We start from the raw sequence: 56,209 nt of genomic DNA on the forward strand, positions 1-56,209 counted from the left end.
ACATCTGGCGAAGTCTGATGTTGCGATTTGCTCCAAATACAATAGCTGGCTGCGCTGATCGTTCTTGGTTCAGAGCCTGATTTCATTCAATAAGACTGTCTTTGAAAAACCCCGTCCCAATGCGTTCCTGGTTGTTGCATCCCTTGGCCAAGCCGCTGGTGTTTGTGCTGTGCCTGCTGCCGCTGGCGTGGCTGGTCTACGGCGCGGTGGCGGACCAGTTGGGCGCCAACCCGGCGGAGGCGCTGATCCGTGGCTTGGGCGACTGGAGCTTGCGCTTTCTGTGTCTGGCGCTGGCGGTGACGCCGGTGCGCATCCACACGCGCACGCCGCAGTTGGCGCGCTTTCGGCGCATGCTGGGGTTGTTCTGCTTTTTCTACGTCTGCCTGCACCTGCTGGCGTACGGTTGGTTGGACATGGGGCTGGACGTGGCTGACATCGGCAGCGACATCCTGAAGCGCCCGTTCATCCTGGTCGGTTTCACGGCTTGGTTGCTGCTGTTGCCGCTGGCGCTGACGTCTACCAACGGCGCGGTGCGGCGCCTGGGCGGCAAGGCCTGGCGCAACCTGCACCGGCTGGTGTACGTGGTCGCGCCGCTGGCGCTGCTGCACTTTTTCTGGATGCGCGCGGGCAAACAGGACTTTGCCGAAGTGGCGGTGTACGCGGTGATCCTGGGCGTGCTGCTGTTCGATCGGCTCAGTCGCCATTTCAAGCCAAAAGCGCCGCCAGCCCGCGCCAGATAAGCGCGGGCAGCTATGCTTTGGGTAACAATTTAGCCGTTCGGACGAACGACTTCAGACCGATTCCAGCCGCCACAGGTCGGCCACGGCTTCGCGCTGACGCACCACACGCGCGGTGTCGCCGCTGACCAGCACCTCGGCGGCGCGCGGGCGGGTGTTGTAGTTGCTCGCCATGCTCATGCTGTACGCGCCGGCCGACAACACGGCCAGCAGCTCGCCCGGCTGCGCGGCCAAGGCGCGGTCGTGGCCCAGCCAGTCACCGCTTTCGCACACCGGGCCGACCACGTCCCAGGTCGGCGCATCGGCGCCAGCGGCCGGCAACTGCAGCGGCACGATGCGGTGGAAAGCCTGGTAGAGCGCGGGGCGCGGCAGGTCGTTCATGGCCGCGTCAACGATCAGGAAGTTCTTCTGCTCACCCGGCTTGAGGTACAGCACCTCGGTCAGGCACACACCAGCGTTGCCGACGATGGAGCGACCGGGCTCGATCATCAGTTGGCGGTCACCGAAGCCGCGCGCATCGACCTTGGCCAGCAGCTGCGCCCACAGCGCATCGGCCGCAGGGGGCGTGTCGCCGTTGTAATCGATGCCCAGGCCGCCACCGAAGTCGATGTGGTGGACGGAGATGCCCGCCGCTTCGATTTGCGTGACCAGGTCGAGGATGCGGTCCATCGCCTCCAGGTAAGGCGCCGGCTCAGTAATCTGCGAGCCGATGTGGCAGTCGATGCCGACCACCTGCAGCCCCGGCAGCGCCGCGGCGTGCCGGTACGCGGCCAGCGCCTGTTCGTGCGCGATGCCGAACTTGTTGCCCTTCAGGCCGGTAGAAATGTACGGGTGCGTCTTGGGGTCGACGTTCGGGTTGACGCGAATGCTGATCGGTGCCCTGCGGCCGAGGCCGGTGGCCACGTCGCTCAGCACGTCCAGCTCGGCCAGGCTTTCCACGTTGAAGCAGCCGATGCCCACTTGGAGCGCGCGGGCCATTTCGGCGCGCGCCTTGCCGATACCCGAAAAGATGATCTTGGCGGGGTCGGCCCCGACGGCCAGGGCGCGTTCCAGCTCGCCGCCCGACACGATGTCGAAGCCGCAGCCCTGGTCGGCCAGCAGTTTCAGGATGGCCAGCGTGGAATTGGCCTTCATCGCGTAACAGATCAGCGCGCGGCGCCCGGCCAGCCCGCGCTGGTAGGCGGCCAGGGCGTCCAGGATGGCGGCTCGCGAATAGACGAACAGGGGCGTGCCGTGGGCGCGCGCCAGGTCAGCCAGCGGCACGGATTCCATGCACAGCTGGCCGTCACGGTACGACAGGTGCGCGCCGCCGGGCAGGGCGGGCGCCGCAGAAGAAGAGGTGGTCATTCGATGTCTGGAAGGTCCGGCAACAGCGGGGGCGGCGGGCGCAGCACCGGCGCGGGTGCGGATGCCCCGCTGGCCGGCGCCGCGGGCGGCGTCGAGTGGCCGCCCCACACGGTTTGCGGCAGCGTAGCGCGCTGGGCGGCAGCCGGCGTCTGGGGAATGGTGAGCGGGCCGCGCTGCCCGCACGCCGCCAGCAGGGTTACCGCCGCGCCAGCGGTGGCCCAGGCACAGGCGCTGACTAGAATTGATCGGATAGGCGATGCTGACGACATGGCATGGAATTGTAATGACCGACCTTGAATACCTCGACCGGGCCGAGGCCCTGCTGGCCACCGTGGAAGCCGATTGCGACCGCATCAACGAGGCCGGTGACGCGGACATCGACAACCAGCGCGTGGGCGGCATGGTGACCCTGGTGTTCGCCGACAACAGCCAGATCGTCATCAACCTGCAGAAGCCGCTGCAGGAGGTGTGGCTGGCGGCGCGTTCGGGCGGCTACCACTACCGATGGCGCGACGGCCAGTGGCGCGACACCAAAAGCGACGAAGAGTTTTTTGCTCGCCTGTCGCAAAGCGCCAGCGAACACGCCCGCACGGCTTTGGTGTTCAGCGCCGACTGAGCGGGCGCCAAGCGAGCCGCGGCGCCGCGTGGGCGCCACACCCAGATCAGTTCTTGAACATGTCGAGGATGCGGTTGCGCTCCTCGGATGGCGCGGCGCCGCCACCGGCGTCTGTCGACGGTTCGGCCTCGGTCGGGGCCGGCGCTAGGCCAGCGCCGCCCAGGTTGCTGATGCCTCCGCCGCGGGCGTATTCCTCGTAGTACCAGTCGCCGCCAACGCGGGTCACGCCCTCGGGAGCGGACGGTTCGCTGACCGGGACGCCCTTGAGCGCGGTTTGCATGAAGTTGATCCAGATCGGCAGGCTCAGGCCGCCACCGGTTTCGCGGTTGCCCAGGTTGCGCGGTGTGTCGTAACCCATCCAGACGATGCCGACCATCGACGGTTGGTAGCCAGCGAACCAGGCATCCATCGAGTCGTTGGTGGTGCCTGTCTTGCCATAGATGTCCGGGCGCTTGAGTTGGGCTTGCGCCTTCGCCGCCGTACCGCTGCGCGCCACATCGTTGAGCATGGTGCCAGTGATGAAGGCGTTGCGCGCGTCGATGGCGCGGTTGGACTCGACTGGGCCGGCAGGCTGGCTTTCGACCAGCACACGGCCCGTATGGTCGGTGATGCGCGTCACCAGGAACGGGTTGACCCGGAAGCCGCCATTGGCAAACACCGAATAGGCTGCCGCCATCTGCATGGGCGTGACCGAGCCGGCGCCCAGCGCCATCGTCAGGTAGGCGGGGTGCTTGTCGGCGTCGAAACCGAAGCGCGTCACCCATTCCTGACCGAACTGCGGCGTGATGGACTGCAGGATGCGAATCGAGATCATGTTGCGCGAGCGGGCCAAACCGCGCTTCATGGTCATCGGACCTTCGAAGCCTCCTTCGTAGTTCTTGGGCTCCCAAGGCTGGCCGCCGGTCACGCTGCTGTCGAAGAACATGGGCGTGTCGTTGATCATCGTGGTCGGCGAAAAGCCTTTTTCCAGCGCCGCCGAATAGATGAAGGGCTTGAAGCTGGAGCCCGGCTGGCGCCACGCCTGCGTGACGTGGTTGAACTTGTTCTTGTCGAAGTCAAAGCCGCCGATCAAGGCCTTGACAGCGCCGTTGCGGGGATCGAGCGCGACCAGCGCGCCTTCGACCTCGGGTACTTGGCCGATGTCCCATTTGCCCTTGCTGTCCTGGCTGACGCGGATGATGGCGCCAGGACGGATCTTGATGGCGGGCCCTGCCTTGGCGGACAACCCAGTTTGCGCGGCGCGCAGGCTGTCGCCGGTCATCGTGATCTTGGCGCCGTTGCGGCGAATCGCGACGACGGTGCGCGGGCTGGCTTCCGTGACCAGCACGGCCTGCAGGTCACCCATGTCAGGGTGGCTTGCCAGCACGTCGTCGGCCATGTCTTCAATCTCATTCGCATTCTTGGGCAGGTCGACGAACTTCTCTGGCCCGCGATAGGCCTGCCGACGGTCATAGTCCAGGATGCCTTTGCGGAGGGCGTTGTAGGCAGCCGCCTGGTCGGCCGAATTGATCGAGGTGTAAACGTTGAGCCCGCGGCTGTAGGTTTCTTCGCCGTATTGGGCAAACATCATCTGCCGGACCATTTCGGCCACATATTCGGCATGGACGCGTGTGGTTTCGTTTGCGGGGCGGATGCGCAGGGGTTGCGCCTTGGCTTCGGTCGCCTGCGCCGCCGTGATGAAGCCGTTTTCCACCATGCGATCGAGGATGTACAGCTGGCGCTCACGGGCGCGATCGAAGTTGGCGATAGGGTTCGCCGTCGAAGGGAATTTCGGGATACCGGCCAGCATCGCCGCCTCGGCGATCGTGATGTCCTTGAGCGGCTTGCCGAAGTAGGTCTCGGCGGCGGCGGCAAACCCGTAGGCGCGGTTGCCCAGAAAGATCTGGTTCATGTAAATCTCAAGGATCTGGTCCTTGGACAGCATGTGCTCCAGCTTGAAGGTGAGCAGGACTTCGTAGATCTTGCGCGTGTAAGTCTTCTCAGAAGACAGGTAGACGTTGCGCGCGACCTGCATGGTGATCGTGGACGCGCCCTGGCTTTTTTCGCGACCAAGGTTGGCCAGCGCGGCACGTGCGACACCCATGTAGTCGACGCCACCATGTTCGTAAAAGCGTGCATCTTCCACGGCCAGCACGGCGTCTTTCATCGCCTTGGGGATCTTGGCGATCGGGGTCAGGTTGCGGCGTTCCTCCCCGAATTCGCTGATCAGGGTGCCTTCAGATGTATAGACGCGCAGCGGCAGCTTGGGCCGGTAATTTGAAAGCTCCGATACATCTGGCAGGTTGGGGTAGGCAATCGCCAGGGCCATCAGGCCTCCCATCACTCCGCACAGAACAAGCGCGACCACGGACCCCACGGTCCACATGAGGCCTTTGAGCAACCAGCTCCACCAAGTGGGTGCAGGTCGGGATGTGCGCTTGTTCACGCCGTTCGGCGAATTCTCTGACGACATGGGGAAAACAAGTAAGTTAGCAAGTACTTCCGTGAGACAGTACGCCCTGTTGGCAGGCACAGGAGGGAGCCTGCCAAGGCATGTCACGCGGTATTTTCAATTGTGATCGCTCTCTCGGACGTAACGCATCGCAACGTGTCGAGTCCACATCAAGTGCGTGCGCTCACGTAAGGAATTGTCCGGAGACGTTAGTTTTTGACAACGCGTTCAACCACTTGTAGTGGGCATTTGCTTTGCCCGACAAAGGGCTTGCTGCTAGCATTCAAGTGAAATCTTAAGTGTGTTCGACTTTTGAAACTGAAGGTAACAGGGTGTCGTCTTGAACACAGGATCGTTGTTCGGTCGCCAGTCGGCGTCCTTGTTGGGCCTTGATGTCAGTCCGTCCAGCGTCAAGCTGGTGGAGTTGGCACAGGACCGCGCCGGCAACCTCGTGCTGGAGCGCTGTGGGATTGAGCCGTTCGAAGCGGGCTGGATCAGCGACGGCAACATCGAGAAATTTGACGAGGTCGTCGAGGCGACGCGTCGGTTGGTGAATCGCAGTGGTGCCAGGACGAAGCAGGTTGCGATGGCGCTGCCTGCGTCGGTGGTGATCACCAAAAAAATCATTTTACCGGGCGGCTTGTCCGAGCGTGAGCTTGAGGTGCAAGTCGAATCCGAGGCCAACCAGTACATCCCCTTTTCCTTGGATGAGGTTGCCTTGGATTTCTGTGTGGTCGGACCGAGCCCCACCTCAGTGGGCGATGTGGAAGTCGTCATCGCGGCGTCGCGCAAGGAAAAGGTGGAGGATCGCCAGGGTTTGGCGGAAGCCTGCGGCTTGACGCCATTGATTATTGATGTAGAGAGCTACGCTGCTCGCTTGGCCGCCAATCGCGTGATAGGGCGATTGCCTGGCGGTGGCGCGGATGCCGTGATCGCGCTGTTCGAGATCGGGGCGATGTCATCGAACATGCAGGTCTTGCGCAATGATGAGTTGTTGTATGAGCGTGACCAGGTTTTTGGTGGCGCGCAATTGACGCAAGTGCTTGCCCGTCAGTACGGGTTCACTCAGGAAGAAGCCGAGGCCAAGAAGCGCTCAGGTGAGTTGCCGGACGACTATGGTCAGACGGTGCTTGAGCCATTTGTGGAGTCGCTGGCGCAAGAAATTGAGCGCGCCCTGAAGTTCTTCTTCACCAGTACGCCGCACAACAAGGTCGACTACATCCTGTTAGCGGGGGGCACGGCTGGGTTACCCGGCTTGACTGAGGTTGTGACGCAACACACCAATTTTCCGTGCCAGGTTGTCAATCCATTTGACGGCATGGAAATCGGCCGTGCTGTGCGTGAAAAGAAGATGCTGCGTGAGGCGCCTTCTTACCTGACCGCGTGCGGTCTGGCCATGCGGAGGTTTCTGCGGTGATATTGATTAACCTACTTCCGCATCGTGAGATGGCGCGCAAGAAGGCGCGCCAAGTCTTCAATACGTCCTTGGGACTCTCGGCCGTGGCGGGAGCATTGATCGCTGGCGGCATCTATCTGTGGTATCAGCATCAGATATCCGAGCAGCAGGAACGCAATACGTTCATTTCCGCAGAAAACGCCAAGTTGGATGCCGAGATCAAGGAGGTCGCGAATCTCCAAGAGGAAATCGCCGCGTTGAGAGCCCGCCAAGAGGCCGTAGAGAACCTGCAAGCGGACCGCAATTTGCCGGTTCATCTGCTGAATGAGGCGGTTCGGCAATTACCTGACGGGATCTACCTGAAGGGAATCAAGCAGGAAAACCAGAACGTCCTGTTTACCGGGGTGGCGCAATCCAATGAGCGTGTTTCAGAACTGCTGCGCAATCTGGAGCGCAACAGCGATTGGGTGACCAAGCCGGAACTTATCGAGATCGTAGCCGCGAACATGGCCCTGACGCCGCGTGAACAGCGGCGCGTCTATAACTTCACCGTCCGCGTGCAACTGCAGCGAGCAAGTGCGCCGGCATCAGGTGCATCCGCCGCGGCAGGGCGGACTTGAAAGGCGGGGCGTTCAATATGGCACGCAAGAAAAAGTCCAGCAATGTGGACGTGGCTGCGTCTTTCAGAGCATTTGGTGATCAGTTTCGAGGTCTGGATTCAAGGGATCCGTCATCTTGGCCGGCCATTCCGCGGTATGCGCTATTTGCGTTCGTAGCTGCGCTGGTTGTCGGCTTGCTTTGGTTTTTGATGCTGAAAGACTTCGACGAAGAGTTGGAGGTTGAGCGCCAAAAGGAAGCTACGCTCAAGACAGAGTATCAGACCAAGTTGCAGAAAGCTGTCAGTCTCGACGAGTTGAAGAAGCAGCGCGAACAGGTCATGCAATACGTCAATCTGCTGGAAAAGCAGTTGCCCAGCAAAGCCGAAATGGACGCCTTGCTGTCGGACATCAACCAGGCTGGCTTGGGCCGCAGCTTGCAATTTGAGTTGTTCCGACCAGGGCAGTTGTCCGTCAAGGACTATTACGCGGAGTTGCCCATTGCAGTCAAGGTCACAGGGCGCTATCACGATATCGGGGCGTTCACTGCTGATATCGCAAACCTGTCGCGCATCGTGACGCTCAACAATCTCTCTGTTGGGCCATCTGCGGACAAGGACAAACCAGGAACTCTTTTGCTCGAAGCTACAGCGAAGACGTTCAGATATCTCGATCCCGAAGAGATCGCCGCACAGCGTAAGGCTGCGAAACCAAAGGCGACGAAATGAAGCGCATCCTCTATTTAGTAGCGTGCACGGTTTCGCTAGCGAGCTTGGCTGGGTGCATGGCTGAGTCAGATGACTTGCACCAATGGATGGCGGAACTGCGGCGCACGACTAAGCCGAAGGTCACGCCTATCGCAGAGCCCAAGAAATACGTGCCACTGGCCTACTCGGAAGCGGCATCGTTTGACCCTTTCAGCAGCGACAAACTGACCCAGGCATTGCGACGAGAGTCAGGCCCTGCCAGCGCCGGAGCCCTTTTGGTGGCGCCCGAGCTCAACCGACGCAAAGAGCCCCTTGAAGCATTCCCGCTGGATGTGATGACCATGGTCGGTAGTTTGGATCGCTCGGGGCAGCGCGTGGCGTTGGTTCGCGTCGATAGCCTTCTGCATCAGGTCCGGGTGGGTAATTACCTGGGCCAGAACTACGGCCGGGTGCTCAAGATCAACGAAAACGAAGTCGTCCTCAGAGAGATCGTGCAGGACGCGGCTGGTGAATGGATAGAACGCAATACGGTGCTGCAGCTGCAGGAGAAAGCACAATGAAGAACAGGTTTCCCTCCGCGCAGCGGATGGCACGAGTGATAGCGGTCGGGACGGTGTGGCTAGCGCTTGCAGGCGCGGCATACGCCGAGGCCTCAATCCAATCCATCACCAGCACCGTTCAAGGTGGTGTTGAAATGGTCCGCATTGATCTGTCGGAGCCGCTCACCGCGGCGCCGGCAGGTTTTGTCGTGCAGTCTCCAGCGCGGATTGCGCTGGACTTTCCTGGCGTGTCGAGTGGCCTTGGCCGCAACACGGTGGAACTCAACCAGGGCAACCTGCGCGTCGCTAATATTGCGCAAACGGCGGATCGCACGCGCGTGGTTCTGAATTTGAACAGGGCGACCGCGTACCGTGCCGAGGTGCAAGGACGCAGTGTCCTGGTGTCTCTCGATCCCGTACCCGCTGTCGCGCTTCCAACTCCGACCAACCCTGTCACGCAGGTCTTCTCCGAGAGTCGAAACGATGCGGCATTGCCTCTGCGGGACATCGACTTCCGTCGCGGAGTGGATAACGCCGGTCGCGTGGTAGTGGACCTTGCCAACAATCAGGTTGGTGTGGACATCAAGCAACAGGGCTCGTCGTTGGTCGTCGAGTTCCTCAGAACCAGTTTGCCCGAAGGTCTGCGTCGTCGCCTGGATGTCACCGATTTCGGCACGCCCGTGCAGACCATCTCCACCGTTCAATCCGGTGATCGCGTCCGCATGGTGATCGAGCCCAAAGGTCTCTGGGAGCACAGCGCTTACCAGAGCGATAACCAGTTGGTCGTTGAAGTGCGCCAGCAGAAAGTCAGCGCCGACAAGCTGACGCAAGGCCCGGGTTACCGTGGTGAGAAGCTGTCGCTGAACTTCCAGAACATCGATGTTCGGTCCCTGCTTCAGGTGATCGCCGACTTTACCAACTTCAATATCGTCACCTCTGACACGGTCCAAGGCAACTTGACGTTGCGGCTAAAGGACGTGCCTTGGGATCAGGCACTCGACATCATCCTGCAGGCCAAGAGTCTGGGTATGAAGCGGTCGGGCAACGTCCTTCAGATTGCACCAAAGGAAGAATTGGCTGCCAAGGAAAAGGCCGAGCTTGAGGCTCAGGCTGCGATTCGCAACCTCGAGCCTTTGCGGACGCAGTCGTTCCAGTTGAACTACACCAAGGCAGCAGATATTGCAACTCAACTGACGACTTCGACCGGCGGTACGGGCGGCAGTGGTGGCTCCTCGACGGCGGGCGGTAGTTTGCTGAGTTCGCGCGGAAACGTGATTGCGGAGCCGCGGACCAACCAGCTTTTTATCTCCGATATTCCGTCGCGCCTCGAGCAGGTTCAGGAAATGATCGCGAAGCTCGACGTGCCCATGCGGCAAGTGCTGATTGAGGCGCGCATCGTCGAGGCGTCAGACACCTTTGGCAAATCGCTGGGGATCAAGCTGGGCAGTGCCGACATGCGGGGCATCCGGGGTGGTGACGCAGGCTATTCCGTCGGCGGCGGGAACCGCGTTGCCATCGGCGGCAACTACAACGCCATTGGCGCCACGACGGGTGCATTCCAGCCCTCCGGGCTCACTACCGACTCATCGCAGTTTCTGAACTTGCCTGCGCTGGGATTCGGCGGCGCCACGCCCGCGAACTTCGCCATTTCCTTGTTCAGTTCGGCGGCCAACCGGTTCTTGAACTTGGAGTTGTCTGCCCTGGAAGCCGACGGCAAAGGCAAGGTGGTATCCAGCCCGCGAGTGGTGACTGCTGACCAGATCAAGGCTGTGATCGAGCAGGGTACAGAATTTGCCTATCAGCAGGCTACTTCGAGCGGTGCGACCTCGGTGGCTTTCCGCAAGGCTGTGTTGAAGCTGGAGGTCACGCCCCAGATCACGCCCGAAGGCAACATCATCTTGGACCTGGACGTCAATAAGGACAGCCCCGGGGGTGTCGTGGCGGGCGCAATGTCGATCAACACAAAGCGCGTGAAAACGCAGGTGCTGGTGGAAAATGGCGGCACCGTGGTGATCGGTGGCATTTTTGAACTGACCGAGACTGAGCAAGAGAATAAGGTGCCGGTGTTGGGCGACATTCCGGCCATCGGCAACCTGTTCAAGCAGAAGACACGCCAGGCCGACAAGCAGGAAATGCTGGTGTTCATCACGCCGAAGATGATTTCCGACCACGGCGCGGTGCGTTGAGTTTTTGGAACAGCGACAGAAGTTTTAAAGGGGATTTGCTGTGAAGGCTTTAGGAATTGCGTTTAGTTTGAGCCTTGCGGCTCTGGTCGCTGGCTGCGGCGGCGGCGGCGGTAGTCCGGGCAACACCGAGTTGGAGTACAAGATTACCTTACGCGCCGATACCAAGGCGCTGCCGGTAAATATTGCCAACGCAGGCCCACAGATTGGCACCAGTGCGCCGTACACCACTGTGCTGCACGTGGGTGCGACAGAGGGCGGCAAGCCGATCGTCGGAACAAAGGAGGCCTTCGCCTGCAATCTGGAGGCAGGACTGAGAACAGGCGCGCTCTACTACCTTGATGGAGACTCAGAACACGAGACTGAGGTGCAGGTGGGGGGGCAGACCGTCAAGATTCCCAACGCCTATCGCAGCGTCGTTCTGGATTCCAACTCGGGCGGTAATTCGTTTCACTTCCATGCTGGCGATACCCGGGGAACTGCCCGTATTACTTGCTCGATCACGAATCCTCGAGACAACCAGGTCACCTCTGCGAGTGTGGACATCGTAGTCGGTGACGCCATCGCTCCCGCCGCGGGTATGCCAGCCAGCGTCAACTTCCAGGCACAAGCGCCGCGCTATCTGGGTTCCAGAAACAACCCGAACAGCGTGCTTAACAGCATCTCCGTCCAGGCCATGGTGCGTGACGAAGTGGGCCAATGGGTGGGAGACACGACGTCACCCAATCTGCAGGTATACATCCATGGAGGCTCGGCTTCTGCTGGGGCGCGTCTGATGCATGATCGTCAAACAGGCACGGTGATCATGACCAATACCCGCAACGGGGTGGCCAACTTCTCGTTGTCCAGCGGCGTTGAACGCGGCGTCATTACCTTGGTGATGGTGGCAGACCGCGCCGACAACAATGTGGCCAACGGCATTCAGGATCCGATCAGCCAGCGTCTGACAATTCCTGTGGTCAATGGCATTGCATTGAAGCCCTTGGCGATCGCGCCGGATCAGTCTGTCACCGCTACCTGCAACCAGGCCGTATCCATGGCGTTGGTAGCAACCGACGGCGTGCCGCCGTACACATGGAGCGTCGCTGGAACCATGCCTGCTGGCTTAGCGCTGTCTTCCGACGGTCTCGTGACTGGCGTGCCGACGCTGCAGAACGGCGCTGGTGCTGGTACTTATCAGGTGGTGGTCAACGTGACCGACTACAACGGCACTACGGCGTCTACCAACCTGTCTGTGACGGTGGAGGCTGGAGACTGCAAACCATTGGCGATTGGCGACAGCAGCATTGCCGTTACCAAGGGCACGCACTTCGCGTTTGCGTTCAGCGCGACCGGTGGCAAGCCGCCATACACTTGGAAGGCTCTGGCAGGTATGCCATCTGGCTTGACGTTGAGCGATGCCGGCATTCTGAGCGGTTCGGTGTCAACGGTCGGCTCATACAAGATGGTGGTGGAAGTGACCGACAAGGATGGCATCAAGGTGGTTGCCAACGTGACGATCGAGGTAACCGAGCCGGAAACCCCGTAAAGCTCTTCAATGCCCCTGCGCCTCATACCGGAGCGCGAGGGCCGACGGATCGCCCCGTCAACGCTTGCAGCGAATCGCGGTTCGGCGCAGGGGTTGGCGGGGATTTGTTTTTGTTGGCTCCTTGTTTGCGGGGTGATGAGTCGCAGCACCAAACGTCGCAGGCCGCTATCGCACGAGTCACTGCGGAGATAGAAGAGATTCGCCGAGTTCTTTCAACCGAATCGGCCTTCCCCGTACACTGCCTAAGATGATGTTTTTCCTTCCCCGTGCAACGGACTGGTATTCATGATCGTTTTTGTCGGCCTCCCTGGCAGTGGCAAATCCTCGGTCGGCAAAGTGATCGCACGTCGGCTGGATATGCCCTGGGTCGATTCCGATCATGAGATCGAACGTGAACTCGGCTGCACGATCCGCGAGTACTTTGAGGCCAAGGGCGAACACGCTTTTCGCGATCAGGAAGAAGCTGCGCTGGACACACTGACCCAGCGCGTCGACACGGTCCTGTCCACCGGCGGCGGCGCCGTCTTGCGCTCAGTCAACCGTCAACGCCTGCGGGACCGCGGCACGGTGATCTACCTGCGCTCGTCACCCGAGGCGCTGTTCCGTCGCCTGCGGCACGACACGAAGCGCCCGCTGCTGCAGGTGGCCGATCCGCTCAAGCGCTTGCGTGCGCTGTACGCCGAGCGCGATCCGCTTTACCGGGAATGCGCGCATTTCGTCATCGACACGCACGGTTCGTCGCTGTCGATGCTGGTCAACCGGATCATGATGCAATTGGAACTCGCGCCGGAGGCCGCCGCCAACCGGCCGAGCGAGAGCTCCGCCTGAGCGCCGCGGCAACGCCGTCCTGGCGCCACCGTCACGCCGCCTGGGCACCTCGCACCTGCGCGCTCGGCAGTTTGCCGCGCAATTCAGCGCCTGTGCGTCGCAAGGAGCGTCGTCCAACGCCCTACACTCGGGCGCATGGCCTTGCCTTTCACCACCCAGATCGTCGACATTGCGCTGGACGAGCGCAGCTATCCCATCTTGATCGGCCCCGGCCTGCTGGACTCACCGGCAGCGTTTGACCGCGGCAGTGCCAGCGGCGGTACCAGCGCACTAATCGTAACCAACACCACTGTTGGCCCCCTGTACGCCGACCGGCTGGCCCGCGTGCTCGCCCAACGCCACAGCCAGGTGCGCCAGTTGGCGCTCCCCGATGGCGAGCAGTACAAGACCTGGGAAAGCCTGAACCAGATTTTTGACGAACTGCTCGGCCACGGCGCCGACCGCAAGACCACGCTGTACGCGCTGGGCGGCGGCGTGGTGGGCGACATGACGGGCTTTGCCGCCGCCTGCTACATGCGCGGTGTGCCCTTTGTGCAGGTGCCAACCACGCTGCTGGCGCAGGTCGATTCATCCGTGGGTGGCAAAACGGCCATCAACCACCCGCTGGGCAAGAACATGGTCGGCGCGTTCTACCAGCCGCAGGCCGTGGTCTGTGATCTCGACGTGCTCAAGACCCTGCCGCCGCGCGAGATGTCCGCCGGCCTGGCCGAGGTCATCAAGTACGGCCCGATCGCCGACATGGCCCTCTTCGAATGGATCGAAGCCCACATCGACGCGCTGCGCGCCGGCGACCCTGCGGCGCTGGCGCACGCCGTGCGGCGCAGCTGCGAAATCAAGGCCCACGTCGTTGGCCAGGACGAGCGCGAAGCCGGCCTGCGCGCGATCCTCAACTTCGGCCACACCTTCGGCCACGCGGTCGAGGCCGGCATGGGCTATGGCGCGTGGCTGCACGGCGAAGGCGTGGGCGCAGGCATGGTGATGGCGGCTGAGCTGTCGCGCGAACTGGGCTTGGTTGACGCTGCCTTCGTGGATCGCCTGCGCCGCTTGATCGAGCGCGCTGGCTTGCCCGTGCGCGGCGCCGTGATCGACGCCGCCGACAACGCCGGCCGCTACCTCGAACTGATGCGCGTCGACAAAAAGGCCGAAGGCGGCGAGATCCGCTTTGTCGTCATCGACGGCCCCGGCAGCGCTGCGGTGCGTGCGGCGCCCGATGAGTTGGTGCGCCAGGTCATCGACCGCTGCTGCGCGGCCTGACCTCGCCGTTGGCAATGAGTATGAATTTCATAGCTGCTCGCGCAGGTGATTCTAGGGCTAGGGCTTGATTTGACTGAAAATGCAGTCGGCTTGGCGCCGTACGCCAGCCACCCCGCCCAGTCGCGCGGCCGGCTGCACCCCAGCGCCCCGGCGCCCACGCGCAACGCTTTTCAGCGCGACCGCGACCGCATCGTCCATTCCACCGCGTTCCGCCGCCTGGTTTACAAGACCCAGGTCTTCGTCAACCACGAAGGCGACCTGTTCCGCACGCGCATGACGCATTCGCTGGAAGTGGCACAGCTCGCGCGCTCCATCGCGCGGCCGCTGGGGCTGCATGAAGATTTGGTTGAAGCCATCGCCCTGGCGCACGACCTGGGCCACACGCCGTTCGGCCACGCGGGGCAGGATGCGCTCAACGATTGCATGGCCGCACACGGCGGGTTCGAGCACAACCTGCAAAGCCTGCGCGTGGTCGACCACCTGGAGCATCGCTACCCTGACCACGACGGGCTCAACCTCACGTTCGAGACGCGCGAAGGCATCCTCAAGCACTGCTCGCCCGTCAACGCCCGCAAGCTGGAGGCGGCCGAGCCGGGCGGGGTCGCGCGCCGTTTCCTGGATGGCACCCAGCCCAGCCTGGAGGCGCAACTGGCCAACCTGGCCGACGAGATCGCCTACAACGCGCACGACATCGACGACGGCGTGCGCTCCGGCCTGCTGACGCTGGACCAGGTGCAGGCCGTGCCCTTGTTTGCCCAGCACCTGGCCACCGTGCAGCGCGACTTTCCGGCGCTGCAAGGCCGGCGCGTGCTGTACGAAGCCATCCGTCGCATGCTGTCGGCCCAGGTGTACGACGTGATCGCCGCGACGCAGGCCGCCATCGTCGCTGCGACGCCTACCGATGCCGATGCTGCGCGCCGCGCCGGGCCGCTGGTGCGCTTTGGCGACGCCATGCGCGCCCAGTCGGCCGAGCTGAAGCGCTTCCTCTTCGCCAACCTGTACCGCCACCCGCAGGTCACCGACACCACCGCGCGTGGCCGCCAGGTCGTGCGCGAGCTGTTCGCCGCCTATCTGGCCCAGCCCGACGAGCTGCGCCCCAGCTTCGCCCAGCGCTTCGACCGCGAACGCGCTGTGGCCGACTACATCGCCGGCATGACCGACCGCTTCGCCCTGCGCGAGCACGAGCGCCTGACCGGCCAACGTTTGCTGAGCTGAGGCCATGCAGCGCCCAGCCCGTGCCGCGCGGCATCTTCCTCCTCCCCGTTGCGGCAGTAGCGCGACGCCACTGTGGCCGCACCGCGATCCTTGCGCCAGAAAGCCCTTGCGATGAACTCCCCCGCCGCGGCCAGCACCGGCCCCTCGCCACGCAGCAGCGGCGCTGCGTGGATCGTCATCCTGGCCGGCGTCAGCGCGGCACTGCACGTGGGCAAGCTGCCGCCCGCCATCCCAGCGCTGCAGGCCGAACTGGGCCTGACCCTGGTGCAGGCCGGCTTTCTGTTGTCGCTGGTGCAACTGGCGACCATGGCGCTGGGCATCGTGGCCGGGCTGCTGGCCGACGGTATCGGGCTGCGCCGCTGTGTCCTGATCGGCCTTTGCGTGCTGGTGCTGGCCGGCGCGGCCGGCGGTTTCATGCACAGCGCGACCGGGCTGCTGGTGCTGCGCGCGGTCGAAGGCGTGGGCGTGTTGCTGGTCACGGTGCCGGCGCCCAGCCTGGTGCGGCGCAACGTGCCGCCGTCGCAGCTGACGCGCATGCTGGGCTTCTGGGGCGCCTTCATGCCCTTCGGCACGGCGACCGCGCTGCTGCTGGGGCCGGCGGTGATTCCCTGGGGCGGCTGGCCGGGCTGGTGGTGGCTGGTGTCGGCGTTTTCCTTGGTGATGGCGATCTGGGTCTGGCGCGCCGTACCGGCGGACGCCCGGGCCAGCACGGGCGCACCGGGCGGTGCGGGCGTGCCGTGGCCCGCGCGCCTGCGCAGCACGGTGGCCAGCGTCGGCCCCTGGCTGGGCGCGCTCACCTTTGCCGTGTATTCGGCCCAGTGGCTGGCGGTGATCGGCTTTCTGCCATCGCTGTACCAGCAGGCGGGCTGGGGCGGCGCGCGCGGTGCGGTGCTGACCGCCGGCGTGGCGGGCGTCAACATCATCGGCAACGTGCTGGCCGGGCGCCTGCTGGCGCGCGGCGTGCCGGCGCAGCGCTTGCTGTGGGCGGGCTTTGGCGCGATGGCGCTGGGCGCGGTGCTGGCGTTTTCCGACCTGACGGCCGGCAGCGCCGTGCTGCGTTACGCGGGCGCGCTGCTGTTTTCAGCCATCGGCGGGCTGATCCCCGGCACGCTGTTCGGCCTGGCGCCGCGCCTGGCGCCGGGCGAACACAGCATCGCCACCACCGTCGGGCTGATGCAGCAACTGTCGGCCGTGGGCCAGGTCGGTGGCCCGCCGCTGGCCGCTTGGCTGGCCGGGCAGGTGGGCGGCTGGCAGCTGACCTGGGCGATGACCGGTGCCTGCTGCGTGGCCGGCGCGCTGCTGGCCGCGCTGATCGGGCAGCGCCTGCGGCGTTCGTAGTCAAATAGGCCGGTAGCGCTACAACCACCTGCGCGACCAGCTATGGTTTTAAGAGTAAGCGGGCAGCCAAGACAAGGCACAATAGCGGCATGACCGCTGCCACCGCTGCCCCCTTGGACGACGACGCCCTGCGCGCCGCCGTCATCGCCGACACCCAGCGCTGGCTGGAGCGCGCGGTGATCGGCCTGAACCTGTGCCCCTTCGCCAAGGCGCCGGCCGTTAAAGGGCAGGTCCACTACGCCGTCTGCCTGTCGCCCGAGCCCGAAGCGCTGCTGCTGCAGCTGCAAGATGAGTTGAACGCGCTGGCCGACGCCGACCCCGAAGAGCGCGAAACCACGCTGCTGATGGTGCCGCGCCAGATGGCCGACTTTCTGGCCTTCAACGATTTCCTGGACGCAACCGACGCCATGCTGGAAGACCTGGGTCTGGAAGGCGAGTTGCAGGTCGCGCCCTTTCACCCGCACTTTCAGTTTGACCGCACCGAGCCTGACGACATCGGCAATGCGACCAACCGCTCGCCGTACCCCACACTGCACCTGCTGCGCGAAGAAAGCATCGACCGCGCGGTGGAGGCCTTCCCTGAGGCCGAAGAAATCTTCGAAGGCAACATCGCCAAGCTGGAAAAGCTGGGCGCCGCCGGCTGGGCCGCGCTGGACGTGGGCCCCAGCGTGCCCGAGGACCAGCGCTGAAGCGCGTCTCCACGACAACCAAAAACACCGCGCCATGTGGACCACCGTGCACCGCGAGATCAGCCCTTGGGACGCGCACATCGTCGCGGGCATGCTGCAGGCCGAGGGGCTGACGCCTTTTCTGCATTCGGTGCAACACGTGGGCGCCTACTGGCCGATGTCGCTCATGCTAGGCATGGTGCGTGTGCAGGTGCCGCTGGCCGAAGCCGAGGCCGCGCGCGCCGTGCTGCAGGCCTGGCGTGAGGGCGAGTTTGATGCCGCGCTGAGCGCCGAACAGGCACTGCCCGGCGACGTGTACTGCCCGCGGTGCGCCATCTACCGATGGCGGTGGGGCCGGGATGGCTGGGCGAGCGCTTTGGCGACCTTGTGCTGGGGCTTCGGCTGCGTGTTTCCGCCGCCACCGACAGGCCGGCGTTGCACCCATTGCGGCCTGCGCCAGACCCTGGCCGAGATGGATGAAGGGACGCCCGCATGAATACGCCGACCCGCAAAGAACACCGAAACCCTACAAAAACAGGAGCTGACCGCGCAGGTGGTTCTAAGGCCGCAGGCCCAAAAGATGCTGAATCGGTGGTGCGCGCCGAATTGCGGCCCGGCCAGTCGATCGAGCTGCTGAAAGCCCTGCACATCCTGACGCGCGACGGGCGAATGAACCAGGATTCGCGCCGCAAGCTCAAGCAGGTTGACCACCTGGTGCAGTTCATCGAAAAGCAGATCGCCGAGCTGACGCCGCACGCGGGTGAGCTCACGCTGGCCGACCACGGCGCGGGCAAGTCCTACCTGGGCTTCATCCTGTACGACCTGTGCCTGAAGGACGCGGGCAGCGGGCGCGTGTTCGGCATTGAAACGCGGGCGGAGCTGGTGGAGCGTTCACGCGCGCTGGCGGACCAGCTGGGCTTTGCGCGCATGGACTTTTTGGCCATCAGCGCCGCCGATTCGGCGCACGACGCCGCGCTGCCCGAGCGCATTGACGTGGTCACGGCGCTGCACGCCTGCGACACCGCGACCGACGACGCCATCGCCTTTGGTCTCGCCAAGCAGGCCCAGGCGATGGTGCTGGTGCCCTGCTGCCAGGCCGAGCTGGCCGCCGGCCTGCGTCAGAACAAGGCGCTGCAGCTGTCGCGCACGCCGCTGGCCGAGCTGTGGCGCCACCCGCTGCACACGCGCGAAATGGGCAGCCAGCTGACCAACGTGCTGCGCTGCCTGTACCTGGAATCGCAGGGCTACAGCGTCACCGTGACCGAGCTGGTGGGCTGGGAACACAGCCTGAAAAACGAGCTGATCATCGCCCGCTGGACCGGCCAGAAGAAGCGCAGCGCGGCCGAGCGGCTGAAAGCGTTGCTGGCGGAGTTTGGCCTGCAGGGGCTGCTGCCGCTGCGTTACCGGCGGCTGGCGGAGGCGGCGCCGGGTGCGAAGGACGGCGCGCTGGCGGCGGACGAGCCGAAGTAAAGCTGGCCGCCCTGCTTTGACGGCGGCGCGAGTATCCAAAGTCGACGCGCCAAAGCGAAAACGCCCGCAGCGCAGCGGGCGTTGGTTCGTGGGGCGCTGCGCTCAGTGCGTGGCGAGGCGGTTTTCGACTTCACGCACACCCGGCACGCGGCGGGCGGTGTCGATCGCCAGGCCGAACGCGGGCTGACCGGCGATCGGCGTGCCGCTCAGGCGGATCACGCCCGCGCTGGGCGATTCGACCAGGATGCTGGTGCCCAGCCGCCGGTCGGCGCGGAAGGCGGCCTGCACGCGCCGCACCAGATCTTCACGCTGGTAGGTGCCGACCCGGTTGTAGTCTTCGGTGGCCTGCTCGGGGGTGCGGCCGCCGGGGTAGCGGCCATCCGGGTAGCGGCGCTGGTCGGGATAGCGGCCATCGGGATAGTAGCGCCCATCGGGGTAACGGCCGTCGGAATAGCGCCCATCCGGGTAGTAGCCACCGTCACCGTAATAGCCATCGGAGGCGCAGGCGGACAGCAGCGTGGCGGCGGACAGGGCCAGCACGGTGGGGATGAACAGGCGGCGGGGCATGGCTTTTTCCTCTCGGGAACAGGGTGTTTGGCATTCATATTACGCGCGAGCCCCGACCCGCGCCGTCAGCCGGCGCCGACAAATCGCGGATCGGCGCGGCGGGTGTGACTTAGGGCTCGAAATTGTGACGCTGGGCCGCGGCACGCAAGGCGTGGGCAAGCGGAAGAGCCGCGTTGGCCCGTCAGGCGCCGGGCCAGCGCCCGCCGGAGCAGCGTTCCACCCCGCCCAGGTCGTGCCTCGACTGCACTTCGGCAAAGCCCGCCAGTTGCAGCAGACCCCGCACCGCCATGGCCTGGTCCCAGCCGTGTTCCAGCAGCAGCCAGCCGCCCGGGCGCAGGTGCGCGGGCGCGTGGGCGACGAGGTGGCGCAGGTCGTCCAGCCCATCGGCGCCGCTGACCAGCGCCGCGCGCGGCTCGTGCGCCAGCGCAGGCAGGTGGGCGTCGCCCTCGGCGATGTAGGGCGGGTTGCTCAGCACCAGGTCGAACCGCTGCCCCGCCACGGGCGTGAACCAACTGCCGTGGTGCAGCGCAACGGGCAGGCCCAGCCGATCGGCGTTGGCGCGCGCGACGGCCAGGGCGTCAAGGCTGGCGTCGACGGCGGACACGCGCGCCTGCGGCCGCTGCTGGGCGACGGCCAGGGCGATGGCGCCGCTGCCCGTGCCCAGGTCCAGCACGTCGGCCGCGGCGCCCGGCGGCAGCAGGCTGAGCGCCCAGTCGACCAGGGTTTCGGTGTCGTCGCGCGGGTCCAGGACGCGCGCGTCGACCTGCAGCGTCAGCCCGTGGAAGGCCTTGTGGCCGACCAGGTAGGCGATGGGCTCGCCGTTTAAGCGCCGCGCGGCCAAGGCCGGCAGCCGGTCGGCGGCAGACGCGGGCAGGGCGTCGCCATCGTGCGTCAGCAGCCAGGCGCGGGCGTGCGTGGGTTGGCCCAGCACGTGCAGCAGCAGCATCTGCGCCTCCCGCCGCGGCAGGCCGTCGTCCGCCAAGCGGCGCAGGGCGTCGGCCACCGTGGCCGGGGGGGCTGATTCGGTGTGCAGGTTACTCACAAAAATATAGCTGCCTGCGCAGATGGTTGTAGGGCGCAGGGCTGAATTGGCTTAAAAAACCTATGCTGGGCGACGAGCGGCGTGCCCTGAGGCCATCAGGGCGCGGTCAGCCGGTCGACCACGTTGGTGACGCCGGTCACGCTGCGCGCGGTCTGCACGGCCAGTTGCCGTTCGTTGGGCGACGGCACGCGCCCGCTCAGCACGATCAGGCCGCCCTCCAACCCTTCGACCTGCACGCCCGCCAGGCTGGGCTGCGCGGCCAGGGCGCTGCGCACCCTGTCGGCCACGCGCTGCGAGCCGGCGGTCGAGCCCGACACGCCGTCAAACACCTGGGGCGCCTTGCTCAGGTCGGGCACCGGGATCTCGATGCGCTGCGGCGTCGCGCCCCAGGGCGTGCCGCCCGTGCAGCCGGCCAGCAGCAGGGCGAGCGCACCCGCGGCGGCGCAGGCCAGAGGCGCTCGGGCGCGGCGGCGAGCCGCGCGGGGCAGGATGACGGTGGATGGGCGAGACAGCAACTTCGGCTCACGCATGGGGAAACTCCATTCTTTCAACCGCCGTTCTGCGCCGGGCGGCGGCAGCGTCGGCGTGCAACGCAGCGCCCATGATAGGGTGCGGCGGTGGCCAAGGCACGTCAGGCGTTGACTTCCAGTTCGGCCATCAATTCGGCCTCGCGCGCGCCGCGCAGGGCGTTCACCACGTCCTGCAGGTCGCCTTCCATGATCAGGCCCAGCTTGTACAGCGTCAGGTTGATGCGGTGGTCGGTCAGGCGGCCCTGGGGGAAGTTGTAGGTGCGGATGCGGTCGCTGCGGTCGCCGCTGCCGATCAGGCCCTTGCGCGTCGCCGCTTCCTTCGTCATGCGCTCGGTGCGCTCTTTTTCTTGTAGCCGCGCCTGCAATACCCGCAAGGCCTGCGCCTTGTTGGCGTGCTGGCTGCGGCCGTCCTGGCATTCGGCCACGATGCCGGTGGGCAGGTGCACCACGCGCACGGCGGAATCGGTCTTGTTGATGTGCTGGCCGCCCGCGCCACTGGCGCGGAAGGTGTCGATGCGCAAGTCGGCCGGGTTCAGCGTGATCGCCTCGGCCTCGTCGGGTTCGGGCATCACCGCAACGGTGGCCGCGCTGGTGTGGATGCGGCCCTGGGTCTCAGTAGCGGGCACGCGCTGTACCCGGTGGCCACCCGACTCGAAGCGCAGCTTGCCATAGACGTCGTCGCCTTCGATGCGCAGCACCAGTTCCTTGTAACCCCCCAACTCGGCCGGCGATTCGCTCATCACCTCCACGCGCCAGCCCTGGATGGCGGCGTAGCGCGTGTACATGCGCGCCAGGTCGCCCGCGAACAGCGCCGATTCGTCACCACCGGTGCCCGCACGAATCTCCACGAAGGCAGGGCGCGCGTCGTCCGGGTCCTTGGGCAGCAGCATGCGCTGGAGGTCGGCGTCCAGTTCCGTCAATTCGGCTTCGCTGGCGGCGATCTCCTCGCGCGCCATGTCGGCCATGTCGGGGTCGCCTAGCATGTCCTGCGCCGCCGCCAGATCGGCCTCGCGCTGCTGAAACCGCGCCCAGCGCTCGGCCACGGCCGAAACCTCCGTGTGCTCGCGCGACAGCTTCATGAACTGCGCCATGTCGGCCATGATGTCCGGGCGGGTGAGGAGAAAGTTCAGCTCGCTCAGGCGCTCGGCGTAGCGGAATAGTTGAGAACGGAGAGACGGCGTCATGGACGAAAAAACCGGCGATGTCGCCGGTTTTCATTATTCGGTCAGCAGTTTACGTGTGCAAACATTCTGACATGGCGGCATGCGCCACTCATTTGCCCCAGCAATCTGGGTTATAGCCTGAGGCACCCGACAATTTGCCGTTCGCGCCTCGGACTCCGGTGTTCGAAAGCGTATAGATCCCGCATTTGTCGCCAGCCTGCGGTCCCGGATTCTTGGGCGTCGCTGTCAGTGTGAATGCGGCACTGGTATTGCCACTCGCGAAACCAATCGTGTACCGCTTCGCCGAGTCAGTTCCCCAAGTCAAGGAGGCAGGCAAGCTGGTTGGGTAGACGCCTGTCGCTGTCGACGCGCGTTCCAGCCATTGCTGAGCTTGTAACAAGCCAGCCCGAGCATCGGCACGATGTCCGCGGCGGACGTATTCTGAATAGCTTGGCAGAGCAATCGCTGACAGGATGGCCACTATGGCGACGACGATCATCACCTCGATGAGTGTGAAACCTCCCGCTTGCTTGTTCATTTGCACGGTCATTCAAGTTTCTCCTTCACTTCACCTGGCGCCAGCTTGGACGGAGCGCCTGCTCTGGCATCCGGGCCAGTGCTTCCTTCTGGCTTTTCGCATTGATGTCCAGCATGCGGTCGCGGCTTTTAGCGATAAGGTTGTGCGAACCTTTGAGCACGCGCACACGTGACACACCACCGTCGGCGGAGTTGAACAGTCCGTCGTTGTTGGCGTCGACCAATTGCACCGATGGCCGCTTGCCGTCCATGATGTTGAGCAGCGTGCGGTACTGCACCTCGTCTTTAGGCATTGTGGCGGAGCAGCTTTCGGTGTTGGCGTCGACTTCGTCGGAGCCCTTGGCCGGCACTTGCGAATAGACGACCAGCAGATTGGTGTTGTCGTAGCGCTCCATGTTTTTCAGCAGGCGCTCGCCGGTGGCCGGCAAATCCATGTACCACCCGTTGTGGTTGGACCAGGTGCTCATGTCGAGCACGTCCTTCTCGTCCACTCTTCCGCCAGTGCTGACATCAGTGATCTTGCGTTCGGCCAATTTGGCAGCGGTCACTCCCGTCCCGAGCGCCGCTGGCGCGGGAATCTTCTTGGCTGAATCCCCAGGGTGCACTTCCAGACGCTTACCCTTGCCAGAGATGGTTTTTACTTTATAACGTGTGTTGTCCAACACCGAGTAAAGGGTCTGCACCAACACATCAGTAGGGTCGGTCGTCGTGACGTTGCGGCCGGTGCCAAAGGCCACCATGACCCCACCCACAGACCGCGTGCTGGTGACACCGGAGGCCGTCACCGTCATCATTCGGTCATTGGCCACGACCGTTGGGGCAACGGTGATCGGTTGCGCATTGGGGCGTGTGGTGGCACCTAGCGATGAAGGCCCTGTGGCAGTGAACAACGGGCTGCCGCTGAAGGCCACTTTCCATTTGGTGGCGTCGTAGTCGGTCAAATCGAACTTCCACAAGTTGCCCAAGTTGTCTCCCGCATACGCGACGTCTGAGCGGCCGTCGCCGTTCAGATCCAACAGTCGCGGGGCAGACAGCCCATTGTCTTTGGCCAGACCGGTCCCAATCGTGGGAGGGGCGCTGACCGTCCCTGCGACGGGCAGTCGCAACAATTCCCTGTCCCCATCCAGGTATTGGATCAGCAGCACTGGCCGCTGGTTAGTGCTGTTGTAGCCGTTGCCAAGTACGACGGCCCAACGATTGTTGTTCATCCGCGTGATCTGGCTGGTGCGCATTATGTTGGTTTCGTCCAGCACAGGCAGAGCGGTGATCAGGCCGATGTCCCGGTCTTCCTCCACCGCCGTCAGGCAGGCGGCTTTCGCTGCTCCGCTCATGGCTGCGCAGTCCGGTGCCGCCTCGCTGGCACCTCTCGTACGGTCGAGTTTTACCAGTTGTCGTGCGCTGTCTTCAGCAAATCCTGGAACGCCGTCTGGGTTGGGGCCCGCGCCGGGATTGGTGACATCCAGCACAAAATACCCCTTACCGCCGGCGCCCAGCGTGCCAACAAGCAAAGTACGCCAGTCGGGGGTGTTGGTAGTGTCGTCGTAGCCCGAATCGTCGCTGTCCTGTACGCCCGTACTCATGTCGACGTCCCCGGTCATTGGCGAGCCATCTACATAATACTTGTGCGAATAACCAGGGCCTGCCAGAGCGGGAAGGCTGGCGATGACGCCACGGGGCACATAGGCAATCTTCTCGCTGCCGTCAGTGGCCGAAAAGCCGTGGAGCATGCCGTCGTTACCGCCCACGTAGATCATCGGCTCGCGCGCTGCGTTGTTGCGAACAAAGGCCGTGTAGCCTTTGCGGGTGTAACCACTGGCGGGTGCGCCGGTGTACCACACGTTGGAGTTGACGATGTCGCCCTGCCGGCTCTGACGCACGCGGAACGGCTTGGTTGTGGTGGTGCCCTCTTGACTTCGGTTACCACGAATGTAGTTCACGATGGCTTGGCCGCTGGTGGCCACGGGCGTGCTGCCAGCGAGGCCCAGCGTGGATTTTTGCGTTGCGCTTAAGTACGTGGCGTCATTGGCCCATTTGAACGATACGCCGCCCTTGTAAGGTTGGCCAGTGGCACCCAACCAAGCGTCGCTCCAACTCAGGATCAGGCGGTTGGTATTGACCTGTGCGTCTGTCAGATCGTCCAGCTTGTCTGCCGTGTTCTTGTTGGCCCACGTAGCGGTAGGAGTAGTAGACCCGTCGTTCAGAACCGTTTCAGCAGTGACAAAGCCCTTCCAGGCTTTCTTGGGCTCGTAGTTGCCGGTGAACTTGCCAACGTCGTTGCGCGAGACGTTGGAACCGCTGGCTGCGGTTGAGGTGGTGTCGGGCTCGGTTTCAACGTTGATCGCGCCGATGATGGCCCGGAACGCTGCCTTCAAATCCTCGCCTTTTTCTACGGCGTAGAACTGCCCTCGGCCGTTGAGGGCCGAGTGCCACATGTCTTGGCCTCTATCCGTGCTGGCTTTCCAGACGTAAGTGCCATTGGCATAGTCAGCCAGGTTGCCATCGTAGCCATAGGGCAGTGTGGAAGACGGCGCAGTCATGCCCGCACTGGTCCCATTGGGTCTGTAATTTTTTGTGGGCAATGCGGCGCTGCTAAAACCGATGGTGAACGTCACCATGTGAGGCCAAGTCGCCGGGTTGTAGCGAGGATTCCAGAACTTGTTTAGCGTCGCGTTTGCACCGCTGACACGATTGGTGAAAGTCTCAGTAGCGGGTGCGTCACGGTACTCGTTCGAGGGATCAGGAGACCCGACCAGTCCGGAAGTCTTCAACGCGGTCGACCAACTGTAGAACGCCCAGTCGGCCAGGACGGAGTGGGTCGTGTTGTAATTGCCAGGAACGGAGTCCTTGTCTCGGTAGAGTTGAGTTTGCGCCGAATTGATGTCGTAGACCGTGCCATCGGGCAAGGCGAGAGTTACGCCATCGTAGTTCAGCGGGCTGGTGCTCTGATAAGTTGCAGGGTTGTTCCATCCGCCGTCAGTCAGCAGGATGTGGTAGTTGCGTCGGCAACCAAGGTAGTCGCCGGCTGGACCGCCGGGCACCGTTGCCCAGGGGCCATTTGGGCTGAGGGGAGCGCGCATGTATTCGTCGGCGCGTTGCACCATAAGGTGCGACGGCGTATTTCCGCTCGCCGTAAAGTTGTTCATGAACGTCAGAAAGTTGGTGCGGTGGGCACCTGAAAGCGGACGCATGAGGTTTCGGTTGACCGTGGTCGCCGAGGTGCTCGCTGACGCGGCAGCAGTGCTTAGCTGCGTCACCCACTGCTGACCACCCACTTTGGTTTTGTCATTCATGGTTTGCCAAGCGAGTCGAATTTTGCCTTCGGGCAGCAGCGTGGTGTCGTTGAAGACCTCGGTAACCGCGTTTTTCAACACCTCGTAACGCTTTCCTAGATAGGTGCCATTGGCAGAGTACATACCGCTGCTCCCATCGCTCATACTGCCCGAGTCGTCCAACGACAGAATCACGTTGGGCGCCACGTAAGGGGTGATCGTTCCAGGTGGGGCGGTGGTCAGCGTCAAGGCCCAGGCGGCGTGCGGTGCCAGCACGGCGCCTGCGGCAAGAGCCAGCAAGCTTTTGCGGAAACGGGGGGGGTGTTGAGAGTTGAAGGACATCATTTGGCTCCCGTCGGACGAGTCAGTTCTTATGGTCAATTGGTCAGGTCGGTGAAGACAAGCAGGCGCTCGGGAATCGGTCAATCCTTGAGGCGTTGAGGCGCATAGGTTTCCTGCAACACCACCATCGTGTTGGCTTTGCGGCCATAGGCGAGCGCGGTGATGCGGTACACCACGCTCGGCGTCAGGTTCAGCGGAAGTCGATTGGCAGCACCGGCGGTGGAGTCAGTGATCAGGGCTGCAGTCTTGCTGCTTTCGTCGTAGGGCAGCACTTCGATCCAATACCAGCCGCCTCGATCGTTGGCGGAACGGTCGGCCAGAATCGGGTTGGCAGGCGCACTATCGCTGGATTCGAAGGCGGCACCCGTAAATTGGCCGTAACGCGCGCCGACGTTCTCTACGGCCAATTGAGACAATCTGAATTCACCAGCATTCAAGGTTGTTGAGGCAGTGGTGTTCCAGAAGTCCTGCCGGCCGGCACGCTTAAGGCAGAGCCCTTTCGCGCAGCGTGTGGGCTGGTTTTCCAGCGCAGCCAAAAGAGCGCTCACTTCTTTGGCTTCCAGCGGAATTTGGTAGGGGGGGGCTTTGCGGCACAGATCACCGGCGCAGTAGCCAGTGAGGGGATAAGGTTGGCCGTCAGCGTATTCGCCCCGAATGTCGAGTTCGGCGTCCTGGAGCAGAGCTTGGGCAGCCTCAAAGGCGCGCTGGTAGTCGGCGTCGTTGCCGACGACCATTTCGTTGAATAGCGAGGTGCGCGACGCCCACAATGCCAACAGCATGGAAAGCATCACGAACACCAACACGACAAACAGCGCTACGCCGCGCTGGCGGTGGGCAGACACGTGGAAGGGCTTGACAAGATTCATGGCGCCGCCTCTCACACCAGCCCCTGGCTGCGCAACTGAAACACGTTACGGAATACCAAATGCATGCGCTTGGCGCGTGTGCCGGTCAGCGTGGTCATGTCCACCTTAGTGCTGCCGTCGCAATCGGTGTATTTGCTGCCTGCAGGCATGTCGATGGCTTCGTGCCCGTAAAGCACCAGGCAAACCTCCACGCCTTGCACCCGGCCCCAGTTGGTGCCGACCGCGGAGGCGTCCACGTAGCGGATGGTCGGGCTGCCGAGTGTGCTGGTCGCGTCCTGTACCAAATAGCGCACCCTGAAATTCGCGACGTTCTGGATGACGGCCTGCGCTGCCAGACCGTTGCCAGCGCAAGTCAGCTGGTTGCTGCTGTCCACCTGAAAAACGCTGGAGACCAACTGATGTTCAAAGGTTGTCTCGGTGGAAGTGTCGCTAGGGCCGCCCATGCAATTGCGCGCTAAGGTCATGGCTTTGCTGTCGACAAAGACGTTCTGTTGGTCACGGGCGAAGCCGACGGTGAGTGTATTGTTGGTGCCGCTGAACAAGGCGGCCGGTTGGCCAAGGTCGAAGGGGCGCGCTTTTGCTGTGTCAGTTTTTGTCTCGAAAGCTACTGGTGCCAAAAGCTTTTCGGCAGCGGTGGCGGTGCTCGTGGTCACAGGATTGAGGTCAAGGCGGACCGAGCCGGCTTGGCGCAACTGCGCGCCGATGACGCGCAGCGCATATGCGGCCTGCTGCTGGATGCCGCTGGCGTCGCTGACGGTGCCGGAGACACCGCGCGAGACCATCAAAGCCCCTGCGGCAACGGCGACCACCAACAGACCGATGGCGATACCCACCATCAGTTCAATCAGCGTGATACCCCGCTGCGCACGCCGGCGCATGATTGATTTTGCTGGGGCTTTTTGTGGCAAACGCAACCGTGAGTCAGTGCTGATTGCTATGATTTTTGAGGTTTTCATCGCTCAGCCCCCTGCGCAGTAGTACAGCGGCGTACTACCGCCAGCACCGAGATAAGGCGCGCATCGCGCGGCCAACGGGATATATTGCAGGTGACAGATACGACCGGTGGGGCAACTGACAGTGCCTCCGTCGGCAGCCGCGTTGAGGCTGGCGGTGTAATCGGTGTCAGCGCTTTTCTCGTTCTCGCGCCAACTGAGCATGACACCCAGTTGACGCCGGTTGTTGGTGCTGCTGCTGTCGCCAGGGGCAACAAATACGTTGGCATCGGCCAAGGGAAGGCTGATTTCGACCAGGCGTTTCCATTCGCGTATGTCGTAGGCAGCAAACTGGGCGGTACTGCAAGCGGTGCTGGTGCACAGCGTGCCAGCCTGTTGCGTGCGCGGTGCGGCAGTGGTGGTGTCGGCCTCCCAGCCTATGACGTAGGCGTTCAGGTTGGCCAGCGAATTGGGCTGGACCCGGATGCGCTCGCTCAGATCTTCAATCAGCCGAACCGCCTGTGCTCGGCGGACGGTGGTCTGCGTGTCGGTCAGGGTGCGCATCTGCACGCCCAAAACGCCAAGGATGCCAAGTGCGGCAACCAAGATGGCGATCAATGACTCGATCAAGGTCAGGCCGCGTTGGCGGTGCCGGAGGGGAGAGGACATGGATTTCAGCCGTCGGTGCACGGTGTTTGCTCTGAGGGAATAACCCGGACTCGGCCGCCGGAGCTCATACAGACGCCGAGAGTGGCGGGGTCGTTCGCGCCGCTGTTTTCAGGTTTCAGGGTGAAGCCGAGCCACTGCCCGGGCATACCCCAACGGTCGAACGAGATGCTGGCGCCATTGCTGGTACGCACGACCTCCATCTTGGCGGGAGCGTCGAAGCGCTGCAGAACAGGTTCGCTGCTGGTGCAAGCTTTATTGCCGTTGGTGTCCTCGCAGATATACCAGCCACAATGCCATTCTTGCGTCGTGGGCGCGGTGCAGCCATTGATGCTGCCTAGCTTCTGCAGCACCACGTTGCCACCGCGCTTAATGGCTTCGGAGCGGGCGAAGTAGATCGCCGATTGAAGCCCCTCTGTGGCGGAACGCACGCGCCAGCGCTCGATCAGCGGCTTGAAGCTCGGCGCGGCTAAGGCGGCGAGAATGGCCAAGATGGAAACGACCACCATCAGCTCGATGGCAGTGAAGCCACGAACACGCTGATCGTGATACTCCAGCGTGCCGGACGAAGTGGAAAAAGGATGCATGTTCGCATCCTAGGTGGTGTCTTCCTCTAGGGCATCTGTTGTCGGACCGGCGGAGTCGTCAAGACTGACGAGCGGCGCCGATCAAGATTCGCTACGTGAAGAATTTCACAGATGGGGGGCTATCGCCGCAGGAACAGGCGCTCAATCGCCAGCGCAGCGATCTCTCGCGAATCGGTCGTCGAGGCACTCAGCTCCGCCATCGCCCCATGCAGCATTTTCTGCGTCAGCCCACGTGACAGGGCTTCAAGCACTGCGTCGATGTCTTCACCCTTGGCCAGGCGCTTGCGGGCGCGGGCGATTTCGGTGGCGCGCCAAGTGTCGGCCTTGGCGTTGAGCTGCTGGATGAGGGGAACCACGCCACCCTGCGGGTCCCGCTGATCGACCCAGTGCATGAAGCTTTGGACACCGGCGTCGATGATGGCTTCGGCCTGTGCCACGGCGGCCTGACGGTTGGCCTGGCCGGTGTGGACGACCTGAGCGAGGTCGTCGACGGTGTACAGGTACACGTCGTCCAGGGCTTTGACTTCGACCTCGATGTCGCGCGGAACGGCCAGATCGACCATAAAGATTGGACGATGGCGGCGTTTTTTCAACGCGCGTTCGACGGCGCCCAAGCCGATGATGGGCAACTGGCTGGCGGTGCAGCTGACGATGGCGTCGAATTCGTGCAGGCGCTCGGGCAGATCGGCTAGGCGCAGCACCTCGGCGCCAAAGCGGTTGCCCAGCTTTTCACCGCGCTCCAGCGTGCGGTTGGCGATGGCGATGGATTTGGGGTTGCGCGCGGCAAAATGGGTCGCGGCCAGCTCGATCATCTCGCCGGCGCCGACGAACAGCACGCGAATCTGGGTCAGGTCTTCAAACAGGTTGCTGGCCAGGCGCACGGCCGCGGCGGCCATGCTGATGGAATGCGCGCCGATTTCGGTGGACGACCGCACCTGTTTGGCCACGGCAAAGCTGCGCTGAAACATCTGGTTCAGCGTCGTACCCAGCGCGCCGGCTTCCTCGGCGGCGCGCACGGCGCTTTTCATCTGGCCAAGAATCTGCGGCTCGCCCAGCACCATGCTGTCCAGCCCGCTGGCAACGCGGAAGGCGTGGCGGGCGGCCAAGCCGTCGTGCAGCACGTAGGTGTGGTCGCGCAGGGCGTGGGTGGGCACGTCGCCGGCCTGGGCCAGCCAGTGCAGGGTGTGGTCGAAATCGGGGCTGTCGGACGCGCAGTACACCTCGGTGCGGTTGCAGGTGGACAGGATGGCCGCTTCGGGGTGCTGCGGGTGCGCCTTGCGCAGTACGCTTAAAGCGGGCGCCATTTGGTCGAGCGCGAACGCAAACCGCCCGCGCAAATCGAGCGGAGCGGTGTTGTGGTTGAGTCCCAATGCCCAGACGGCCATGGCCCGATTATAAAATTGACCACCACCCCACGTGTGAGCGACCGCTTGCAAGCTTGACCCGCATCAAGAACCATGGATTTCGCCGACCTGTTCTGGCATTTGGCCGGCTTTGCTGCCCCCGCGCTGGTGCTCGGGCCGGCGCTGGCCTTGATCAGTAAGATTTTCTGGCGAAAAACGCCTTCGGCCCTAGGGCTGCCTGCGCAGGCAGCTATCAACTTTGGAGTCTGTCTGGCCGTGTTGGTGTTCGGTCTGGTGCTGACCGGGCGCGACGGCCGTGTCGTGACCTACGGGGCGATGGTGCTGGCCGCAGCGGCCTGCCAGGCGTGGTGGCTGCGACGCGGTCGGCGCTGACCTGGCGCTTCCGCCGCCAACTGAGCGAGCCACGCTGCAAGGCCAGCGACCGTCGCGCGGCGGCTGGTCTGTCCCAGCCTTCCTGCTCGCCGGTCGCTCTCAGCCCGGCGCGAACAGGTCGACCCGGTCCGTGACGATGCCGTCCGTGCCCAGCGCGATCAGGCGCTGGGCGGCCCATTCGTCGTTCACCGTGTAACTCAGCGCGCGCCACCCGACGGCGTGCACGCGGTCGACCAGCGCGGCGTCCCACAGCGCGTGGTTGCAGACGATGGCACGGCAACCCAGCTGTGTGGCGACGCCCTGCCAGCCGTCCCACAGCGTGTCCAGCAGCAGCCCACGCGGCAGCTGCGGCGCGGCCTGGGCGGCCGCCTGCAGGGCGTCGGGCCGGAAAGATGTGAGCAAGGGCGGCACCGCGGCCCCTCGCCACCAGCGCGCCGCGGCCCCGGCCACGGCGCGGCCGGTTGCGGCTTCTTGGCCGGGCGTGGGCTTGATCTCGACGTCCAGGTGCAGTCTGTTGGCGATGCACCAGCGCGCGAGGTTGGCGAAGCTGGGGATCGGCTCGCCGGCGCAGGCGCGCGAATGCCAGCTGCCCGCGTCCAGCTGGGCCAGTTCTGCCCAGGGCTGGTCGCCGGCGGTGCCGTGGCCGTTGGTCGTGCGCTCCAGCGTGCTGTCGTGCAGCAAAAAGGGCACGCCGTCGGCCGACAGCTTCACGTCGCATTCGGCCATGCGGTAACCGTGCTGCGCGCCCAGGCGAAAGGCGGCCAAGGTGTTTTCAGGCGCCAGCTTGCCGGCGCCGCGGTGGGCAATCCAGAACGGGTAGGGCCAGTCGGGCAGCGCGGGCATCATGGGCAACGCGACGTCAGGCGATCGCCAGCGCGATCTTGCCGAACTGCTCGCCCGATTCCAGGCGGCTCAGCGCGGCATGCACGTCATCCAGCGCATAACTTTGCTCGATCACCGGGCGCACGTCGTGGCGCTGGCAGAAGGCCAGCAGATCGTGCAGCTCCGACAGATTGCCCAGCGTCGAGCCCAGCACCTGCAGCTGGCGGATGAACAGGCGGCGCAGGTCGGCGCCGGGTTGGTCGCCGCTGGTGGCGCCGCAGGTGACCAGGCGGCCGCCGCGCACCAGCGCCTTCATGGCGGCGGGCCAGACGGCTTCGCCCACGTTTTCAAACACCACGTCCACGCCGCGCCCGCCGGTGGCGGCCAGCGCGGCCTTGGCCACGTCTTCCTGGCTGCTGTCGATCACGTGGTCGGCGCCCAGCGCGCGCGCCTGCGCCAGCTTGCCGGCGTGGCGCGAGGTGACGATGACGCGCGCGCCCAGCGCCTTGGCCAGCTGCAGCCCGGCCAGCGACACGCCGCCGCCGATGCCGAACACCAGCACCGTCTCCCACGGCTTCAGGCGCGCCTGCGTGACCAGCATGCGCCACGCCGTCAGGTGATTCACGCCCAGGGCCGCGCCTTCGGCAAACGACCAATCATCGGGCAGCGGAACGGCGTTGCGCGCAGGCGCGCAGACGTAATCCGCAAAGGTGCCGTCGCGGTGTTCGCCCAGCAGCTGGTAGCGCGTGCACAGCACGTCGTCCCCGCGCAGGCAGAACTCGCAGCGCCCGCACGACACACCCGGGTACAGCAGCACGCGCTGGCCCGGGCGCAACGAGGGTTCATCCGCGCCCACTTCGTCGATCACGCCCGCGCCGTCCACCCCCATGGTCTGCGGAATGCTGTGGGTGATGCCGGCGCCGCTGTCGCGCATGTACAGGTCGACGCGGTTCAGCGTGGCCGCGTGCAGGCGCACGCGCACTTCGCCCGGCGCGCGCTGGGGCAAGGGGCGTTCGCCCACGGCGACGACCTCGTTGCCGCCGTGGCCGGTCAGGTACGCAGCTTTCATAAGGAAATTGGCCTCCAAGCCTACAACCACCTGCGCAGTCAGCTATTAAATAAATAGTATCTGCACGGGCGAGGCGCGTTTCAACGCTCGACCCGCGTGCCGCTGTCGGCGTCGAACCAGTGCACGCGGTCGTCCAGCGGTGCCACCAGCAGGGTGTCGCCCAGCGCGGGTGGCGCTTCGGTCTCGTTCATGCGCAGGATGGCCCATTCGCCGCCGCCGTTCTCGCTGCCACCCAGGTAGCCGTAGATCAGCCGCTCGGCGCCCAGCATCTCGATGGTTTCGACGCGCATGCGCCAGCCGTCCGATGCGACCACGCGCAGATGCTCGGGGCGCACCCCCAGGAAGCGCCCTGCCGGCACGCCCGGTGCTTCCTTCAGCAGGTTCATGGGCGGCGCACCGATGAAGCCGGCGACAAACGTGGTCGCCGGGCGGTGGTACACCTCTTCCGGCGTGCCGAACTGCTCCATGCGTCCGGCGTTCATCACCATCATGCGTTCGGCCAGCGTCATGGCCTCCACCTGGTCGTGCGTGACGAACAGGCTGGTGATGCCCAGCTCGCGGTGCAGCTTCTCGATCTCCAGCCGGGTCTGCGCGCGCAGCTTGGCGTCCAGGTTGGACAGCGGCTCGTCAAACAAGAACACCTGCGGCTGGCGAACGATGGCGCGGCCCATGGCCACACGCTGGCGCTGCCCGCCCGACAGCTCGCGCGGCTTGCGCTCCAGCAAGTGCCCCAGTTCCAGAATGGCCGCGGCCTTGTCCACGCGCGCCTTGATCTCGGCAGCCGGCACCTTCTTGATCTTCAGACCGTAGGCCATGTTGTCGAACACGCTCATGTGCGGGTAGAGCGCGTAGTTCTGGAACACCATGGCGATGTCGCGCTCGGCCGGCTCCAGGTGGTTGACCACCCGGCCACCGATGCTGATGGTGCCGTCGCTGATCTCTTCCAGGCCCGCCACCATGCGCAACAGCGTCGATTTGCCGCAGCCCGACGGCCCGACGATGACAACGAACTCGCCGTCCTGCACCTCGGCCGTCACGCCATGGATGACCTGGTTGACCTTCTTGCCGGTGCCGTAGCGCTTGATGACGTTGTTGAATTCGATGGTGGCCATGGCGTTGGAACGGAAATCGGTGCGAAGTAGCTTATGTGGTGGCCGGCTTCAAGCGCGCCCGAAGGCAGCGCCCAGTTGCAGCAGGTAGACAGCGCCGAGCAGCAGAACTGCGCCCAGTGCCGCCAGCAGGCCGGACAGGAGCTTCCAGGCCCAGCGCATGGTGTGCGCGTAGTGCTGGCCGTAGCGCCAAGCCAGGGCGCAGAAGACCCAAGGCGACAGCAGCGCGACGAGGGCCAACACCGTCTCGCCACTCCAGATTGGTGCGATGTAGGCGGAAATCAGCAACAGTACGTACATGACCACGGGGATGGCAACCACCAGCAGCCAGCTGCGGCGCACGAACCTGGCCCGTCTTGCATCGGCCGAAGGATCGACCCGTGTGTCTTGCAGGGCCATCATTTCTCGGTGTCAACCAACCCTTTGACGAACCACTTCTGCATCAGGATCACCACCAGCGCCGGCGGAATCATGGCCAGCACGGCGGTGGCCATGACCACGTTCCATTCGACGTACACCTCGCCAAAGATGGCGCGCTTGATGCCCAGCACGATCGGGTACATGTCTTCGCTGGTGGTGGCGATCAGCGGCCACAGGTACTGGTTCCAGCCGTAGATGAACTGGATCACGAACAGCGCGGCCACGCTGGTTTTGGACAGCGGCAGCAGGATGTCCTTGAAAAAGCGCATCGGCCCGGCGCCGTCGATGCGGGCGGCTTCGGCCAGCTCGTCGGGCACGGTCAGGAAGAACTGGCGGAACAGGAAGGTGGCGGTGGCCGACGCGATCAGCGGCACCGTCAGGCCGGCGTAGCTGTTCAGCATTTTCAGGTCGGATACCACTTCGTAGGTGGGGCCGATGCGCACTTCCACCGGCAGCATCAGCGTGATGAAGATCAGCCAGAACACCAGCTCGCGGAAGGGGAAGCGGAAGTACACGATGGCGAACGCCGACAGCAGCGAAATGGCGATCTTGCCCAGCGCGATCACCATGGCGGTGACAAAGCTGACCCACAGCATGGGCCAGCCCGCGGCGATGGTGCCGCCGCCTTCCACCTTGCCGCCCCACAGCGCCAGCCGGTAGCTGTTGGCCATGTTGCTGCCCGGCAGCAGCGACATCGGGTGGCTGGTGGCGATCTGCGTGGCCGTCTGCGTGCTGGCGATGATCGCCAGGTAGACCGGGAAGGCGACGATCAGTACGCCCACGATCAGCACCGCGTGGGCGACGAAGTCCAGCACCGGGCGGCGTTCGATCATCATCAGTACTGCACCTTCTTTTCAACGAAGCGGAACTGGAACACCGTCAGTACGATGACGATCGCCATCAGCACGACCGACTGCGCGGCCGAGCCGCCCATGTCCAGGGCCTTGAAGCCGTCGTAGTACACGCGGTACACGAGGATGGCCGTTTCCTTGCCCGGGCCGCCGTGGGTGGCGGCATCGACGATGGCAAAGGTGTCGAAGAACGCATAGATCACGTTCATCACCAGCAGGAAGAAGGTGGTGGGCGACAGCAGCGGGAACACGATGGTCCAGAAGCGCCGCCAGGGCGAAGCGCCGTCGATGGTGGCGGCTTCGATCACCGCGTTGGGAATCGACTGCAGCCCGGCCAGGAAGAACAGGAAGTTGTAGGAAATCTGCTTCCACACCGCGGCCATCACGATCAGCGCCATGGCGTGGTTGGCGTTGAGCAGGTGGTTCCAGTTGAAGCCCATGGCCTGCAGCGCGTAGGCCAGCACGCCCCAGGGCGAGGCGAACATCATCAGCCACAACACGCCCGCGACCACCGGCGCCACGGCGTAGGGCCAGATCAGCAGCGTCTTGTACACCGTGGCGCCGCGCACCACCCGGTTGGCCATGACGGCCAGCAGCAGCGCGACGCAGATACCGACCACCGCCACCAGGATGGAGAAGACGGCGGTGATTTGGAAGGAATGCAGGTAGCTTTCGTCGGCGAACAGCCGCTCGAAATTGGCCATGCCGACGAATTCACGGCTGGTGCCGAAGGCGTCTTCCTGCAGCACGCTCTGGTACAGCGCCTGGCCGGCCGGCCAGAAGAAGAAGACCAGCACGATGGCCATCTGTGGCGCGACCAGCAGCCAGGGCAGCCAGGCGGATTTGAAGCGGACGCGCTTTTCCATGACGGACGATCATAGCGGCGCGCACCGCGCTCGCGTGCGACTGCGCATACGGGATTCACCCAGTGGCCGTGGGCGGCGCAATTCGGCGCTGCCGTACCGCTTGCGCGTCGATGGCGAAATCAGGAGACTATTGTTTTGATAGCTGCTTGCGCAGGTGGTTGTAGGGCAACGGGCTGCTTTTTCTCTAAACCGCCTGGCGGGTGGCACGCAGGTCGGCGTATTCGGGATGGCGGTCCAGGTAACCTGCGACAAAGCGGCAGGTTGCCAGCACGCGGTGCCCGTCGGCGCGGATGTCGGCCAGCACCGCCTTGATCAGCGCGCTGCCAACGCCGCGGCCTTCGTAAGCCGGCTCGACCACGGTGTGCGGTAGCTCGACCACGCCGTCCGGCAGATCGCGGTAGGCAGCAAAGCCCAGCAACTGGCCATCTTCGTGGATCTCGTAGCGCTGCAGCGCGTTGTTTTTGGTGACTTCAGGCATGGGCCTTCTCCTATGGTGTGTCGGGGCGGATGCGATGCCCCTGGCGCGGATGCGCAAGGCTAAAACGGTACCCGGGGGTGTGCTGTCGGACAAGCGCGCGAATGTGCCCCTTGAAAAAACGGGCTTGGTTGGCCACCGTGCATACAAAAAAACGGCCCCGAAGGGCCGCTGTTGGGCAAGAACGGCGCCCGGATCAGCTGCGGTTGGCCTTCTGGAAGCGTTCCAGCTGTTCGTTGCCGCGCTTGACGGCGGCGTCCAGCGCTTCCTTGGCGGTCTTCTTGCCGGACCACACGCCTTCCATTTCCTCGTCGATGATGGTGCGCACCTGCACGAAGTTGCCCAGGCGCACGCCGCGCGACTTTTCGGTCGTCTTGCGGATCATCTGCGTCACACTGACGTCGGTACCCGGGTTCTTCTTGTAGAAGCCGGACTTGTCGGTCAGCTCGAACGCGGCCTTGGTCACCGGCAGGTAGCCGGTGCGCTGGTGGCTGGCGGCGGCGACTTCCGGCTTGCTCAGGTAGGCGAAGAACTGGCCGATGCCCTTGTATTCCTCAGGCTTCTTGCCGGACATGACCCACAGGCTGGCTCCGCCGATGACTGTGTTCTGCGGCGCACCCGGCACATCCGGGTAGTAGGGCAGGGTACCGATGCCGTAGCCAAACTTGCCGTTGCGCGTGACGTTGCCGTACAGCGCCGACGAGCCGATGGCCATGGCGCATTCGCCGGACACGAACGTAGCGTCGGCCGCGTTGCCCCGGCCCTTGTAGACGAACAGGCCCTGCTTGGCCATGTTGGCCAGGTTTTCGATGTGGCGCACGTGCAGCGGCGTGTTGATGGCCAGGCGCGTGCCCAGACCGCCAAAGCCGTTGTTCAGCGTGGAGAACAGCACGTTGTGCCAGGCGCTGAAGCTTTCCAGCTGGGTCCAGCTGATCCAGCTGGTGGTGAACGGGCACTTGTGGCCCGCGGCCTTCAGCTTGGCGGCGGCGGAGGCGACCTCCGGCCAAGTCGTCGGCGGCTTTTCGGGGTCGAGACCGGCGGCCTTGAAGGCGTCCTTGTTGTAGTGGAACACCGGGGTCGAGCTGTTGAATGGGAAGCTCAGCATCTGGCCGTTGGGCGCGGTGTAGTACCCGGCCACGGCGGGGACGTACGCACCCGGGTCGAAGGGCACACCGGCCTGCTTCATGACCTCCGCCACCGGCTTGATGGCGCCCTTGCTGGCCATCATGGTGGCGGTGCCGACTTCAAATACCTGCAGGATGTGCGGCGCGTTACCGGCGCGGAACGCGGCGATGGCGGCGGTCATCGACTCGTCGTAGCTGCCCTTGAAGGTGGGCACGACACGATAGTCCTTCTGGCTGGCGTTGAACTCCTTAGCCAGATCGTTCACCCATTCACCCAGGGCGCCGCCCATGGAGTGCCACCACTGGATTTCGGTCTGCGCGTGCGCAGGCAGGGCCAGGGTCGCTGCGAGCGCGCCGGCCAGGGCGATGGTTTTGAACTGCATGAGGGCTCCTCTTCAGAAATGGGAAAAGCGGTGATCGTAGGACAGATTTGTGACGCACCTTAGGGCTTGTCCCATGCGCATCACAAGCGGGAAAACCCGTTTGTCGGCGGCGTTCGCGTGCGGCGCCCCAATGTCCGCGTTGCCGTTGATGTTGCAGTGCACCATGCTAGGATGAATTTGCCCATTTTTCCCTCGCCCGATGCGGCTTTTCCAGGTGCGCCCGTGAGCAAGACTTCCCTCGACAAAAGCAAGATCCGGTTCCTGTTGCTGGAGAACATCCACCCGTCGGCCGAAGCGCTGATCCGCGCTGCGGGCTACTCGCAGATCGAAACCCTGCCGCGCGCGCTGCAGGGCGATGAACTCAAGGCCAAGCTGGCCGATGTGCATTTCCTGGGTATCCGCTCGCAGACCCGTCTGACGGCCGATGTGCTGGCCGCCGCGCCCAAGCTGGTGGCCGCCGGCTGCTTTTGCATCGGCACCAACCAGGTCGACCTGGCGACGGCGCGCGAGCGCGGTGTGCCGGTCTTCAACGCGCCGTACTCCAACACCCGTTCGGTGGCCGAGCTGGTGCTGGCCGAGGCCATCCTGTTGCTGCGTGGCATTCCGGCCAAGAACGCGCTCGTGCACCGGGGCGGGTGGATGAAGTCGGCCGCGCAGTCGCACGAGATCCGTGGCAAGACGCTGGGCATCGTGGGGTACGGCTCCATCGGCACGCAGCTGTCGGTGCTGGCCGAATCGCTGGGCATGCACGTTGCCTTCTACGACGTGGTGACCAAGCTGCCGCTGGGCAACGCGCGCCAGGTCTACGCCTTGCCCGATCTGCTGGCGCAAAGCGACATCGTCAGCCTGCACGTGCCGGAGAACGAGTCGACGCGCTGGATGATCGGCCCGGCCGAGCTTGCCGCCATGAAGGACGGCGGCATCCTGATCAACGCGTCGCGCGGCACGGTGGTCGATATCAATGCGCTCACGGCCGAGCTGAAGTCCGGCCGGCTGTGGGGCGCCGCGATCGACGTTTTCCCCGTGGAGCCGGGCAGCAACAACGAGGAATTCCAGTCCCCGCTGCGCGGCCTGGACAACGTGATCCTGACGCCGCACATCGGCGGCTCGACCATGGAGGCGCAGGCCAACATCGGCGTGGAGGTGGCGGAAAAGCTGGTCAAGTACAGCGACAATGGCACCACCACCAGCAGCGTCAACTTCCCTGAAGTGGCGCTGCCCGCGCACCCCGGCAGGCACCGCCTGCTGCACGTGCACCACAACGTGCCGGGCGTGCTGTCGGCCATCAACCAGGTGTTTGCCGAGCAGCACGTCAACATCGCGTCGCAGTACCTGCAGACCAAGGACGGGGTGGGCTACGTGGTGATGGACGTGGATACCGCGTCGTCGGACGCAGCGCGAGAGGCGCTGGCCAAGGTGCCGGGGACGATCCGCTCGCGCATGCTGCTGTAGCGGCGGCTCGGGGTCGGGCGACAGACCCACAGCCTGGCGGGCCAAAAATCACCGCCCACCCATGGGCTGCCCACCCCCATTAAAATTGTCGGCCCGGTTCAAGGGCGCGCGGCGCCCTGCCGTGGTGCGCTTCCCCCGATGAATGCTCCGACCGCGCTGAACGCGTTGGTGTCGCAGGCCGCCGAGCCGGCACGCCTGCGCGAGATCCCCTACAACTACACCAGTTTTTCTGACCGCGAGATCGTCCTGCGCCTGCTGGGCGAGCGCGGCTGGGCCTTGCTGAGCGATCTGCGCGGTGAACGCGCCACGGGCCGGTCGTCGCGCATGCTGTACGAGGTGCTGGGCGACATCTGGGTGGTGCGGCGCAACCCGTACCTGCAGGACGACCTGCTGGACAACCCCAAGCGCCGCGCGGCGCTGGTCGAAGCCCTGCACCACCGCCTGGCCGAGATCGAAAAGCGCCGCACGCCCGACGACGATGCTAGCCGCGACGCGCTGGTGGCCGAGCTGCTGGTGCTGGCGCGCGCCGTGGTCGACGCGTTCAACCGCTCCTTCGACAAGGTGGCCGAGCTGCGCCGGCGCACCGCGCGCGCGCTGGGCAAGCACACGCACAAGGACAACATCAAGTTCGACGGTCTGTCGCGCGTCAGTCACGTGACCGATGCGACCGATTGGCGCGTCGAATTCCCGCTGGTGGTGCTGACGCCCGACACCGAAGCCGAGATGGCCGGCCTGGTCAAAGGCTGTATCGACCTGGGCCTGACCATCATCCCGCGCGGCGGCGGCACCGGCTACACCGGCGGCGCGATTCCGCTGGACTGGAAGACCGCGGTCATCAACACCGAAAAGCTGATCACGATGGGCCCGGTCGAGCGCATCCGCCTGCCGGGGCTGGACGTCGACGTGCCCACCATCCACACCGAAGCCGGCGTGGTCACCCAGCGCGTGGCCGACGCGGCCGAAGGCGCCGACCTGGTCTTTGCCTGCGACCCGACCAGCGCCGAGGCCAGTTGCATCGGCGGCAACATCGCCATGAACGCGGGCGGCAAGAAGGCCGTGCTGTGGGGCACGGCGCTGGACAACCTAGCCAGCTGGCGCATGGTCACGCCCGATGGCGGCTGGCTGGAAGTTACCCGCATCGGTCACAACCTGGGCAAGATCCACGACGCCGAAGTCGCCAGCTTCGAGCTGCAGTACTTCGACGCCAGCGGCAAGACCTTGCAGCGCACCGAGCGGCTGGACATCCCGGGCAGCACCTTCCGCAAGGAAGGCCTGGGCAAGGACGTGACCGACAAGTTCCTGGCCGGCCTGCCGGGCGTGCAAAAAGAAGGCTGCGACGGCCTGATCACCAGTGCGCGCTGGGTGCTGCACCGCATGCCGGAGCACACGCGCACCGTGTGCCTGGAATTCTTTGGCCACGCCAAGGACGCGGTGCCCAGCATCGTCGAGATCAAGGACTTCATGTTTGCCGAGGCGGGCCGCTCTGGCGTGCTGCTGGCAGGCCTGGAGCACCTGGACGACCGTTACCTGCGCGCCGTGGGCTACGCCACCAAGTCCAAGCGCGGTGGCCTGCCCAAGATGGTGCTGATCGGCGACATCGCCGGTGACGACGCCGACGCCGTGGCGCGCGCCACGAGCGAGGTGGTGCGCATCGCCAATTCGCGCTCGGGCGAAGGCTTCATCGCCGTGTCGGCCGACGCGCGCAAGAAGTTCTGGGCCGACCGCAAGAAGACCGCGGCCATCAGCCGCCACACCAACGCCTTCAAGATCAACGAAGACGTGGTGATCCCGCTGCCGCGCATGGCCGAATACACCGACGGCATCGAGCGCATCAACATCGAGCTCAGCCTGCGCAACAAGATCGAGCTGGCCGACGAGCTGGAGCTGTTCCTGACGCGGGGCAACCTGCCGATCGGCCGCCCGGAGCAGGGCGCCGAGCCGCCATCGCCCGAACTGCTGGAAGAGCGCGTGGCGCAGGCGTTGACCGTGGTGCGCGACGTGCGCAGCCTGTGGCAAGGCTGGCTGCGCGACGTGGACACGCTGTTCCCGCAGTTGCAGGACCACAGCCTGCGCGCCAGCTGGAAGACGCAGATCCGCGAGCCGCTGGCGCAGATCTTCACCGGCGCCGACTTCGAGCCGCTGATGAAGGCGCTGGGCGATGTGCAGCAGCGTGTGCTCAAGGGCCGCGTCTGGATCGCGCTGCACATGCACGCGGGCGACGGCAACGTGCACACCAACATCCCCGTGCACAGCGACAACTACGCCATGCTGCAGACCGCGCACGAGGCGGTGGACCGCGTGATGGCGCTGGCGCGCCGCCTGGACGGCGTGATCAGCGGCGAGCACGGCATCGGCATCACCAAACTGGAATACCTGAGCGACGCCGAGCTGGCGCCGTTCGCCGCGTACAAGCAGAAGGTGGACCCGCAAGGGCACTTCAACCGCGGCAAATTGCTGCGAAATCAGGAGCTGCCTGCGCAGTCTGGTAAAGCGCTGCGGTCCGATTTGACCAATGCCTACACGCCCAGCTTCGGGCTGATGGGGCACGAGTCGATCATCCTGCAGCAAAGCGACATCGGCGCCATTGCCGACAGCATCAAAGACTGCCTGCGCTGCGGCAAGTGCAAGCCCGACTGCAGCACCCACGTGCCGCGCGCCAACCTGCTGTACAGCCCGCGCAACAAGATCCTGGCGACCTCGCTGCTGGTGGAGGCTTTCCTCTACGAAGAGCAGACGCGCCGCGGCGTCAGCCTCAAGCACTGGGAAGAATTTGAAGACGTGGCCGACCATTGCACCGTGTGCCACAAGTGCCTGTCGCCCTGCCCGGTGAAGATCGATTTTGGCGACGTCACCATGAACATGCGCAACCTGCTGCGCAAGATGGGCAAGAAGAGCTTCCGCCCCGGCAACGCCGCGGCCATGTTCTTCTTGAACGCGACCGACCCGCGCGTCATCAACATCGCGCGCGCCGGCATGACGGGCGTGGCCTTCAAGGCGCAGCGTGCGGCGGTCGACCTGTTCAAGGTGGCTGGCCGCCACCAGACGCAGCACCCGCCCGCCACCGTGGGCGCGCCGTCGCTGCGCGAAGAGGTGATCCACTTCGTCAACAAGAAGCTGCCGGGCGGGCTGCCCAGCAAGACGGCGCGCGCGCTGCTGGACATCGAAGACCGTGCCTACGTGCCGGTCATCCGCAACCCGAAGGCGACCACGGCCGATACCGAGGCGGTGTTCTACTTCCCGGGCTGCGGGTCTGAGCGCCTGTTCAGCCAGGTGGGCCTGGCCACGCAGGCCATGCTGTGGCACGCGGGGGTGCAGACCGTGCTGCCGCCGGGTTACGTGTGCTGCGGCTACCCGCAGCGCGGCAGCGGCCAGTTCGACAAGGCCGACAAGATGATCACCGACAACCGGGTGCTGTTCCACCGGGTGGCGACCACGCTGAACTACCTGGACATCAAGACCGTGGTGGTGAGCTGCGGCACCTGCTACGACCAGATCTCGGGCTACCAATTCGACAAGATATTCCCGGGCAGCCGCATCATCGACATCCACGAATACCTGCTGGAAAAAGGCATCACCCTGCCCGCGGCCGACCAGGGTGCGTATCTGTACCACGAGCCCTGCCACAACCCCATGAAGCTGCAGGACTCCACCAAGACTGTGAAGGCGCTGCTGGGCGACCAGGTGCTGAAAAGCAACCGCTGCTGCGGCGAAAGCGGCACGCTGGGCGTGACGCGGCCGGACATCTCCACCCAGGTGCGCTTCCGCAAGGAAGAGGAAATCCGCAAGGGCGAGGCCGAGCTGCGCGCCGTGATGCAGGCCAGCGGCAAGGGCCCGGGCGACGTGGCCAACCCGGCCAACGTGAAGATCCTGACCAGCTGCCCAAGCTGCCTGCAGGGCCTCAAGCGCTACGAGGACGATCTGCAGAACGGCCTGCTGGAGGCCGACTACATCGTGATCGAGATGGCGCGCAGCATCCTGGGCGAAAACTGGCTGCGCGAATACGTCGACACGGCGAACGCCGGCGGCATCGAGCGCGTGCTGGTCTGAGCGACGGCGCCGGGGCTTGAGCCCTGGTCGCGCTCAGAAACGGTCCGTGGGTGCTGGCTGGCTGGCGGGCGGTGGCGGTGGCACGGGCACGGTGTCCGGGCCCTGCCAGGCGTCCAGCTCGTCCGGTGCGAGGCGTTCGATCTCGCGCTCTTCCTCGGTGTCCAGCCAGTGCGGCTCCGCCGTGCGTGCCGGCGCCTCGCGCAGGCGGGCGCGGGCGAAGCGGGCGGTGCGCACCGGCTCGTCGTCCTCGTCCGCCGCGCTCACCGCGGCTTCGGTGTCGTCGTCGCCGTCGCGCGTGAACAGCGCCCAGCAGGCCATGAACATGGCGGCGATGGTCGGGCCGATGACGAAGCCGTTGATGCCGAACAGCGACATGCCGCCCAGCGTCGTGACCAGCACCACGTAGTCGGGCAGCTTGGTGTCCTTGCCCACCAGCACCGGGCGCAACACGTTGTCCGACAGGCCGATCACCAGCACGCCCCAGGCCGTCAGCGCCGCCGCCTGCCACAGCTGGCCGGTAGCCGCCAAGTAGATGGCGACCGGCGCCCACACCAGCGCAGCACCCACCGCGGGCAGCAGCGACAGGAAGGCCATCACCACGCCCCAGAACACCGCACCGCCAATGCCCAGCGCCCACAGCGCGATCCCGCCCAGGAAGCCCTGGACGATGGCGACCAGCACGTTGCCCTTGACGGTGGCGCGCACCACGGTGGTGAATTTCTGCAGCAGATAGCGCGTGTGCGACGGCTCGAGCGGCGCCGACTCGCGCAGCATGCGCGCCAGCGGCACGCCGTCGCGCAGCAGGAAGAACAGCAGGTACAGCGTGACGACCACGTTGACCAGAAACTGGAAGGTGTTCTGGCCGATTTCCAGGATGCGCGTGGCCAGCAGCTGGCCGCCCTGCAGCAGGCCGGCCGAAATCTTCTCCCAGATGCTTTCCAGGTTGCCGAAGCCGAAGCGGTCCAGCCACGCCCTGGCCCAGTGCGGGATGGCGTCGACGATGTGCTGCAGGTAGGCGCGGAAGTCGATCTCCCCCGCGCGCGCGCGCTGCAGGTAGGTGGTGACGTCGACCACCAGGGTGCTGGCGATCAGGGTCAGCGGCAGGATCACGATGATCAGCACGATGAGCAAGGTCACCAGCGCGGCCAGCGTTGCCCGCCCGCCCATGCGATGGCGGATCCACTGGAACAGCGGGTTGAACAGCAGGGCCAGTGCCATCGCCCAGAACACCGCGCCGAAGAAGGGCGTCAGGATCCAGAGGAAGGCGAGGGTGACCCCCGCGAGAAGCAGCAAAAAGATGGTGCGCTGTAGGCGGGGGGTGTTCATGTCGGCGCCACTATACCGCGGGGGTCACCCGCTGACGCGCGGGGCGTGGGCGCCACGCCACGCCTGCCCCTGACCGGCCAGGGGCGGTGTGCGGACGGGCACAATCGGGCTTTGCATCGCCCCTCGGGCGCCCCGTTCGCCCTGTTCAGCCATGGCCGCCATCGCTACCCAGCCAGCACCCGAAGCCCTCACCGTCCACGCCAAGTCGCGTGTGATCGAACTGCGCTTTCCCGACGGTGCGCACTTTCACATTCCGTTCGAGCTGATGCGGGTCTACTCGCCCTCGGCCGAGGTCCAGGGCCACGGACCGGGCCAGGAGGTGCTGCAGACCGGCAAGCGCGAGGTCACCATCGAGGCGCTGGCGCCCGTCGGCAACTATGGCGTGCAGCCGACCTTTTCGGACGGGCACGACAGCGGCATCTTCACCTGGGGCTACCTGTACCACCTGGGCCAGAACGAGGCGCAGCTGTGGCAGGAATACGAGGCACGCCTCGCGGCGGCCGGGGTCGAGCGCGACGCGCCCATGCCGGTGGCGGCGGGCGGCGCCTGCGGTCATTCCCACTGATGGCGCAGACCAACGGCCGCGGTGGCGGTAGTGGGCGCGCCCCGTAGCGTTTGTTTTCACTATAAATGTGATAGCTGGCGGCGCAGGTGGTTCTAGCGCTGCAGGCACTTTTCTTTTAAATATGGTGTGGCGCGATACTCCCAGAACGCTGGGTTTTGCTCGCGCGATGCCTTAGGATGCAGCCACCATGGCCACCACGCACTTCGGATACGAATCGGTTGACGAGCAGGACAAGGCGCGCCGCGTGCGCGGTGTGTTCGACTCGGTCGCCTCGCGCTACGACGTCATGAACGACCTGATGTCGGGCGGCCTGCACCGCGCCTGGAAGGCCTACACCATGATGGTGGCCAACCCGCAGGAAGGCCAGCGCGTGCTGGACATCGCGGGCGGCACGGGCGACTTGGCCAAGGCCTTCGCCAAAAAGGTCGGGCGCTCGGGCGAGGTGGTGCACACCGACATCAACGAAGCCATGCTGCGCACCGGGCGCGACCGCCTGCTCGACGCCGGGGTGATCCTGCCCACGGTGGTGTGCGACGCCGAGCACCTGCCCTTTGCCGACGGCCATTTCGACATCGTCAGTGTCGCCTTCGGCTTGCGCAACATGACGCACAAGGACGGCGCGCTGCGCGAGATGGCCCGCGTGCTCAAGCCCGGCGGCCGCCTGCTCGTGCTTGAGTTCTCGCACGTTGCGCGCCCGCTGCGCAAGGCCTACGACTTGTATTCCTTCAATGTGCTCCCCAAATTGGGCAAGCTGGTGGCCGGCGACGCCGACAGCTACCGTTACCTGGCCGAATCCATCCGTATGCACCCCAATCAGCAGGAACTCAAGGACCTGATGAAGGTCAATGGGTTCGGCCACGTCGATTTTCACAACATGACGGGTGGGGTGGTCGCCCTGCACGTCGGCATCAAATGCGGCTGAACGCCGCTCAGACATATATTTTTACTGGAGGTCAGACAGACATGAAATTGAGCAACATCGTTTCGCGCCTGTTCACGCTGCTCATGGCGGTCGTGCTCGTGGGCGCCTTCACTTTTGAGGCCGAGGCGCGTCGCCTGGGTGGCGGCAAATCCATGGGCCGCCAGTCCAGCAACGTGACGCAGCGCCAGGCCACGCCGCCGGCCGCGCCTGGCAACCAGCAGCAGGCCGCGGGCGCTGCCGGCGCCGGCACTGCCGCTGCGGGCGCCGCTGCGCGCAAGCCCTGGGGCACCATGCTGGGCGGCATCGCCGCTGGTCTGGGCCTGGCCTGGCTGGCCAACTCGCTCGGCCTGGGTGCGGGTTTTGCCAACCTGCTGCTGATCCTGCTGCTGGGCGTGGTCGTCATGGCCGTGATCGGCGCGGTGCGCCGCTCGCGGGCGGGCGCCAACAACGGCGGTATGGCCTACCAGGGCGCCGGACGGGCCAGCCCGGCCACGCCGCCGCAGTACAACCCGACCAAGGTTGGCAACGACGCCTCGGCCCGCCCGTGGGAATCGCAAGCCACGCATTTCTCTGGCGGCGCCAACCAGGGTTCGATCATCGGTTCGGGCCTGAGCGGTTCGCAGACCTGGGGTGTGCCGGCCGACTTCGACATCCAGGGCTTTACCGACGCCGCCAAGCGCAACTTCATCACCCTGCAGGACGCCTGGGACCGCTCCGACATCCCGGCCCTGCGCTCGATGATGACGAACAACATGCTCAACGAGATCCAGGCACAGCTGAACGACCGCGAGCGTGAGGCCCCCGGCCGGGTCAACAAGACCGACGTGGTGTCGCTGGACGCGCAGCTGCTCGGCATCGAAGAGCTGGACGACGTCTACATGGCCAGCGTCGAGTTCAACGGCATGATCCGCGAGAACGACGAACCGAGCCCGAGCCCGTTCCGCGAAGTCTGGAACATGACCAAGCCGCGCGACGGCCGCGGTGGCTGGCTCGTCGCAGGGGTGCAGGCGCTGCAATAATCGTAGCTGCCTGCGCAGGTGGCTGTAGGGCCATCTGCCTGTTCCATGCCTTTTTTCACGCGGCGGCCTTTTTGGCCGCCGCGCTGCTTTTGTCGGGAATAATCGGGGTCTATGGCAACACAGTCCCCTTTTTCTTTGCTGGCCGATGCGCTGGGTAAGCTGACGGAAAAGCTGCAGGCGCCCACGTGGCTGGTCGATGAGGCGCAGCACCGCCTGGTGCTGATGTTCAACCACGTCCTGATGCAGGAGCCCGAGGCGCAAGCGCGCCTGGCCAGGCAGAAGGGCCGCGTCGTGCGTGCGCAGTGGCGCGACTTCTCCATGCAGCTGGCCGCCACGCCCGCCGGGCTGTGGGAATTGGCGCCGCAGGCCAAGCCGGACCTGCTGCTCACCGTCACCGACACCTCGCCGCTGGACCTGGCGCGCAGCGCCATGCAGGGCGAACGCCCAGCGGTGCGCATCGAGGGCGACGTGCAGTTCGCCGCCGAGGTCAACTGGCTGGTCGACCACGTACGCTGGGACGCCGAGGAAGACCTGTCGCGCCTGATCGGCGACGCGCCGGCCCACACGCTGGCCAACCTGGGCCGCGGCATGGCCGACGCGCTGCGCAACTTCGTGAGCAAACTGCCCGGTCAGGACAAGGCCGCGCGATGAGGCGTTTGCTGCGCGCCACCTACATCGCGTGGGTGGCCTTGCGCTATGGCCTGGACGAGCTGGTGCTGACCAGCTTCCAGCACCCGGGGCTGCGCATGGTGGCCCGCATCGCCTCGGTCGGGCGCGACCTGTCGGCGCCGCGTGGGCAGCGCCTGCGCGAGGCGCTGGAGCGCCTGGGCCCGATCTTCGTCAAGTTCGGCCAGGTGCTGTCGACCCGGCGCGACCTGCTGCCGCCCGACATCGCGGACGAACTGGCGCTGCTGCAGGACCGGGTGCCGCCGTTTCCGGCCGAGGTGGCCGTGGCCACCATCGAGCGCGCCTTCAAGAAGCCGATCGACCAGCTCTTCCTGAGTTTCGAGCGCGAGCCGGTGGCCAGCGCGTCGATCGCCCAGGTGCATTTCGCCACCCTGCGCGACAAGCACGAGCGCGAGCGCGAAGTGGCCGTGAAGGTGCTGCGCCCTGGCATGGCCAAGGTGATCGACCAGGACATCGACCTGATCCGCATGATGGCGACCTGGGTCGAACGTCTGTCGGCCGACGGCAAGCGCCTGAAGCCGCGCGACGTGGTGGCCGAATTCGACAAGTACCTGCACGACGAGCTGGACCTGGTGCGCGAAGCCGCCAGCGCCGCCCAGCTGCGCCGCAACATGGCGGGGCTGGACCTGGTGCTGATCCCCGAGATGTTCTGGGACCTGATCCGTCCCGAAGTGCTGGTGATGGAGCGCATGAAGGGCGTGCCGATCAACCAGATCGAGCGCCTGCGCGCCGCCGGTGTGGACATCCCCAAGCTGGCGCGCGACGGCGTGACCATTTTCTTCACCCAGGTGTTCCGCGACGGTTTCTTTCACGCCGACATGCACCCGGGCAACATCATGGTCAGCCTGGAGCCAGCGACCTTCGGGCGCTATGTGTCGCTGGACTTCGGCATCGTCGGCACGCTGACCGAGGTCGACAAGGAATACCTGGCGCAGAACTTCACCGCGTTCTTCCGGCGCGACTACAAGCGCGTGGCCGAACTGCACATCGAAAGCGGCTGGGTACCCCCTGATACGCGCGTGGACGAGCTGGAAGCGGCCATCCGCAGCGTGTGCGAGCCGTACTTCGACCGGCCGCTGAAGGACATCTCGCTCGGCATGGTGCTGATGCGGCTGTTCCAGACCTCGCGCCGCTTCAACGTGGTGATCCAGCCGCAGCTGGTGCTGCTGCAGAAGACGCTGCTCAACGTCGAAGGCCTGGGCCGCCAGCTTGACCCGGACCTGGACCTGTGGCACACGGCCAAGCCGTTCCTTGAAAAATGGATGCTCGACCAGATCGGCCCCAAGCGCGTCTGGCGCGAGCTGAAGGACCAGGCGCCGTATTACGCCAAAATGCTGCCCGATCTGCCGCGCCTGCTGCACGGTTACCTGCAGCAGCGGCCGATCGACGACCTGCGGCGCGAGCTAAAGGATTTGGCCGAGCAGCAGCGGCGCACCAACTGGCTGCTGCAACGCATCATCTACGGCGGCCTGGGTTTCGTGCTGGGCCTGATCGCCATGCAGTTCGTGTTCCGCATTCGGTTGTTCTGATAAAAATCGGCCTCCAGCGCTAGATGGATCTGCGCGGGCAGCTATCAAAAATAAAGTAACTGGCAGAGGTGAAGATGGGCAAGCGTGTGGCGCCGGGCGGCGCGCTGGGGGTGTCGCCATGCTGGTGACTTTCATCGTCGCTTACCTGGTGGTGTCGATCGCGATCGGCCTGTACGCCGCCACGCGGGTGAAGAACACCGCCGACTACGCCGTGGCGGGCCGCAGCCTGCCGCTGGCGGTGGTGATCGCCACCACGTTCGCCACCTGGTTTGGCTCGGAAACCGTGCTGGGCGCGCCCGCCAAGTTCGTGCAGGACGGCCTGGGCGGCGTGGTGGAAGACCCGTTCGGCGCCGGCATGTGCCTGATCCTGGTGGGCTTCTTCTTCGCGCGCAAGCTCTACGCCCGCAACATCATCACCATCGGCGACTACTACCGCCAGCGCTACGGTCAGGTGGTGGAAGTGCTGGCCTCCGTCATCATCATCATCAGCTACCTGGGCTGGGTCGGCGCGCAGATCACGGCGCTGGGCCTGGTGTTCAACCTGCTGAGCCACGGCGCCATCAGCCTGACGCTGGGCATGGTGATCGGCACGGTGGTGGTGCTGGTCTACACGCTGTACGGCGGCATGTGGTCGGTCGCGCTGACGGACTTTGTGCAGATGATCGTGATCACGCTCGGCCTGCTGGCGATTGCCTGGTACGCGGCCGGCATGGCGGGCGGTGCCGACAACGTGGTGGCCTACGCGGCGGACCACGGCAAGTTCAATTTCTTTCCGACCGGCGGCGCCAAGGAGTGGATCTTCTTCTTTGCCGCGGCCATCACCATGATGCTGGGCTCGATCCCGCAGCAGGACGTGTTCCAGCGGGTGATGTCGTCCAACAACGCCACGACGGCCCAGCGCGGCCCGATCATCGGCGGCACGCTCTACATCGTGTTCGCCTTCGTGCCCATGTTCGTGGTGATCGCCGCGCTGATGGTCATGCCCGGCACCGCCGGCCTGCTGGCCGACGACCCGCAGAAGGTGCTGCCCACACTGGTCATGCAGCACATGCCGATCGGGCTTCAGGTGGCTTTTTTCGGCGCGCTGTTGTCGGCCATCATGTCCACGGCTTCGGCCACGCTGCTGGCGCCGTCCACCATGTTCGTCGAGAACATCCTGCGCAACGTCAAGCCCGGCATGAGCGACGCCCAGACGCTGAAGGCGATGCGCATCGGCGTGCTGGTGTTCACCTGCTGTGTGCTGGTGTACGCCATCACGATGGAGGGCTCGTCCATCTATGAACTGGTCTCGGGCGCCTACCAGGTGCCGCTGGTTGGCGCCTTCGTGCCGCTGGCCTTTGGGGTGTACTGGAAGCGCGCGACCACCCAGGGTGCGCTGCTGGCGGTGGTGATGGGCATCGGCGTGTGGCTGCTGTTTGTCGCCAGCCCCATGCTCCATGAGGCTTTCCCGCAACAGCTGGCGGGTGTGCTGGCGGCGATCACGGGCATGGTCTTCGGCTCGCTGGCGCCACAGTGGCTGGCCGATCACAAGGGCCACGTGCCGCATTACGAAGGCTCGTCGGCCTGAGCGGCGCGGCGCGCGCGGCACCCCTGGAAAAAGGGGGCGCCGCCTATAATTGAAGGTTTTGCGCCACTTTGCGGTCGCAACGCCATGCCAATCTACGCCTACAAGTGCGCGTCCTGCGGGTTTGCCAAGGATGCGCTGCAAAAACTTTCCGATCCGCCGCTGACGGTTTGCCCGTCCTGCGGCAAGCCCGACTTCGCCAAACAGGTGACTGCGGCCGGCTTCCAGCTCAAGGGCTCGGGCTGGTACGTGACCGATTTTCGCGACGGCAACAAGGGCGGTGCGGCCAAGGCACCGGCCAGTGACAGCGGCAGCGACGCCGGTGCCGCGCCCGCGCCCGCGCCAGCGGCTTCTCCGGCGCCCGCGCCCGCCGCTTCGTCGCCTGCACCTGCGCCCGCCCCAGCGCCAGCCCCGAGCGGGTCGGTTGGCAGTTCCTCCGGCACGTCTGGCGGCTGATTGACCGCGACTTCCCATGATGTCCCGCCTGCGGCAGTACTTCATCACCGGCCTGCTGGTGTGGCTGCCCATGGGCGTGACGGTGTGGGTGCTGCTGTGGTTGCTGGGCATCCTGGACAGCATCTTCCTGGGCGTGCTGGCCGCGGCCGAAGCCATGATCCCCGGGTTCGAGGCGGTGGCCGACCAGTTGCGCCATGTCCCTGGCCTGGGCGTTCTGCTGGTGGCGGTCGTGATCCTGGCCACCGGCCTGTTCGTGGCCAACATGTTCGGGCAATGGTGGTTGCGCCAGTGGGACCGGCTGATGGTCCGCATTCCGGTCGTGCGCAGCATTTATTCCAGCGTCAAGCAGGTCTCGGACACGCTGTTCTCGGGTTCGGGCCAGGCGTTTTCCAAGGCGCTGCTGATCCAGTACCCGCGCCAGGGCGCGTGGACCATCGCCTTCCTGACCGGGCGGCCGGGGGGCGAGGTGGCGCGGTTGCTCGATGGCGACTACGTCAGTGTCTACGTGCCGACCACACCGAACCCGACCTCCGGCTTTTTCCTGATGGTCCCGCGAGCCGATGTGGTCGAGCTGAAGATGAGCGTGGACGAAGCGCTCAAGTACGTCATTTCCATGGGGGTGGTCGTGCCACCGCTGCGCGATCCGCGCCCGGGCACGCCAGCGCCTGTGCCCCAGGTGCCGGGTGTGACCGGACCCCTGCCAACCCAGGGCGACACCGCCGCCGAGGCCGCCGCGCTCCATGCGCTGGCGGACCCTGTGGGCGCTCGCCCCGAACTCTGAATCCCTGAAAGTCAAGCAAGCTATGTCCATGCGAACACACTACTGCGGCCTCGTCACCGAGGATCTGATCGGCCAGACCGTTACCCTGTGCGGCTGGGTCAACCGCCGCCGCGACCACGGCGGGGTCATCTTCGTCGACCTGCGCGACCGCGAAGGCTACGTGCAGGTGGTGTGCGATCCGGACCGCCCGGAGATGTTTGCCGTGGCCGAGGACCTGCGCAACGAGTTCTGCGTGCAGATCACCGGCCTGGTGCGTGCCCGCCCTGAAGGCACGACCAACGACAACCTGAAGAGCGGCAAGATCGAGGTGCTGTGCCAGGAGCTGAAGGTGCTGAACCCGTCGGTCACGCCGCCGTTCCAGCTGGACGACGAGAACCTGTCGGAAACCACCCGCCTGACGCACCGCGTGCTGGACCTGCGCCGCCCGTACATGCAGAACAACCTGATGCTGCGCTACCGCGTGGCCATGGAGGTGCGCAAGTTCCTCGACGAGCATGGCTTCGTCGACATCGAAACGCCGATGCTCACCAAGAGCACACCCGAAGGCGCGCGCGACTACCTCGTGCCCAGCCGCGTGCACGACGGTCAGTTCTTCGCGTTGCCGCAGTCGCCCCAGTTGTTCAAGCAGTTGCTGATGGTCGCCGGCTTCGACCGCTATTACCAGATCACCAAGTGCTTCCGCGACGAAGATCTGCGCGCCGACCGCCAGCCCGAATTCACCCAGATCGATATCGAAACCTCGTTCCTGGGCGAGCAGGACATTCGTGACCTGTTCCAGGGCATGATCAAGCACGTGTTCCAGAAGGCGCTGGGCGTCGATCTGGGCGACTTCCCGGTGATGCCTTACGCCCAGGCCATGTTCAAGTACGGCTCGGACAAGCCGGACCTGCGCGTCAAGCTCGAATTCACCGAACTCACTGATGTGATGGGCGACGTGGACTTCAAGGTGTTCAGCGGGCCGGCCACCACGCCGGGCGGCCGCGTCGTCGCCCTGCGTGTGCCGGGCGGCGGCGAGATGAGCCGCGGCGAGATCGACGGCTACACCGAGTTCGTCAAGATCTACGGCGCCAAGGGTCTGGCGTGGATCAAGGTGAACGACGTGTCCAAAGGCCGCGAAGGTCTGCAGTCGCCCATCGTCAAGAACCTGCACGACGCCGCCCTCGCGGCCATCCTTAAGCGCACGGGCGCGCAGAACGGCGACATCCTGTTCTTTGGTGCCGACAAGGCCAAGGTGGTCAACGATGCCATTGGTGGTCTGCGCCTCAAGATCGGTCACAGCGAGTTCGCCAAAAAGGCGGGCCTGTTTGAAGACCGCTGGGCGCCGCTGTGGGTGGTCGACTTCCCGATGTTCGAATTCGACGATGACGGCCAGCGCTGGAACGCCGTGCACCATCCGTTCACGGCGCCGAAGGACGGCCACGAGGACTACATGGACACCGACCCCGGCAAGTGCATCGCCAAGGCCTATGACATGGTGTTGAACGGCTGGGAGCTGGGTGGTGGCTCGGTGCGTATCCACCGCGCCGAAGTGCAGAGCAAGGTGTTCTCCGCGCTGAAGATTGGCCCGGAAGAAGCACAGGAGAAATTCGGCTTCCTGCTGGACGCGCTCCAGTACGGTGCGCCCCCGCACGGCGGTCTGGCGTTCGGGCTGGACCGTCTGGTCACGCTGATGACCAAGGCCGAGTCGATTCGCGATGTGATCGCCTTCCCCAAAACCCAGCGCGCCCAGTGTCTGCTGACCCACGCGCCCAGCCCTGTGGACGAAAAGCAGCTGCGCGAGTTGCACATTCGCCTGCGCAACGCCACGCCCGCCGCCTGACGGTTTCTCGCCGAAGCCCGCAGCCGGCGGACTTCGGCGCCGTCCTACGCGGCGCTGCGGGGCGCTCTGTTACGATGGATTTTCCCCTCTGAAGGAGTGCACTTATGTCCTATACGTCTGACCTCGCGGATTCGGCTGTCGAAACCAAGGAACAACTCGTCGCCAACCTGCGCCGGGTGATTTCCGACGCGGAAGACCTGCTGGCTGCCACCGCCGGTCAAACCGATACCAAAATCGCCGAGCTGCGCGCCCGAGCGAAGGAAAACCTGAGCATGGCGCGCGAAAAACTGGCCGATGCCGACGCTGCCGTGCGCGCCCGCGCCCGTTTGGCTGCGACCGCCACCGACGAATACGTGCACGACAACCCTTGGTCGTCGATCGGCGCCGCCGCGGCGCTGGGCATCCTGATCGGCGTGCTGCTCGGCCGCCGTTGATGCCCTGGGGCATGTGGCTGCGGGCGCGGGGCGCTGGCGGCCACGCGCCCTGATAGCCGTCATCTGATTTCTCCGCCATGGCCAACGAATCGTCCAGCGCCGGTCGCAGCGAAGCCCGCGTGCGCGGGTGGGTCGCCAACATCCTGGAGCTGGCCGAAGTCCGGCTGGAGCTGCTGACCATCGAGGCCCGCATCGGGCTGCAGCGGCTCATCCTGGTGTGCGTCTATGGCGTGTTGGGTGCGGTGCTCGCCGCGTTTGGCATCATTTTCTTGGCGCTGCTGATCACCGTGGCCATGTGGGCCACGCACCCCCTGCTCGCGCTGGCCATTTTCACCACGCTTTTTCTGGGCGGCGGCATCGTGCTGATGATCCTGGCGCGCGGCAAGCTGCGCGGTCTGGTCGAGATGTTCAGCGTTACGCGCGAAGAACTGCGTCGGGACCAGCATCGTTTGCGGGGTGATGCGCCATGACCAGCAAGCACCATGCCGACACCACCGCCGACCAGGCGGTGCGCGCGGGGCACAAGCGCATCGACGTTGATGACGACCTGCTGGCGCGGCGCGACGCGCTCAAGATGCGGTCGGAGTACCTGCGCCACCAGCTTTCCTTCAAGGCCACCGGCATCCAGCCCGCTTTTCGGGCAACCGACCGTGTCGCCGAGGGGCTGGGCTGGGTCAAGGCGCACCCTGGCCTGGTGGCGGCGGCGGGCGCGGCCCTGCTGGGCGCCGTGGTGGCCCGTCCGCGCGCCTTCATGCGGCTGGGCACGCGCGCGTTCGCGGCCTGGCAGATGGTGCAGCGCGTCCAACCCATGGTGCGCGCCTTCACGCGCCGCGTCTGACGGGCGGGCGGCACCCGCGCGTTCACGGGCTTTGGGCGTGAACCCCATGCGCTTCAAGATTCCGCAATCCGTGCTGGTGGTGATCCACACCGCCGCGCTGGAGGTGCTGTTGATCCGCCGGGCCGACGCCAGCGCCGCCTTCTGGCAGGGGGTGACCGGCAGCAAGGACGCCGAAGACGAGCCCTTTTCTGCCACCGCCGCGCGCGAAGTGGCCGAAGAAACCGGCATCGATGCCGATGCGCCCGGCTGCACGCTGACGGATTGGGAACTGGAAAACGTCTACGACATCTACCCTCAGTGGCTTTTCCGCTACGCCCCGGGCGTGACCCGCAATGTCGAGCATGTGTTCGGCCTGTGCGTGCCCGAAGGCACACCGATCACCTTGAACCCGCGCGAACACACCGACCACCGCTGGCTGCCCTGGCGCGAAGCGGCCGACTGGTGCTATTCGCCCTCCAACGCCGAGGCCTGCCTGCTGCTGCCGCGCTTTGCGAGCATTGGCGCAGGAATTCCCTCATGAAAGACACCGCAAGCTCCCAGGCCGACCCGTTCATGCTGCGG

General features: G+C 65.0%; 55 protein-coding genes (1 of these 55 only partly in view). 32 read left to right on the plus strand and 23 right to left on the minus strand.

Features of this window, described 5'->3' with window-relative positions; genetic code table 11:
• Positions 1–119: 119 nt before the first annotated feature.
• Entirely contained in the window at positions 120–740 is a 621-nt protein-coding gene (locus tag FVQ98_RS05230) for a protein-methionine-sulfoxide reductase heme-binding subunit MsrQ (RefSeq protein ID WP_147912370.1), read from the plus strand.
• Between the two features lie 51 nt (positions 741–791).
• Here FVQ98_RS05230 and lysA read toward each other — a convergent pair whose 3' ends face one another.
• Both lysA and lptM read right to left on the minus strand, forming a co-directional pair.
• Positions 792–2,084 (minus strand): diaminopimelate decarboxylase, encoded by a 1,293-nt coding sequence (gene lysA / locus FVQ98_RS05235; RefSeq protein WP_147912371.1) that lies wholly within the window; start codon positions 2,082–2,084, stop codon positions 792–794.
• Positions 2,081–2,353 carry an LPS translocon maturation chaperone LptM gene (lptM, locus tag FVQ98_RS05240; protein ID WP_147912372.1) on the minus strand — a complete coding sequence of 91 codons (273 nt, stop codon included), beginning with the start codon at positions 2,351–2,353 and terminating at the stop codon, positions 2,081–2,083. The genes lysA and lptM overlap by 4 nt, the downstream gene beginning before the upstream one ends.
• Before the next feature lie 14 nt (positions 2,354–2,367).
• Between lptM and cyaY the strand changes: the two genes are divergently transcribed.
• Positions 2,368–2,700, plus strand: a complete 333-nt coding sequence (cyaY, locus tag FVQ98_RS05245; RefSeq protein ID WP_147912373.1) for an iron donor protein CyaY — start codon at positions 2,368–2,370, stop codon at positions 2,698–2,700.
• Between the two features lie 46 nt (positions 2,701–2,746).
• Here the strand turns inward: cyaY and FVQ98_RS05250 are convergent, their stop codons facing one another.
• Entirely contained in the window at positions 2,747–5,152 is a 2,406-nt protein-coding gene (locus FVQ98_RS05250) for a penicillin-binding protein 1A (RefSeq protein WP_147912374.1), read from the minus strand.
• A 319-nt stretch (positions 5,153–5,471) separates the two neighbouring features.
• On the opposite strand from FVQ98_RS05250, the gene FVQ98_RS05255 reads away from it, so the two are divergent.
• The 13 genes from FVQ98_RS05255 (at position 5,472) to FVQ98_RS05315 (ending at position 18,853) form a co-directional block, all read left to right on the plus strand.
• Positions 5,472–6,548 (plus strand): pilus assembly protein PilM, encoded by a 1,077-nt coding sequence (locus FVQ98_RS05255; RefSeq protein ID WP_147912375.1) that lies wholly within the window; start codon positions 5,472–5,474, stop codon positions 6,546–6,548.
• A complete protein-coding gene (locus FVQ98_RS05260; RefSeq protein WP_147912376.1) occupies positions 6,545–7,147 on the plus strand; it encodes a PilN domain-containing protein in 603 nt (200 codons plus the stop codon). The genes FVQ98_RS05255 and FVQ98_RS05260 overlap by 4 nt, the downstream gene beginning before the upstream one ends.
• A gap of 17 nt (positions 7,148–7,164) precedes the next feature.
• Positions 7,165–7,851, plus strand: a complete 687-nt coding sequence (locus FVQ98_RS05265) for a type IV pilus inner membrane component PilO (RefSeq protein ID WP_147912377.1) — start codon at positions 7,165–7,167, stop codon at positions 7,849–7,851.
• A complete protein-coding gene (locus tag FVQ98_RS05270) occupies positions 7,848–8,390 on the plus strand; it encodes a pilus assembly protein PilP (RefSeq protein WP_147912378.1) in 543 nt (180 codons plus the stop codon). The genes FVQ98_RS05265 and FVQ98_RS05270 overlap by 4 nt, the downstream gene beginning before the upstream one ends.
• A complete protein-coding gene (gene pilQ, locus FVQ98_RS05275) occupies positions 8,387–10,555 on the plus strand; it encodes a type IV pilus secretin PilQ (RefSeq protein ID WP_147912379.1) in 2,169 nt (722 codons plus the stop codon). The genes FVQ98_RS05270 and pilQ overlap by 4 nt, the downstream gene beginning before the upstream one ends.
• A gap of 40 nt (positions 10,556–10,595) precedes the next feature.
• Positions 10,596–12,080 carry an Ig domain-containing protein gene (locus FVQ98_RS05280; protein WP_147912380.1) on the plus strand — a complete coding sequence of 495 codons (1,485 nt, stop codon included), beginning with the start codon at positions 10,596–10,598 and terminating at the stop codon, positions 12,078–12,080.
• 285 nt (positions 12,081–12,365) lie between these two features.
• Complete coding sequence (locus FVQ98_RS05285) at positions 12,366–12,908, plus strand: shikimate kinase (protein ID WP_147912381.1); 543 nt, start codon at positions 12,366–12,368, stop codon at positions 12,906–12,908.
• A gap of 135 nt (positions 12,909–13,043) precedes the next feature.
• A complete protein-coding gene (aroB, locus tag FVQ98_RS05290; RefSeq protein WP_147912382.1) occupies positions 13,044–14,162 on the plus strand; it encodes a 3-dehydroquinate synthase in 1,119 nt (372 codons plus the stop codon).
• A gap of 69 nt (positions 14,163–14,231) precedes the next feature.
• The gene (locus FVQ98_RS05295) at positions 14,232–15,377 is read left to right on the plus strand and encodes a deoxyguanosinetriphosphate triphosphohydrolase (RefSeq protein WP_147912383.1); all 1,146 of its coding nucleotides are present in this window, start codon (positions 14,232–14,234) and stop codon (positions 15,375–15,377) included.
• A 111-nt stretch (positions 15,378–15,488) separates the two neighbouring features.
• A complete protein-coding gene (locus FVQ98_RS05300; protein ID WP_147912384.1) occupies positions 15,489–16,715 on the plus strand; it encodes an MFS transporter in 1,227 nt (408 codons plus the stop codon).
• Between the two features lie 89 nt (positions 16,716–16,804).
• Positions 16,805–17,404: a DUF1415 domain-containing protein gene (locus tag FVQ98_RS05305; RefSeq protein ID WP_147912385.1), complete on the plus strand. Its 600-nt coding sequence runs from the start codon at positions 16,805–16,807 to the stop codon at positions 17,402–17,404.
• Positions 17,405–17,438: 34 nt separating this feature from the next.
• Positions 17,439–17,879, plus strand: a complete 441-nt coding sequence (locus tag FVQ98_RS05310; protein WP_147912386.1) for a DUF2007 domain-containing protein — start codon at positions 17,439–17,441, stop codon at positions 17,877–17,879.
• Complete coding sequence (locus tag FVQ98_RS05315) at positions 17,876–18,853, plus strand: class I SAM-dependent methyltransferase (protein WP_147912387.1); 978 nt, start codon at positions 17,876–17,878, stop codon at positions 18,851–18,853. The genes FVQ98_RS05310 and FVQ98_RS05315 overlap by 4 nt, the downstream gene beginning before the upstream one ends.
• Before the next feature lie 102 nt (positions 18,854–18,955).
• Here the strand turns inward: FVQ98_RS05315 and FVQ98_RS05320 are convergent, their stop codons facing one another.
• The 11 genes from FVQ98_RS05320 to hemA form a co-directional block, all read right to left on the minus strand.
• Entirely contained in the window at positions 18,956–19,420 is a 465-nt protein-coding gene (locus FVQ98_RS05320; RefSeq protein ID WP_147912388.1) for a BON domain-containing protein, read from the minus strand.
• Positions 19,421–19,601: 181 nt separating this feature from the next.
• On the minus strand, positions 19,602–20,462 hold the full coding sequence (gene prmC, locus FVQ98_RS05325) for a peptide chain release factor N(5)-glutamine methyltransferase (RefSeq protein ID WP_255507636.1): 861 nt from the start codon (positions 20,460–20,462) through the stop codon (positions 19,602–19,604).
• A gap of 95 nt (positions 20,463–20,557) precedes the next feature.
• Positions 20,558–20,992 carry a BON domain-containing protein gene (locus FVQ98_RS05330; RefSeq protein WP_147912389.1) on the minus strand — a complete coding sequence of 145 codons (435 nt, stop codon included), beginning with the start codon at positions 20,990–20,992 and terminating at the stop codon, positions 20,558–20,560.
• A gap of 101 nt (positions 20,993–21,093) precedes the next feature.
• Entirely contained in the window at positions 21,094–22,176 is a 1,083-nt protein-coding gene (gene prfA / locus FVQ98_RS05335; RefSeq protein ID WP_147912390.1) for a peptide chain release factor 1, read from the minus strand.
• A gap of 88 nt (positions 22,177–22,264) precedes the next feature.
• Complete coding sequence (locus FVQ98_RS05340; RefSeq protein ID WP_147912391.1) at positions 22,265–22,705, minus strand: type IV pilin protein; 441 nt, start codon at positions 22,703–22,705, stop codon at positions 22,265–22,267.
• 13 nt (positions 22,706–22,718) lie between these two features.
• On the minus strand, positions 22,719–26,210 hold the full coding sequence (locus FVQ98_RS05345; RefSeq protein WP_458329478.1) for a pilus assembly protein: 3,492 nt from the start codon (positions 26,208–26,210) through the stop codon (positions 22,719–22,721).
• A 173-nt stretch (positions 26,211–26,383) separates the two neighbouring features.
• Positions 26,384–27,169 carry a pilus assembly PilX family protein gene (locus FVQ98_RS05350; RefSeq protein ID WP_147912393.1) on the minus strand — a complete coding sequence of 262 codons (786 nt, stop codon included), beginning with the start codon at positions 27,167–27,169 and terminating at the stop codon, positions 26,384–26,386.
• A gap of 11 nt (positions 27,170–27,180) precedes the next feature.
• A complete protein-coding gene (locus FVQ98_RS05355) occupies positions 27,181–28,047 on the minus strand; it encodes a PilW family protein (protein ID WP_147912534.1) in 867 nt (288 codons plus the stop codon).
• An 81-nt stretch (positions 28,048–28,128) separates the two neighbouring features.
• On the minus strand, positions 28,129–28,770 hold the full coding sequence (pilV, locus tag FVQ98_RS05360; RefSeq protein ID WP_147912394.1) for a type IV pilus modification protein PilV: 642 nt from the start codon (positions 28,768–28,770) through the stop codon (positions 28,129–28,131).
• A gap of 5 nt (positions 28,771–28,775) precedes the next feature.
• Positions 28,776–29,354 carry a GspH/FimT family pseudopilin gene (locus tag FVQ98_RS05365; protein WP_147912395.1) on the minus strand — a complete coding sequence of 193 codons (579 nt, stop codon included), beginning with the start codon at positions 29,352–29,354 and terminating at the stop codon, positions 28,776–28,778.
• Between the two features lie 119 nt (positions 29,355–29,473).
• Complete coding sequence (gene hemA / locus FVQ98_RS05370) at positions 29,474–30,739, minus strand: glutamyl-tRNA reductase (protein ID WP_147912396.1); 1,266 nt, start codon at positions 30,737–30,739, stop codon at positions 29,474–29,476.
• A gap of 72 nt (positions 30,740–30,811) precedes the next feature.
• On the opposite strand from hemA, the gene FVQ98_RS05375 reads away from it, so the two are divergent.
• On the plus strand, positions 30,812–31,090 hold the full coding sequence (locus FVQ98_RS05375; protein ID WP_147912397.1) for a hypothetical protein: 279 nt from the start codon (positions 30,812–30,814) through the stop codon (positions 31,088–31,090).
• A gap of 99 nt (positions 31,091–31,189) precedes the next feature.
• Here FVQ98_RS05375 and ugpQ read toward each other — a convergent pair whose 3' ends face one another.
• From ugpQ to ugpB, 8 genes are all read right to left on the minus strand, one after another.
• Positions 31,190–31,936 (minus strand): glycerophosphodiester phosphodiesterase, encoded by a 747-nt coding sequence (gene ugpQ / locus FVQ98_RS05380; protein WP_147912535.1) that lies wholly within the window; start codon positions 31,934–31,936, stop codon positions 31,190–31,192.
• 13 nt (positions 31,937–31,949) lie between these two features.
• Positions 31,950–32,981 (minus strand): zinc-binding dehydrogenase, encoded by a 1,032-nt coding sequence (locus FVQ98_RS05385; protein WP_147912398.1) that lies wholly within the window; start codon positions 32,979–32,981, stop codon positions 31,950–31,952.
• An 80-nt stretch (positions 32,982–33,061) separates the two neighbouring features.
• Positions 33,062–34,093 (minus strand): sn-glycerol-3-phosphate ABC transporter ATP-binding protein UgpC, encoded by a 1,032-nt coding sequence (ugpC, locus tag FVQ98_RS05390; RefSeq protein ID WP_147912399.1) that lies wholly within the window; start codon positions 34,091–34,093, stop codon positions 33,062–33,064.
• Positions 34,094–34,141: 48 nt separating this feature from the next.
• Positions 34,142–34,492 (minus strand): hypothetical protein, encoded by a 351-nt coding sequence (locus FVQ98_RS05395; protein WP_187265632.1) that lies wholly within the window; start codon positions 34,490–34,492, stop codon positions 34,142–34,144.
• Positions 34,489–35,343, minus strand: a complete 855-nt coding sequence (gene ugpE / locus FVQ98_RS05400) for a sn-glycerol-3-phosphate ABC transporter permease UgpE (protein ID WP_147912401.1) — start codon at positions 35,341–35,343, stop codon at positions 34,489–34,491. The genes FVQ98_RS05395 and ugpE overlap by 4 nt, the downstream gene beginning before the upstream one ends.
• 2 nt (positions 35,344–35,345) lie before the next feature.
• Positions 35,346–36,227 carry a sn-glycerol-3-phosphate ABC transporter permease UgpA gene (gene ugpA / locus FVQ98_RS05405; RefSeq protein WP_147912402.1) on the minus strand — a complete coding sequence of 294 codons (882 nt, stop codon included), beginning with the start codon at positions 36,225–36,227 and terminating at the stop codon, positions 35,346–35,348.
• A 184-nt stretch (positions 36,228–36,411) separates the two neighbouring features.
• Positions 36,412–36,705 carry a GNAT family N-acetyltransferase gene (locus FVQ98_RS05410; RefSeq protein ID WP_147912403.1) on the minus strand — a complete coding sequence of 98 codons (294 nt, stop codon included), beginning with the start codon at positions 36,703–36,705 and terminating at the stop codon, positions 36,412–36,414.
• A 193-nt stretch (positions 36,706–36,898) separates the two neighbouring features.
• On the minus strand, positions 36,899–38,209 hold the full coding sequence (gene ugpB / locus FVQ98_RS05415) for a sn-glycerol-3-phosphate ABC transporter substrate-binding protein UgpB (protein WP_147912404.1): 1,311 nt from the start codon (positions 38,207–38,209) through the stop codon (positions 36,899–36,901).
• A gap of 222 nt (positions 38,210–38,431) precedes the next feature.
• Here ugpB and serA point away from each other — a divergent pair, with 222 nt between their 5' ends.
• Both serA and FVQ98_RS05425 read left to right on the plus strand, forming a co-directional pair.
• On the plus strand, positions 38,432–39,661 hold the full coding sequence (serA, locus tag FVQ98_RS05420) for a phosphoglycerate dehydrogenase (RefSeq protein ID WP_147912405.1): 1,230 nt from the start codon (positions 38,432–38,434) through the stop codon (positions 39,659–39,661).
• 138 nt (positions 39,662–39,799) lie between these two features.
• A complete protein-coding gene (locus tag FVQ98_RS05425; protein WP_147912406.1) occupies positions 39,800–43,708 on the plus strand; it encodes a DUF3683 domain-containing protein in 3,909 nt (1,302 codons plus the stop codon).
• Positions 43,709–43,741: 33 nt separating this feature from the next.
• Here FVQ98_RS05425 and FVQ98_RS05430 read toward each other — a convergent pair whose 3' ends face one another.
• Positions 43,742–45,034 (minus strand): AI-2E family transporter, encoded by a 1,293-nt coding sequence (locus tag FVQ98_RS05430; RefSeq protein WP_147912407.1) that lies wholly within the window; start codon positions 45,032–45,034, stop codon positions 43,742–43,744.
• A 151-nt stretch (positions 45,035–45,185) separates the two neighbouring features.
• Between FVQ98_RS05430 and FVQ98_RS05435 the strand changes: the two genes are divergently transcribed.
• The 14 genes from FVQ98_RS05435 to FVQ98_RS05500 all read left to right on the plus strand — a co-directional run.
• On the plus strand, positions 45,186–45,599 hold the full coding sequence (locus FVQ98_RS05435; RefSeq protein WP_147912408.1) for a gamma-butyrobetaine hydroxylase family protein: 414 nt from the start codon (positions 45,186–45,188) through the stop codon (positions 45,597–45,599).
• A gap of 187 nt (positions 45,600–45,786) precedes the next feature.
• A complete protein-coding gene (ubiE, locus tag FVQ98_RS05440; protein ID WP_147912409.1) occupies positions 45,787–46,521 on the plus strand; it encodes a bifunctional demethylmenaquinone methyltransferase/2-methoxy-6-polyprenyl-1,4-benzoquinol methylase UbiE in 735 nt (244 codons plus the stop codon).
• 41 nt (positions 46,522–46,562) lie between these two features.
• Positions 46,563–47,540, plus strand: coding sequence for a Tim44 domain-containing protein (locus tag FVQ98_RS05445; RefSeq protein WP_370512921.1), 978 nt, complete (start codon positions 46,563–46,565; stop codon positions 47,538–47,540).
• Positions 47,541–47,651: 111 nt separating this feature from the next.
• The gene (locus FVQ98_RS05450) at positions 47,652–48,191 is read left to right on the plus strand and encodes a hypothetical protein (RefSeq protein ID WP_147912411.1); all 540 of its coding nucleotides are present in this window, start codon (positions 47,652–47,654) and stop codon (positions 48,189–48,191) included.
• A complete protein-coding gene (gene ubiB, locus FVQ98_RS05455) occupies positions 48,188–49,756 on the plus strand; it encodes a ubiquinone biosynthesis regulatory protein kinase UbiB (protein WP_147912412.1) in 1,569 nt (522 codons plus the stop codon). Before FVQ98_RS05450 ends, ubiB begins: the two co-directional genes overlap by 4 nt.
• Before the next feature lie 118 nt (positions 49,757–49,874).
• The gene (locus FVQ98_RS05460; protein WP_147912413.1) at positions 49,875–51,323 is read left to right on the plus strand and encodes a high affinity choline transporter 1; all 1,449 of its coding nucleotides are present in this window, start codon (positions 49,875–49,877) and stop codon (positions 51,321–51,323) included.
• A gap of 84 nt (positions 51,324–51,407) precedes the next feature.
• On the plus strand, positions 51,408–51,776 hold the full coding sequence (locus FVQ98_RS05465) for an FmdB family zinc ribbon protein (protein WP_147912414.1): 369 nt from the start codon (positions 51,408–51,410) through the stop codon (positions 51,774–51,776).
• 19 nt (positions 51,777–51,795) lie between these two features.
• Positions 51,796–52,557, plus strand: a complete 762-nt coding sequence (locus FVQ98_RS05470; RefSeq protein WP_370512927.1) for a DUF502 domain-containing protein — start codon at positions 51,796–51,798, stop codon at positions 52,555–52,557.
• Positions 52,558–52,579: 22 nt separating this feature from the next.
• A complete protein-coding gene (gene aspS / locus FVQ98_RS05475) occupies positions 52,580–54,376 on the plus strand; it encodes an aspartate--tRNA ligase (RefSeq protein ID WP_147912416.1) in 1,797 nt (598 codons plus the stop codon).
• 104 nt (positions 54,377–54,480) lie between these two features.
• Positions 54,481–54,810 carry a DUF883 family protein gene (locus FVQ98_RS05480; protein ID WP_147912417.1) on the plus strand — a complete coding sequence of 110 codons (330 nt, stop codon included), beginning with the start codon at positions 54,481–54,483 and terminating at the stop codon, positions 54,808–54,810.
• A gap of 77 nt (positions 54,811–54,887) precedes the next feature.
• Entirely contained in the window at positions 54,888–55,280 is a 393-nt protein-coding gene (locus FVQ98_RS05485) for a phage holin family protein (protein WP_147912418.1), read from the plus strand.
• Entirely contained in the window at positions 55,277–55,648 is a 372-nt protein-coding gene (locus FVQ98_RS05490) for a YqjK family protein (protein ID WP_147912419.1), read from the plus strand. The genes FVQ98_RS05485 and FVQ98_RS05490 overlap by 4 nt, the downstream gene beginning before the upstream one ends.
• A gap of 46 nt (positions 55,649–55,694) precedes the next feature.
• Positions 55,695–56,168, plus strand: coding sequence for a dihydroneopterin triphosphate diphosphatase (gene nudB, locus FVQ98_RS05495; RefSeq protein WP_147912420.1), 474 nt, complete (start codon positions 55,695–55,697; stop codon positions 56,166–56,168).
• Positions 56,165–56,209, plus strand: partial view of an endonuclease/exonuclease/phosphatase family protein gene (locus FVQ98_RS05500; protein WP_147912421.1) — the 5' portion only. 741 nt of this gene lie beyond the right edge of the window; 45 of the gene's 786 nt are visible here — the first part of the coding sequence; its start codon is at positions 56,165–56,167; its stop codon lies beyond the right edge, outside the window. Before nudB ends, FVQ98_RS05500 begins: the two co-directional genes overlap by 4 nt.

Origin of the sequence: Ottowia flava (assembly GCF_008017535.1) — a bacterium.
Lineage (GTDB): Bacteria > Pseudomonadota > Gammaproteobacteria > Burkholderiales > Burkholderiaceae_C > Ottowia > Ottowia flava.

What these genes read in the sequence shown, in the direction of transcription:
- FVQ98_RS05230 (WP_147912370.1), top strand. Translation starts at nt 120, where the DNA reads ATGCGTTCCTGGTTGTTGCATCCCTTGGCCAAGCCGCTGGTGTTTGTG.
- lysA (WP_147912371.1), bottom strand. Translation starts at nt 2,084, where the DNA reads ATGACCACCTCTTCTTCTGCGGCGCCCGCCCTGCCCGGCGGCGCGCAC.
- lptM (WP_147912372.1), bottom strand. Translation starts at nt 2,353, where the DNA reads ATGTCGTCAGCATCGCCTATCCGATCAATTCTAGTCAGCGCCTGTGCC.
- cyaY (WP_147912373.1), top strand. Translation starts at nt 2,368, where the DNA reads ATGACCGACCTTGAATACCTCGACCGGGCCGAGGCCCTGCTGGCCACC.
- FVQ98_RS05250 (WP_147912374.1), bottom strand. Translation starts at nt 5,152, where the DNA reads ATGTCGTCAGAGAATTCGCCGAACGGCGTGAACAAGCGCACATCCCGA.
- FVQ98_RS05265 (WP_147912377.1), top strand. Translation starts at nt 7,165, where the DNA reads ATGGCACGCAAGAAAAAGTCCAGCAATGTGGACGTGGCTGCGTCTTTC.
- FVQ98_RS05270 (WP_147912378.1), top strand. Translation starts at nt 7,848, where the DNA reads ATGAAGCGCATCCTCTATTTAGTAGCGTGCACGGTTTCGCTAGCGAGC.
- pilQ (WP_147912379.1), top strand. Translation starts at nt 8,387, where the DNA reads ATGAAGAACAGGTTTCCCTCCGCGCAGCGGATGGCACGAGTGATAGCG.
- FVQ98_RS05285 (WP_147912381.1), top strand. Translation starts at nt 12,366, where the DNA reads ATGATCGTTTTTGTCGGCCTCCCTGGCAGTGGCAAATCCTCGGTCGGC.
- aroB (WP_147912382.1), top strand. Translation starts at nt 13,044, where the DNA reads ATGGCCTTGCCTTTCACCACCCAGATCGTCGACATTGCGCTGGACGAG.
- FVQ98_RS05300 (WP_147912384.1), top strand. Translation starts at nt 15,489, where the DNA reads ATGAACTCCCCCGCCGCGGCCAGCACCGGCCCCTCGCCACGCAGCAGC.
- FVQ98_RS05305 (WP_147912385.1), top strand. Translation starts at nt 16,805, where the DNA reads ATGACCGCTGCCACCGCTGCCCCCTTGGACGACGACGCCCTGCGCGCC.
- FVQ98_RS05310 (WP_147912386.1), top strand. Translation starts at nt 17,439, where the DNA reads ATGTGGACCACCGTGCACCGCGAGATCAGCCCTTGGGACGCGCACATC.
- FVQ98_RS05315 (WP_147912387.1), top strand. Translation starts at nt 17,876, where the DNA reads ATGAATACGCCGACCCGCAAAGAACACCGAAACCCTACAAAAACAGGA.
- FVQ98_RS05320 (WP_147912388.1), bottom strand. Translation starts at nt 19,420, where the DNA reads ATGCCCCGCCGCCTGTTCATCCCCACCGTGCTGGCCCTGTCCGCCGCC.
- FVQ98_RS05330 (WP_147912389.1), bottom strand. Translation starts at nt 20,992, where the DNA reads ATGCGTGAGCCGAAGTTGCTGTCTCGCCCATCCACCGTCATCCTGCCC.
- prfA (WP_147912390.1), bottom strand. Translation starts at nt 22,176, where the DNA reads ATGACGCCGTCTCTCCGTTCTCAACTATTCCGCTACGCCGAGCGCCTG.
- FVQ98_RS05340 (WP_147912391.1), bottom strand. Translation starts at nt 22,705, where the DNA reads ATGACCGTGCAAATGAACAAGCAAGCGGGAGGTTTCACACTCATCGAG.
- FVQ98_RS05350 (WP_147912393.1), bottom strand. Translation starts at nt 27,169, where the DNA reads ATGAATCTTGTCAAGCCCTTCCACGTGTCTGCCCACCGCCAGCGCGGC.
- FVQ98_RS05355 (WP_147912534.1), bottom strand. Translation starts at nt 28,047, where the DNA reads ATGCGCCGGCGTGCGCAGCGGGGTATCACGCTGATTGAACTGATGGTG.
- pilV (WP_147912394.1), bottom strand. Translation starts at nt 28,770, where the DNA reads ATGTCCTCTCCCCTCCGGCACCGCCAACGCGGCCTGACCTTGATCGAG.
- FVQ98_RS05365 (WP_147912395.1), bottom strand. Translation starts at nt 29,354, where the DNA reads ATGCATCCTTTTTCCACTTCGTCCGGCACGCTGGAGTATCACGATCAG.
- hemA (WP_147912396.1), bottom strand. Translation starts at nt 30,739, where the DNA reads ATGGCCGTCTGGGCATTGGGACTCAACCACAACACCGCTCCGCTCGAT.
- FVQ98_RS05375 (WP_147912397.1), top strand. Translation starts at nt 30,812, where the DNA reads ATGGATTTCGCCGACCTGTTCTGGCATTTGGCCGGCTTTGCTGCCCCC.
- ugpQ (WP_147912535.1), bottom strand. Translation starts at nt 31,936, where the DNA reads ATGATGCCCGCGCTGCCCGACTGGCCCTACCCGTTCTGGATTGCCCAC.
- FVQ98_RS05385 (WP_147912398.1), bottom strand. Translation starts at nt 32,981, where the DNA reads ATGAAAGCTGCGTACCTGACCGGCCACGGCGGCAACGAGGTCGTCGCC.
- ugpC (WP_147912399.1), bottom strand. Translation starts at nt 34,093, where the DNA reads ATGGCCACCATCGAATTCAACAACGTCATCAAGCGCTACGGCACCGGC.
- FVQ98_RS05395 (WP_187265632.1), bottom strand. Translation starts at nt 34,492, where the DNA reads ATGATGGCCCTGCAAGACACACGGGTCGATCCTTCGGCCGATGCAAGA.
- ugpE (WP_147912401.1), bottom strand. Translation starts at nt 35,343, where the DNA reads ATGATCGAACGCCGCCCGGTGCTGGACTTCGTCGCCCACGCGGTGCTG.
- ugpA (WP_147912402.1), bottom strand. Translation starts at nt 36,227, where the DNA reads ATGGAAAAGCGCGTCCGCTTCAAATCCGCCTGGCTGCCCTGGCTGCTG.
- FVQ98_RS05410 (WP_147912403.1), bottom strand. Translation starts at nt 36,705, where the DNA reads ATGCCTGAAGTCACCAAAAACAACGCGCTGCAGCGCTACGAGATCCAC.
- ugpB (WP_147912404.1), bottom strand. Translation starts at nt 38,209, where the DNA reads ATGCAGTTCAAAACCATCGCCCTGGCCGGCGCGCTCGCAGCGACCCTG.
- FVQ98_RS05425 (WP_147912406.1), top strand. Translation starts at nt 39,800, where the DNA reads ATGAATGCTCCGACCGCGCTGAACGCGTTGGTGTCGCAGGCCGCCGAG.
- FVQ98_RS05430 (WP_147912407.1), bottom strand. Translation starts at nt 45,034, where the DNA reads ATGAACACCCCCCGCCTACAGCGCACCATCTTTTTGCTGCTTCTCGCG.
- FVQ98_RS05435 (WP_147912408.1), top strand. Translation starts at nt 45,186, where the DNA reads ATGGCCGCCATCGCTACCCAGCCAGCACCCGAAGCCCTCACCGTCCAC.
- ubiE (WP_147912409.1), top strand. Translation starts at nt 45,787, where the DNA reads ATGGCCACCACGCACTTCGGATACGAATCGGTTGACGAGCAGGACAAG.
- FVQ98_RS05445 (WP_370512921.1), top strand. Translation starts at nt 46,563, where the DNA reads ATGAAATTGAGCAACATCGTTTCGCGCCTGTTCACGCTGCTCATGGCG.
- FVQ98_RS05450 (WP_147912411.1), top strand. Translation starts at nt 47,652, where the DNA reads ATGGCAACACAGTCCCCTTTTTCTTTGCTGGCCGATGCGCTGGGTAAG.
- ubiB (WP_147912412.1), top strand. Translation starts at nt 48,188, where the DNA reads ATGAGGCGTTTGCTGCGCGCCACCTACATCGCGTGGGTGGCCTTGCGC.
- FVQ98_RS05460 (WP_147912413.1), top strand. Translation starts at nt 49,875, where the DNA reads ATGCTGGTGACTTTCATCGTCGCTTACCTGGTGGTGTCGATCGCGATC.
- FVQ98_RS05465 (WP_147912414.1), top strand. Translation starts at nt 51,408, where the DNA reads ATGCCAATCTACGCCTACAAGTGCGCGTCCTGCGGGTTTGCCAAGGAT.
- FVQ98_RS05470 (WP_370512927.1), top strand. Translation starts at nt 51,796, where the DNA reads ATGTCCCGCCTGCGGCAGTACTTCATCACCGGCCTGCTGGTGTGGCTG.
- aspS (WP_147912416.1), top strand. Translation starts at nt 52,580, where the DNA reads ATGTCCATGCGAACACACTACTGCGGCCTCGTCACCGAGGATCTGATC.
- FVQ98_RS05480 (WP_147912417.1), top strand. Translation starts at nt 54,481, where the DNA reads ATGTCCTATACGTCTGACCTCGCGGATTCGGCTGTCGAAACCAAGGAA.
- FVQ98_RS05485 (WP_147912418.1), top strand. Translation starts at nt 54,888, where the DNA reads ATGGCCAACGAATCGTCCAGCGCCGGTCGCAGCGAAGCCCGCGTGCGC.
- FVQ98_RS05490 (WP_147912419.1), top strand. Translation starts at nt 55,277, where the DNA reads ATGACCAGCAAGCACCATGCCGACACCACCGCCGACCAGGCGGTGCGC.
- nudB (WP_147912420.1), top strand. Translation starts at nt 55,695, where the DNA reads ATGCGCTTCAAGATTCCGCAATCCGTGCTGGTGGTGATCCACACCGCC.